This window comes from Cryobacterium frigoriphilum (assembly GCF_004403305.1).
GTDB lineage: Bacteria > Actinomycetota > Actinomycetes > Actinomycetales > Microbacteriaceae > Cryobacterium > Cryobacterium frigoriphilum.
This window is the reverse complement of record NZ_SOHE01000091.1, coordinates 1-44,127: the sequence shown is the minus strand read 5'-3', so window position 1 is coordinate 44,127 and position 44,127 is coordinate 1. Positions and strand designations below refer to the sequence as shown.

Here is a 44,127-nt window from a genome sequence, read left to right as displayed (position 1 = left end):
CACGGCTTCGTCTTTGTACTCAGGAGTGAACTCCCGACGTGTGTTTCCCATGTGAACATTCTCTCTTGTGAGGTGTCCAGTCAACGGGGGCAGGGCCACGCCGACCATTGTGCTTGATCGGTGCGCCTCCATCTCGGATCCAACCTGATAACTGTTGCCCGCTGCCAGGTCGAACACACGCCCGTCATCGAGTTCGGTGCGCACTGATCCTTCGAGCACGAGCAGCAGGTGCCCGCGGGTGCACCAATGGTCGGCGACGTAACCGGGCGTGTACTCGACCATCCGCAGACGCGTGTCGCCGATCTGCACAGTGCGCCAGTGCGCTTCGCCGGTGAGGCCGCTGTGCACCGTGTGGTCGAGGGCGTTCCAGTTGAGTGTGGAGAAGGGGTGCTCGACGAATTCCATCACCGCAGCCTATAGCCGCGCTCATGACGCGACCGCCAGGTCTTCTCTCGCCAGGCCGACCAGCGGCAGACTCGCTTCGCTGACTGGCATCACGCCCGTGCCCTGGAGCTCGGCGATCGTTGCTGCGATCTCTGCATCCGGGTTCTGCGCGTCGAGCCGCCCCGCTCAGCATTCACACTTTTCTCGTCAGGTACAGTTCAAAGGGGGTAATCGGCGGCGCCAGAGGGACTGCTGCTCAACACGGAGATGACATGAGGCAGGACCGCACGGCACGCCGGATGGCGAGCCATTCCACCCCATCAGCCGTCCTAGCTTTTGTGGCCTTTGCCGTGCTGCTCGCGGGCGTGCTCACAATGCACTCGGAGGTGACCGCGCACGACGTGCAGGGGTCTCCAACGGCGTCGGCAACTATGTCACTCTCACTCGGTTCCGGCCACAGCGACGACGTCCTGGCAGCTACAGATATGGCGGTGCCCGTAGCCGCCGGTCTCACGACGGGCACGCACGACGACATTCTTGAACGAGTTTTGCTCGCCCTGGCCTCCGTTCTGATGCTCGCGCTCGTGGTCTCGGGGTTCCTCGCACGGCGCCCGGCCACACTTGGCTGGCTCCGCGATGCCGATGGCCATACACCGGATCTTGTGCGTGCTGCACCCCTGTCGATTCACTGCCCCAGCCTCACCCTGCTCTCGATCAGCCGCGTCTAATACCGCAGCGCTCTGGTGGCCCCACCGGGGTGCACGAGCGCAGTCGTGGGCCACAGCGTGAACCGCTCGCGACCGGAATCCCCCGCTGGCAGCTGCCCGCCAGCGGGAAACCAAAACTTTCTCTTCGAATCATGTACAAGGACGCCACCATTTACTTCGCTCACTTTGCTCGACTAGCCGCTCTCGAACAGGCACTCTTCCGTGGATAGCAGCGGACACGTGGCCACAGCACCCGTTGCCGCCACGGCGGTGCCTCTTCTCTCGCGGCGCGATGCGCGTGCGATGGAGAATCGCATCCGCTCGAGTGTGTCCGATCGGCCTCTGCTGCGTCGCGAAACCGTACCATCGAGGCCGGCCCCGCGATCACCCCGCAAACGCGCCACCGCCGGTGGGGCCATGGTCATGATCGCGCTCTTTACCGTCGGCGCTACCCTGCCCGCTCTCGCCACACCCTCGAATCTGGCGGCCACATCGAACGGGGCGACCGCATCCGTCAGTGGGTCGGTCACCAGCCAAACGTCGCAAACTCTCAGCGTGACCAACACAGCCGCGGTTCCGCTTGTGCGAGATGGATTCGCCGTCAGCGACATTCCCGTTCCGGCCTCGTACACGGAGATTGCCAGCAACGGATCGTGGGCCAGTCTGGACGCGAGCCAGCTCAGTAAAGAGGGCTGGGCGTTGCCCGTGCTCGGCAGAATTTCCAGCTCCTACGGCCCTCGCCCCGACCGTCCCGTTGACGGCGTCGGTGGTCACCATAACGGCACCGACATTGCCGCGTCGTGCGGGCAGCCGGTGTTCGCCGCTGCCGGGGGCATCATTGTGGATTCGGGCTATCAGGGCTCCTACGGCCAGTGGGTACTCATCGACCACGGCGATGGCGTTCAGACCGGGTACGCACACAACAGCAAACTGCTCGTCGATTCGGGGGAATCAGTCGCCGCTGGCGAAATTATCGCCCTCGTTGGTTCGACGGGACTGTCAACCGGTTGTCACGTTCATTTCGAAACCCGTGTCGACGGAAATCAGGTCGATGCCCAGCAGTTCATGCTGTCCAAAGGAATCTCTCTTGACGGAGCCGGGACTTCTGCCCACTGAGAAGAGTCGCTGAGAAGATTCACTGAGACGACACACGCAGCCCGCTCCGACCAGTCAGAGTGCCGCTGCAGCGACGACTTCGACCGTGAAACCTTCGTCGTTTTCGAAGTACGCGGCGTGGTGGTCGCGGCCTCCTGCGTAGGGGTACCGATCCGCGTACAACGCGCGCCATCCATGAGCGGATGCCTGACCAACGATGCGGTCAACGTCAGCCGCCGTTCCTCCGATGTGATGCACCCCAGTTGCCATGCCACCATCGTTTCATGAACGCCACGGATGCCCGCTCCCTGACTGGCCCTTGGGATCAATCGGCGGATGGCTGTTCCATCCGTTCCATGATTGCAGGCCCGGGATCGGTGGGCCCGCGGCCGAGTAAATCGCGGAGGTCGTGTGTCGTGCGGGAGAGAAACCCATGCGCCCCGCACGAGTAGATCGACAGGAGCATCGCCGGCTGAAAGGGCAGCAATCCACCCGCCTCCAAGGCGGCACGGCGACTACCCAGAGTGTCCGGGCGGTAGACCAGACCGGCGGCCTCGGCGATTTGGTCTACCGTGATGGCGCGCGCCCCGACCAGGTCGTAGACCCGATTAATGTGGCGATCAGGTTCCGAGGCCACGTTGGCGGCGGCCTCCGCCAAGTCAGCGCGTGTCACGACGGCCACGGCACCAGAGCCAAATGGCGCCGTGATGACACCCTCGCTCGGCGCGAGCAGGGATCCGAAGAGTTCGGCGTAGAGGCCGTTGCGCAGAATGGTCCAGCGCAGAGAGCTGCCTGCCAGCCGACGTTCAGTCCAGCGATGCGCGAGCGCAAAGCCCAGATGATCCCCGTCGGTGGCGACGCTGGTGTAAATCAGGTGCTGCACTCCGTCGCGTTCCGCGGCCGCCACGACGTTCTCATGCCGCGCAATCACCACGTCGTCCTCGCCATAACCAGCGGAGACCATCACGACCGTGGCGATGCCGGTGAAGTCCAGAGAGTCAGGTTGATCGAAGTCGACGCGCCGCTGTTCGCTGCCCGCAGCCGGTTGTCGCGTTGCCGCAATCACTGCCTGGCCGGCGCCAACCAACCGTTCCACGATGGCGCGGCCCAGCTCGCCGGATGCTCCGGTAACCAAAATCATCTGATTTGTCCCCTCGGTGGTTCTGAACAGTAACTAGACTCATCCTCGGTAACTCCCGCGCACTGTACAAGGAGGCACTTTCGTGTCAGACAGTCACATTCAGGTAACCGCCTCCCTCGATCCGTGTGGCCTGGACGAGCATCCGGACTGCGGAATCCGTGACGTCCTCACCCGAGTGGGCGACAAATGGTCGGTGCTCGTCATTGTTGAACTCGCCTCGGGCGTTCGCCGGTTCCGCGAACTACAACGCGGCATCGACGGAATATCCCAGCGGATGCTGACCCTCACGGTACGCAGACTGGAACGAGACGGCCTCGTCACCCGTACCGTATTTCCCACCGTCCCCGCGCAGGTCACATACGAGCTGACGGCGCTGGGCAACAGCCTGACGCACCTCGTCAAACAACTCGCCGACTGGTCACTCGACCATCGCGAAACCATTGCACGAGCCCGAGCCGATTACGACGCCCACCACCCCGACCACGAGATTCGCTGAAAACTGGCCGCCCGGGCGGTGTCCTCTACGGGGCACTCGTGGGAGTGGGCACGTCTGCGGGCTGATCGTCATCCCAGACCAGGATGTCGCCCGGCTGGCAGCGCAGAACGCGGCAGATTGCGTCGAGTGTTGTAAAGCGGATGGCGCGAGCGCGGCCGTTTTTGAGCACTGCGACGTTGGCCGGCGTGATTCCGACTGCCGCCGCAAAGTCCCCGACGGACAGGCCACGTTCGACCAGGAGGCGATCGATGAGAATCCGTACGGCCACAACTACACGACCTCGTCGAGTTCGACCCGCATGAGGACGGCCCGGCGCAACAGCGAACGAAGAACGCTCAGAACGAGAAAAAGTGTGATTCCTACCAGCACGCTGCCGAGAATGAGCAGGCCGAGTACCGGCGGGCCCGGAATGAAGGGCAGCAACGTCGCGGTGAGGACAGTTGCAACGATGACCGTATTGACGAGCAGGTCGACCATTCGTGCCGCGGCGCGATCGAAGATCTGGTCCAGACGGATATACCCGACCAACATGGCTGTCGCGGCGAGCACTGTTTCTGCACAGACGCAGATGGCGAAGGCCAGTACGAGGAGCGGTATCTGCAGATTGGCGAACTCAGGATTATCGCGAGCGAGGGAATCGGAAACGGGGTACAGCGCGATTCCGACGCCGAGGATGAGGGCGCCCAGAAGGCCGAGCCCTATCCACGTCACCACTGTCGCCATCAACGTGGGTCGAGGGTTGTAGGAGGAGATCATCTATCGATTATCAATAGCTTTCTATTGAATGTCAACAGATTAAGCGAACTCGCAAGGCGCCGGGAATCCGCTCTGCCAGGTGAAGCCCGCGCGCACGCGGTCGGGCGAGACCTCGTCGTAGATCATCCGGGGGAAACCGGGCGGCTTGGCTCGTATCGTGTATTTCTTATGAACAACCGCCGCCGAGCCTCGTGTCGATACGGCCAGAATGGCGGGATTCCACTCCGGCAGCCGCCGAATATCAGCGCCAAGCGTGCAATCGTCACTCGTGGTGCCGTGGTAATTCGACGACCGGAATTTCGCATGATTGCTCCATGTCCCTGGCTCAGGAAACTGCGTCGAGAACGGATGCGCTCCAGGCATCGGCGGTTACGTCGCGCGGATTCGTGACTGCGCGGTCCCATACCGCGCACGCCGTTTCAGTACCACGGCCATGTTCCTGACTCGTTCAGCATCCGTGGCAGTCATTTCGGCGACAAGCCCGAGGCAATGGGCGGTGTCGGCAGCACTGCAATGGGGATGGCGTTGTCGATGAGCACGACTGCGATAGCGGCGGCGACGGTGAAAGTGTCGGCGTTGAGGACTCGACTGCGGGCCGAGGCGCCGTCCAGGAGCAATGCCAGTTGCTCGCCAAGCCATTCAGGGTCGTTGGCGCCGGCCTCTCGGGCCGTTTCGGCAAGCCGAGTCGCGAATGCCTTCTTGTAGTCGCGGGCAAATATGCGTGCTGGATGGCCCGCGTCCTGAATTTCGACGGCTGCTCCGATGAATGGACACAGCGGAGAGTGAATGTCGAAGACGGCGAGGAGTCGCTCGCGGGGTGCAAGGTCGGTGCGGTCGAAGACCTCGGGCAGCACGTCGGGGTCGAATCGGCGCAGGTATTCGGCGACCAGCTCGTCTTTGCCGGCGAAGTGCTGGTAAAGCGTGCGCTTGGACACTCCGGCCACCGCGCAGAGCTGGTCTACGCCGGTGCAGTTGATGCCTTGATCGGGAAACAACTGCTGTGACGCGCCGAGGATGCGCTCCCGTGCGCCTCTGCCGCTGCGGAGGCCCAGCGGCCCCTTTTCCAACTCGGTCATGCACCCCAGCGTACTCCCGTTGGTACCGACCGGTGTGCTTAGCTTGACATCCCGCGCACGCACCGGTTACGTTAAGTACGCAGATCGGTGTACTTAACATCAACACCAGCCAACCGACACCTTTAATAGATCACAAGGGAACACACGTCATGACCACGATTACCATCATCGGCTCGGGCAATATGGCCACCGCCATCGGCACCCGCGCGGCGAAGCACGGCCACACCGTCGAACTCATGAGCCGCAACACCGAGAAGGCTCAGGCGCTCGCCGACCAGATCGGCAGCAGAGCCACCGTGGGAACGTTCGGTGCCAAGCCGGCCGGTGACATCGTCCTTCTGGCCGTGCTCTACGCTGGCGCGGTCGACGTTGTCGAGCACTACGGCGAGGCCCTCGCCGGCAAGATCCTCGTCGACATCACGAATCCGTTCAACGCCGACGCAAGTGGAGTCGTGACCACGCCGGGCAATTCGGTGGCCCAGCAGATTGCCGTCGCCGCCCCCGAGGGCGCACACGTCGTGAAGGCATTCAACACGATCTTTGGTGGCGTCATTGCTGAAGACAAGCCGGTGGATGTCTTCTTCGCCGGCGACAGCGCCGAGGCGAAGGCACGCGTCGCCGCGTTCCTGGAGAGCCTGGACATGCGGGCCCTCGACGCAGGAGCGCTCGAAATGGCCCACGCCCTTGAATGGGCCGGCATCCTTCTGGTGGGCCTGGCCAACAACGGCGCCGGCTTCGACATCGCCTTGGGCGCCGCGGTACTCTGACGCGTCTCCCTCACGAGAAGTTCAGCTCACTGTGGCGCTGAAGATGCAATCACTCCTGTGCGATGCGGCCCTTGCGAACGGTGCGAAGCACCAGAATCCACAGTACGGCGGAGAAGAGAAGCAGTATCGCGGCACCCTGCGGTTGGCCGGCCCAGAACCACGCAATGCCGTTGGCATCAAAAGTGAACATTGCAGCGATTGCCAGCGAGAGCACGGCTGGGCTGAACAACGGAGAGCGAAACCAAGTCATTGGATACTCCTTCTAGAGTGTGAACCCAGCGTAGTGGCCGCGGGTGGCACGATCTATGCGGAGGGGCATCGCGGAGGAAGCTGCAGGCGACGCATCCCCTCCAGCGCCGACCCCCCTGCTGTGCGGTGCGGGGTCTGTATCCATGGCCTTCGGAGCGTAGCGCAGCCTTGGGACCCACGCCTGCCCTCGAGCGAGGGGTTATCCAGGTGCAGGATTGACTCGGCGAGTCACAACATTCGCCGGCGGGACGCGTTCGACGGCGTCACGGTCGCCCTCTACGAATCAGTGGCACGCGGCGACCGGCTGCGGCCGTCAAGCGGATACGCCGGCAAGTCGACGCCTGCTCACCCAGTCAGAAACTCCTGTCACGAACCGCCCTCGCGCCGAAGCATTTTCTCGCGGATCCGGCACTGGCTGCGCGCCTGCTGGGACTCGACGAGGCCAAACTGATGTCAGCGAGTCCGCCCGGACCAACACTGGCGACCGGGCTCGCCTCGGCGATTTCTTTGAAGCACTCGTGGCTCTCAGCCTCCACATCTATGCGGCAGCGAACGACGCGAAGGTGTCACACTTCCGTGACCATGACGGACGGCACGAGATCGACTTCATCATCCACCGAGGAGACGAAGAAGCTATCGGCATTGAAGTCAAGCTCAAATCCGCAATCACCGACCACGACGTTCGGCATCTGCTCTGGCTGAAGAAGTCGCTCCCCAACCACATCGTCGACCTCGTCGTCATCAACACGGGCACCCACGCGTATCGTCGACAGGATGGCGTGGCGGTCATCCCGCTCGCCTTACTCACCGCCTGAAGGACGATGCGCGCCAGAACTACTGAAGCAGCTCACGGCACGCTACTCACACGAAGCGTCCATGGGGAACCCCAACCGAGACACGAGAATGCGCCGTAACGCTACTCACGCAGGCGGACTATCCAGCCGACGACCTTTCCGTGATGACCGCGCGACTGGCGAAAGCTCAGCACACTGTGCTGTGTGGCGCCCCCTGTTTCCGGCACCAGAACACCGCGTTCCTTTGGATCCTTCGACGGGTGATAGCGAACCGAGATCTGATCAATTCGGGCAACGCGACCGGACAGCTGCGTCCGATCCGATTGGCCGGAAGAGTCGCGGACGGCGTCGGCATAGGTGTCGAGCTGCAAGGGGATAGTGCGGCGGCCCGCGAACAGGCGGGATACCCAGTTCTGGTCCATGGGCACCAGCGACCAGTCGACGTGTTGGTCAAGTACAACGTCCAAACTGTCCTCGGCAACCTGCCATTCCGTGAACCACACGTCGGTTTCGCGGGGTTCCTGGCTCGGGACGATGTCCTCCGGCTCGGCCACCTCCACGTCGACCCGATCGATTGGCTCATAGGTGCCGATGTAGCGCACCCGAACACCGGTATCGCGCTTGCTCTCCTTATTCGAAACGGGCGTGAGCTGGCTTCCAAGATCCTTCATGGCACCAGACTAGGAACCCCCTTGCAACATTGCAATCTGCCGGGCCATCCCCTCACTGATCTCAGAACATGTCAGAAAATGGGCCCGCAAACGGATCCCTCCCTGTGCTGTAGTCCTGCCAGCACCTCAATGCCGTCAGGTCCGCTCGATCAAGTGGCGCTCGACGGGGAGCCACAGTTCGCAGGTGACCGTGCTGAAGTTGTCAGCGCGGTCTCGTACCGCGACGATGGATGGCCCGGGTCGGAGCCGATAGTCTCCCACTCAACGGCGCGCCCGAGTGTGGGGATGGCGTCGGCCCTCGTGACCTCGAAGTTCAGCCACTTCGCGTCCCACCCATGCTTGTAGGCGACCCGCTCGGCGGCGGCGGCGACGACGGACTCGTCCGAGCCGGAATCGATGTGCAGGACATCTAGGTACTCCGTCATCCCACGGTCGAAGTAGCGTAGAGCGAGCGCCGCACCGCCTACGAGCCGGATGCCCGCAACCTCGCCTACATCGCGAAGCTCGGCGACGCGATCACTCAGGCCGCTGATGATCGCGGCACGATCGAGCGCAGTGCCGGTCATCACACGCTCGCGAAGGTATCCGCCCAGGCGAGGACGCCACGTTCGGCGAACTCGTTCGGCACATCCTCACGCTCGGGCGCCGGGTCGGCCGGGTCCACCCGGAAAACGACCGGTTCGATCAGTGCGCGATCGAGGTTGTTGACCCAGCCAGGCAACGGAATGTTCTCCTGATTGAGTCTCCATGCCACCAGAGCCGCAATCGCCGCGTCCCACACGCGGTCCCCGGTGCGCTCCGGCTCTGCCAGCCCCAGGATTCCTCGGACAAGTCCGTGCTCGGCGGTGAGATTGTCATTCAGCTGGAGGAGCGCCCGGAGGGCTCGGTCCGGGTCATTAGCGCGAAGATGGTGGCGGATCGCCTCTGCCGAGCGTGCGCAATTCTCGGACGAGAATCTGCCCGCCGACCACCCGGGCACTCAAAATGGCCCTCGTCCTCACCGGCTACGACCAATCACACTCGGCTCCGTGGTCATCACCTGCTCCCGCACCCGTTGACTCTTTTGTGTCGACGCAGGTCAGTAGGGCGGCATCAGCTCAATGAGGCGATTGACCCGGTCCACGATGGCCCGTGCCGCCGGAATTGCCTGGTCGACGTCGTCGACGCTCGCCGAGGGTCGGTCAACATCCGGGTACTGAGTCTCGTTGCGGAGTCGCCGCATCCAATCGAATTCGCGTATTTCTCGCTGTCGCGGTGGTTCCAGCTGAGCGATTGCAACCTCGAGCAAAACAGCGTGTGCTCCTTCGCCGCGCGCTTTGAGCCCTTGATTGACCAAGAGCGCGGCGAGCGCGAGGCGAGCGGCATCGTAGGTGAGCGTGAACGCACCGGCCGGGTCGAGGTCGCGGAGCATCGCCGCGGCTCTGAGGTGCACGCCAGCCTGCGTCAGATGTCGCTCGGCCAGTTCACGATTGGCGGAGACGCGAGTGAGTCGCCCCTGCTTGAGGAGGTGGTCGATCTCGGCTCGGCCGCGGTCCCACTGGTTGATCACGGTCAATTCTCCTGCAGTTCGAGGCCCACGAGAGGACGTTCACGGAGGGTACGCAAGAACGGATCGGCGTCGGCGCTCTCCCAGGAGGCGGGACTGACGATGCGAGGGTTGACCTCCCGGCCCAGGACGGTGCCGGCAATGCGCGCGGCTTCGTAGACCTCGCTGCGGGAAGGATTACCGACGATCAACACGTCGAGGTCGCCTGGCGCATCGCCGGGCTCACCCTCACGGCGCGCAGCCCAGGAACCGTAGATGTAGGCCTTCTCGATCCCGGCGATCCCCGCGAGGTGCTGGGGAATGACCACGGCCGGACCGTAGGACAGGGTCAATAGCTCGGCCAGGGGTCGAAAGGTAGGGGTGTCGCGGCGAACCTGCACCTCGACAGCCTGACCGCGCTTCTCTGTGCTGGCCAGGCCCATCTGCACAATCCGGGCGACTTCACGGTGAGCGCTCGCATACGGTGTTCGTGCTGCCCGCGCCAATTCGGCGACCGTGAACGTCCGATCGGCGTTCAAAAATAACCGGGCGAGGATTTCGCCCTGAGCATCCGAACGGAAAAGTGGGGTCAGAGCCGGCGCCTTAATATTCACATACGCGATAATACTATCGTTTATATGGACAAACAAGCCCGAGGCGCCAGTGCGCCAGCTGCCGTCTTCACGCTGCCTAGATCATCCCAGCGAGGTCGTACGTCGCACCGTCCCGTATGTCGCACCGTCCCGTATGTCGCACCGCCCCGTATGGGGAACCCCTTGCGGCACGAAACAACTTCCGGTTCTCCTACCGTGGCGGTCCCACCAGCTTTATGCGCGACGCAAAACTCGTGATCGAGAAAATAGCGATCAAAGCGAAGAACGGCATACTGCGCGGAGTCTAATCCGCTGAATCAACTCAGACTGTCGAAGATCTCCCCGCCGCGCCGGCGTGGGTCGGCGCGCAGGGGAAACCTCTCTCCGACAGATCGTCATCGGGCTGACCTCCATCACTCGATAGGGTGCAGAGATGGTATTGCATCCGATCAGAACCGTCCCGCACGTCATCGCTGAGCTGCCATCTCGCCAAGGCGGATCGATGACCGTGGGTGACTACCTGCCTCGTGGGCACGTTTCCTATGCGCGTGTCATGAACCCCATGCGCGACGACAGCGGCCGACCCCGCGCCTGGCGGACCTTTGCTGCGGAGCAGTCTGACGTGGACGCAATGGCGAAGTGGGCCGACCTTCTCGCCGACGAGCCGGACGTAGATGTCAAAGTCGGGACCATCGAACCCGCCGTGGCAGCAACGCTCGCCCGCCTGCTCCGCGACCACACCGCCACACCCACCGAGTGTTTCTTCCTTGTCTGGGAAGGATACGCCGACATGCGCGCGGACCTGCGAATGGCAGCAAGCATCATTCTCATGCCCGAGCGTCGCATGCACGTTCTCGCCGGCGACCTCGCAGACGGCGCGGAACCCTTTGAGGGGGTGGCCGGCGGAAGAAGTGCCCAGTGGTGGATACCCGCGGATGGTGTCTGGGCCGTCGGGAACGACCTCTACGGAGCGAGCGTTTACGTCTCAGGAACCGAAGAGCTGATCAGCGCCATTCTCGCCGCCGACGACATCGAGGCATACCGTGCCTCGGCATCGATGCAGATCGTCGCCGAGGAGTGGGCCTCCTAGATCTCCTGCGATCCCCTCGCTCTAGGTAGGTTCCCGTCAGCCGAAGGCTTAGCGGGATTTACGCGATCGAAGAGCCACCCGAGCGACAGGCACGACGACCAAGCCTCCGGCGCAAAGAAGCACCAGCCAGCTGCCAGTTCCCAAACCCACCCATAGACCGACCCCGAGAATCACCACACTGTAAACGATCCCGAAAATCCATATCCTGCGCCACGATGAACTGACCTGAGTTGCTGACATGCCGTCAGGCTATCTAAACGAAAGCAACGAGCGAGCACCCGCAAGCCGAACCTTGAGCGCGACTATCTGTTGGAGCTTTTAGTGCGACACGCGTCGAAGAACGCTCTCCCGCAGCACGCCCAGATCAAACTTAAATGACAATTATGCTTGACATTAAATGTCAATGATCCTTAACATATGTGTATGTGTCCCCACAACTCCGCTTCCGCCACGGCGAACCCGGTGCGGGAGCGCCGCAAGGAGCGGCGGATCACCCAAGCCGAGCTCGCCGAGCAGGTGAACGTGAGCCGCCAGACCATCATCGCCGTTGAACAAGGCGACTATGCCCCATCTGTGTATCTCGCGTTGAGGATCGCCCGTGCCCTCGGTGGGACCGTCGAAGAACTTTTCACGAACGAGACAGGAGCTGACACATGACGCGCAGACGAAACCTACTGGACCGATGGACAGAGCGGGTCATGGACCTCGATAGCCCGGCCTATGGCGACGAACGCGAACGCGCCGTGTCGATGGAGTCGAGTGCCTTCGGACTGACGGCCGGGCTCTACGTCGGACTCTTGGCAGCCCTCGCCGCCTCACTTTTCGGGCTCATTCTCCTGCCGGTTGTCATGCTGGTCGTGACCGTCGTGCCGTTGGTCGCGGCCTTGTGGTACGCGAGTCGGCGGAATGTCAACCTCCAGAGGCTCGCCGAGAACGTCGGCGCCCGATCGACAGTGGTCGGCATCACGATCTACGGCGTCGCGATGGTGCTGATCTTCGCCGCGATGACCTACACGGTACTCACAGGGGAGCCAATGCGGCCCACGCCATCGCTTGAAGTGACCCCCGACGAGGGGTTCCTGGGCGGAATAGCCCAAGGCGCGGTCATAGGCGGAATGATCGGCGGGCTTGCCGCCATCGTCGGAGGAGTGCACTCCTTCCGGCGCGTGAGCCGCCGACGCGCGGGGCGCGACCGCTGAGCGCTGTCCCAGTGACGGTGTTCGTTGCGCTCGTTGGCACGAAACGGGCGAGCGGCGGCGGCGGGCGGGCGAGTTTCTCCAGTTTTTAAAGTGCAACTCCCCTACGGGACGACACTCTCGATTGGCGGGTGACTGGTGAGGCTCACGACAATGGCCCGTCCTGGTGCGCGAGTCCAGCGGGTTCTCGGTCTGCTGCTCATGATCGAACTGAAATCATGGTCAGCGCGGCTTGTGACTGTGAGCGTTTGTGGCGACGTCCTGTGATCGCTATGTGGCGCATCTACCCGGTGGCCCAGAGCGGGTAGTCACCGGCTTGTATCCCCGGGGATGCAAGACGGCGAGATCGATCATGACAATCGCAAAAGCTGCACGGATACGGCAGATCCAAAGCGCTACCTCGTGAGGCGTGGCCCGACGCCCAGTGTGCTGAGCCTCAGTCGAGAACGCGCCATTCGCGTGCGAACTCATCGACGGTCTTGGTTTCGAGGTCGCGGCGCACGGTGTCCAAGAGGACGTGGGCATCGCCGACGTCAGCGGCAGTGCGTAGAACCTCGGCCCCGCTCGCGCGCCGGCGGATGACGAGGTCGGCATCGACCTCGACGTCACCCCATGCTGCGCGAACCAGTGCCCACGCCCGACGAAGCAAAAGTCGAGTGCGCGTGCCCAATGGCTCCTCGAGCTCTGCGATGAGGTGGTTTGACGCGCGATCCATTCCTATATCTTGTCGCATAGCGAAGCGCCCCGGCCAGTCCGACGTGTCTCGTGCCCTCAGCGTGTCGAAACCTATGGGATACGCGACAGAGTCGCGTGGAATGTCTGTCGGCAGGTGTCCCGTGTCAGCGGCTTCTAGCCATCAGAGCGGGCCGCGCCCTATTGTTGGCGAGTGAGCAATGAATCGCGGGTCATCGATCCGGTTACGCAGGTTGAACTACCGGTGCCTGCCTACGGCACTCCGGAAAGAGCAATTCGCCGGGCCGCTCTAAAGAGAGACGGACTTCTGCGGGCGATTCGGTTCTATCCCGATTACACGCATCCATGGCCGTTATGGGACGAAAGCGGTGACGTTTCCGCGGAGGATCTCGGGCTAAGCGATGCACTTCGGCAAGACCTACTTTGCTGGGGCGACGAGTGGGATACGACGTACCGGAATGACACCGGCTGGCCGAGTCTCGCCGCGCGGGATGTGTGGATGAACGAAGGGGATGACCTTGCCGAACGTGTCCAGCGTGAGGTCTGGGACATCGCCGATGTGAGAACCGAACACCGGGGATTTCAGGAATTTCGACCTTGACGCGAAACCGGACCCCGGGGCAGACCGGTACAACCAGGCCAAGGCCGGGCCAGCCGGGGGCGGTTCCCGCGACATGCCGCAGGAACATCGATTGTGGCCACCAAAGTGGCCACTTCACTCAAATTAGCAGTCTCCGGAAACAAAAATACCCTCTGATTTCCGCGGAAACCTGAGGGATTACTGCTGGGGTACCTGGACTCGAACCAAGAACAACTGATAGTCGAGGAGGAGGTTCGGCACACCGTCAAATGAGGCAAAATTCCGCGGAATTCCGCGGATGTCATGCCCTCGAGTGTACGCGCCAGAACGGAAAGCTACGGCCTAATTCTGGTCAGTTTATGGGTTTCTGGTTAGTTTCTGGTCACGTCGAAGTCGAGAAATACGGCGCCCCACGACACCGGCGAGGCAGGCCGTTTAGGCGTCCGGCTAGTAGTGTATTCCTGATCGACCGACCCGCCAACGTCAGGAGCAGCCAGCCCGGCTCTTTGCTCATTCGGGGAAAGCGCGGAGGGCGGCCGTGAGCTGGTCCGCTGCCGGGAGCAGTGCCCGATCCTCGTTCGTGAGCTGGTCGTAGGTATAGGCAGCGACGGCCGTGGGCGAGGAGGAACGTCCGAGCGCGAAAGGAACGGTGTGATCGCTCTTGCTTCCGCAAACGAGGATGCTGATGGTCGAGGCTATCAGATGGTCGGTGTGTGGACCTGCCGCCGTAACTTGTCATCGACCAGGGCCACATAGAAGTTCAGCTCCCCCGCCAACTCCGCCTGCAGGGGTGTCGCGGCCTTGTCCAGAATGGTGCGGATGTGTCCCCACGGCAATTGCGCCACAAGCTGTGGCACATGTGAACCAGAGCCCCAGGCGCTGACCATCGTCCGCATATACTGCAGATTGCGCAGAGAAAACCCCGTCATCTGAGGAAACTCGGCACGCAGGTCGTCAGCCAACCGCCGAATGACACCGGTACCCCATCCTTGGCGTTCCTGATGTTCCAGTACCTGATGGCCGATACCCCAATACAGATCGATCAATTCCGTGTTGACCCTGCGCTGAGCAGTAATCCTCGCCTCACGCACCCGACCTTTCAGCGCGGACAGAACCTCGGCGTAGCCGTCGGGAAGGCCAAAAATATCAACAGAGGTCATCCACCAGGATTACCCAGACCAAAAAGGTGGTTTCCCCTCCGTTCCTTTACCGAGACACGACTAGCGCGCGCACAGGTGAACGATAAGTCCCCGACGGCCTCGAACGCCCGAAAATCAACGGGCGGGAATCAAAATGGTCAGATGGCCGGGACAAAGCTGCCAATCACCCCTTGCAGGTCGAGGAGCCAGACGCTCCAGATGCCGGTCACCATGAGCACTCCGATGACGATGAGCAGAACGCCGCCGAACAGGTTGATCGCCCGAATGTGGCGCTTGAGAAAACGTACGGTGCCGGTCGCCCAGTTGAAGCCGAGCGCGATGAGCAGAAAGGGGATGCCGAGACCGAGCGAGTAGAACAGGGCCAGCAGACCGCCCTGCCAGGGAGAACCACTACTGAGGCTGAGCGAGTTGATTGCGGTGAGCGTCGGCCCCGTACACGGCGTCCAGCCGACGGCGAAAACAGCGCCGAGCAGCGGCGCTCCGGCCAGGCCCATCTTCGGGCGCCACGACGTTTTGATGGTGCGCTGCATCGCCCCGAACTGGCCGACGAAGACGAGCCCGAGCAGAATCACGACGACCCCGGCAATGCGGGTGATCAGGTCACGGTACTGATTGAGCCAGAATCCGGCCGCGCCGAAGACGACCCCGGTGAGCACGAAGATCACGGTGAAGCCCAGAATGAACAGGCCGACCCCGGCGAGCAACCGGTTGCGGCCTCGGCGGTCCCGCTTCGAGTCGGCCGTGCTGCCATCGGTGAAGCCGCCAATGTAGGCGAGATACCCGGGCACGAGCGGCAGGATGCACGGCGAGGCGAACGACACCAACCCGGCGAGCACCGCGATCGGAATCGCGAAATAGAGCTCGCCACTGAAGACGATCTCGCCGAAGGGGTTGTCCACGCCTAGCTGTCCTCCACGGGCGAGCCCTCGGCGATCGTGTCGGTGATCAGCGTCTCCAGGATCGACGCCTCGGGGATCGCACCCAAAATCCGGGCGGCCACCCGGCCCTCGGTGTCGAGCACGAGCGTCGTCGGCACCGCGTTGGGCGGAATGCTGCCGCTGAAGGCGAGCTGCATCGCGCCGTCGTCGACGTCGAGCACCGAGGGATAGGTGATCGAGTACGTCTCGCTGAAGGCGAGAGCGTTCGGGGCCTGGTCGCGCACGTTCACGCCGAGAAAGCTCGCGCCGTTGCCGTCGAACTGGGCGTTCAGGCTCTGCAGGTCGTCGGCCTCGGCCCGGCAGGGTGCGCAGCTTGCGTACCAGAAGTTCACCACGGTGACCTCGCCGAGATAGTCAGCGGATGCGACGGGGTCGCCCGTCTCGGTCAGGCCCGCGAAGTCGACGGGGTCGCCGCGATCATCCACGGCGATCTCGGTGATGCTGCCGTCGCCGGCGATGTAGCCCTTGCTGTCCCCCGAGCGGTACTGCTCGGCGAGCGGGTCTGAGGTGCAGCCGGTCAGCAGCAGGGCGGCCGCCGTGAGCCCGAGGAGGCCTGTGGCTGCTCGACGACTGGACGTGGATTTCATCGGATTCCCTTGCGTGAGAAGTGGTATGAAAAAGAATTCTGGCGACGGCTCACCCTGCAGCCGGCAGACGGAGTCGCTTGAGTAGCAGTGCGTTGACTGCGACGATGACGCTGGAGCCAGACATGGAGATGGCCGCGATTTCCGGGCTGAGCATGAGTCCCAGACTGGGATAGAAAACTCCGGCCGCGATCGGAAGCGCTATGACGTTGTAGCCGATGGCCCACCCCAGATTCTGACGCATCTTGCGGACTGTTCCCTTGCCGATCCGGAGCGCGATCGCGACGTCCAGCGGGTCGGAACGCATCAGGACCACATCGGCTGTCTCAATGGCAACATCGGTGCCCGCGCCGATGGCGATGCCGAGGTCTGCCTGGGCGAGAGCCGGGGCGTCGTTGACACCGTCACCGACCATCGCCACCCGCTTGCCGGCGGCCTGTAATTCGGCTACCTTCGCGGATTTATCCTGCGGGAGCACGTCCGCGATGACCGTATCGATTCCGAGTATCGCCGCGATTCTCTGCGCCGTCGCCTCGTTGTCCCCGGTCAGCATCGCGACCTCGATCCCAGCCTCGTGCAGCGCTGCGACAGCCGCTGCGGCGGTCTCTCGCGGTGCGTCGGCCAGGGCGATAACACCAGCCGCTTTTCCATCCACAGCGACCAAGACCGCGGTGCGTCCCGTCGAGGCCAGATCGTTTCTCTGTGCCAGGATCGGACCTATATCCACATTTTCCGCAAGCATGAGCTTGCGGTTGCCGACCAGCACCCGGCGACCGGTGACGGTGGCACCAGCCCCGTGCCCGGGCACGTTCCTGAACTGTGAGGCGGAAAGTTTTTCTGCGCCGTTCTCGTCGGCATAGTTCACGACCGCGCCCGCCAGAGGATGTTCCGACTCGCGTTCAACCGCCGCCACCAGCGCGAGCAGCTCGGATCGTGAAATCCCTGCCGCGATGAAGTCGGTCACTTCGGGTTGCCCCTTGGTGAGAGTGCCGGTCTTGTCGAGGATTACCGTGTCGATATGCGCCGCGGTTTCCAGCGCTGTGGCGTTCTTGAAAAGCACCCCGCGTTTGGCGCCCAGCCCCGTACCAACCATGATCGCCGTCGGCGTGGCGAGTCCGAGAGCATCGGGGCAGGTGATGACCACCACAGTGATGGCGAAGAGCAGAGCTGCTTGCACGGTGGCACCAGCGAGCAGCCACGCCGCGAACGTGGTGCTGCCACCGATCAAAGCAACGAGAACGAGCCAAAACGCCGCCCTGTCCGCCAGCCGTTGGCCGGGCGCTTTGGAATTCTGAGCTTCCTGGACGAGGGCGACAATCTGAGCCAGAGCGGTTTCCGCCCCGACTTTCGTGGCCCGCACTCGCAGGGTCCCGGTGGTGTTGACGGTGGCGCCGACAACACCGGAACCGACGGTCTTGGTGACGGGCAGGCTTTCGCCCGTGACCATTGACTCGTCGATTTCTGATTCTCCCTCCTCCACTGTCCCGTCGGTGGGGACTTTGGCCCCGGGACGCACGAGCATGAGGTCCCCGCGCAGCACCTCGGCGGTCGACACTTCAACGGGTTCGCCATCGCGGATGATAACGGCCCGTGGAGGTGCCAATTCGAGAAGCGTTCGAATGGAATCATTCGCTCCTCCTCTGGCGCGCATTTCGACCCAGTGGCCCAGCAGCACGAAAGCCGTCAACACGGTGGCCGCCTCGTAAAAGACTTCACCGCCGCCCGTGAGCGTCACGAAAAGGCTGTAGAGCCATCCGGCACCAACTCCGACGGCGACGAGCACCATCATGTCGAGGGTGCGGGCTCGCAAGGCCCGGACGGCGCCGTCGAAGAAGATCCATGCCGAGTAGAAGATCACCGGTAGCGACAAGATCAGGGCGAAAATATCATCGCGCAAGCCAAACGGTGCCGGCACCGCGAACCCGAACACTTCCCGTCCGATCGGCGACCAGAACGTAATCGCCACCGACAGGAACGCCGCAACGATGAAGCGATCGCGCATATCTCTGACCATCGACGCCATCGACATGCCGGCGTGGCTGCCACCGTGCCCCATGGCATCCTGGCTGGTCCGGACAGACGTGGGATGCCCGGCGTGAGCCCCAGCCCCGTCAGAACGACCGGCTCCGTGGCCGACCTCCTCCGCCGAATGATCGTGTGCGCCCGGCGCGCCAAGTGACGTGGCCACCGCCGAGCGGCGGCCGACCGCAGACACCATTTCGTCAGCGGGATCACAAATATGGTTGGGAACGGACTGTCCAGCGCAGTGATATCCGCACTCAACGATCCACGTTCGGAGATCCGCTTGCGAGGTCACCTCCGGGTCATAGGAAACGTTCGCGGTCTGAGCGACTGGATTAGCCTCGACGCTCAGGACGCCCGGCTGACGGCGCAGGGTCGACTCGACAATGGCCTTCGACGAGGCCCAGTGGACACCGACGACTTCGAGCACGACGGTTCGGGTTTGCATGTGCTGCTTCTCTCTTGTTACGGGGGTTCAGGAGGCTGTGTACCCGAGGATGGTCATCATTCCGGCCTCGGCGTGGTAGATGTTGTGGCAGTGCGCCGCCCACAACCCCGGGTTGTCCGCGTCGAAAATAACGGACAGAGATTTGCCCGGCAGTACGATCGAGGTGTCCTTGCGGGGTCCCTCCCCGGAGTGCTGATAAGTGTGCCCGTGCAGGTGGAACGGATGCCACATCTGAGTTTCGTTTTTGATGTTCAGCCGCACGCGTTCGCCCTGGCTCACTCCGAGTGCACCGGCCATCGGGTTGGTGGGATCAAAACGACGTCCGTTGATGGCCCAGTCGTAGTCCATCATCGAACCGGACAGGGTGGCTGTCAGCTCACGGTCTACGTCGCGTGTGCCGAGTGCGACCTCCGACGAAGCCACCAGCGTCTCAGCGGTGAGTACCGAACGCGTCAGTTCGGGGACGGCCGTAGCCGTCGTCGGGGGCTCACCGGATCCGGTCCGAACAATCGCCAGCGCCTTGTCGTCCTTGCCCTCGGCCATCGCTACCAGGGGGAAGGCCCCGTCGCCCAAGGTTACGAGTACGTCGTAGCGCTCCCCCATGCCGATGAGAACCGCGTCAGTGTCGACCGGGTTGACGGGGAATCCGTCGCTGTGGGTGACGGTGAGTCGGTGCCCACCGAGCGCGACCCGAAACGCTGTGTCGCTGCCGGCGTTGATGAGCCTAATGCGCACGCGTCTGCCGGGTGCGCTGGTAAACGTTTCCGGGTCAGCGGGCGGGCGCCCATTGATGAGGAAATGCGGGTAACGGACATCACCGGCATCCCCACCGAGCAGATCTGAGCGTGCGCCCATCATCATGTTGCCGCCCATGCCGCCCCCGCTCATCATGCCGCCCATCCCACCGTTGAGTTCCTCCAAGACCTCGTCTGGTGTCGCGGTCACGCCATCGAGCCAGTCATCGAGGACGACGACCCATTCATCGTCATAGCTCAGTGGCTCGTTCGGATCCTCGATGATGAGGGCGCCGTAGAGGCCGCGATCGAGTTGTGGACCAACGTGCGGATGGAACCAGTAGGTTCCCGGTTGAGCGGTAACAAACTCATACGTGAACTTCTCACCGGCCCCGATCGGAGCCTGGGTCGCCCCGGGGACCCCGTCCATGTCGTTACGCAGGGCCAGGCCATGCCAGTGCACGGACGTGTCGGCAGGCAGATCATTGCTCACCGTTGCTCGCAGTGTGTCGCCGGCCGTTATCCGAATCGTGGAGGCCGGAACCGGACCGAAGCTCCACGTTTCTGCGGTGGTGCCAGCGAGGTCCAGTTGGGTCTCGGCGGCCCGGAGGGCGACGCTGGTCACCCGTCCCGTCCCGGCTCGGGCGAGCTCTGCTTCGCGTACCGGCGCACTGGTCGGCGTCACATAGCGCGGCGGTGTCGGCGAGCAGGAGGCCAAGGCGAGCGCCGCCAGACCACCCGTCCCGACAGCGATAAAGCCTCGCCTCGAAAGGGTGGTGCTGATAAGAGAGGATGTCATATCTAGTCCAATTCCGAATCGGCGTGGATCTCATGGGTGAGCCCACTTCACTCTTGCTGAAAGGCTGAACGTGGTGCCAGAGGCGGAGGTCCCCGAGCTATCTCCTTCTGCTTCCGGCGTGCGGGCGGGCGGATTGCGTCAGGTGCCCACTCCGACCAGCGTGGTCCAGGTCACCCCGAAGTCATCGCTGGCGCGGATGCCACGCGCATCCGCCACCAGGATCCATGGCGTCGCACCGTCAACGACGTTGAGGGCCTCGGGGATGCCATCGGTCGCCCCGGTCTGCACCCAGATTCCCGACTCCTGTCGCCAGATCGCCCCATCAGGATCGACGCCTACAAGGCCGCCGCCATCTTCCAAGCCAGCTGCATCGATCAGGATCAGAAGTGGCGCGCCATCCACGAGGGCGAACGTTCTTCCCGCGTCGTTGCTGACGGCCAGCCCCTCGGCCGTCGTGGCGAAAACGCGGTCGGGGTTTATGGGATCGGCGGCCAGATCGCGCAGAGGCAGAGCGGCGCCCGAGGACCAGGTCATCCCGGAGTCATCACTGATCGACACGGTACCCGCGCCGGAATCGTAACCGTACACACGAAAGGTCTCAGCGTCCTTGATGTCAGCGCTGAGGGGAACGGCATCCAAATCATGAAAGTCGGTCACACCACGCAGGGAAAGCGACGCCCAGGTTTCCGCACCGTCGATGCTGGATTCGAGCCCCAGATTCGGCACGGGCAGCTCGTTCTCTTCGTCCGGGTCAGGATGACCAGATGTCAGCAAAATCCCAGGAGCCGCCACAGTGAATCCCATCGCGTCCTGGGCCCGCCCCCCGATCTGCGCCGGGGCGTCCGTCGTGCCGCGCGGTGCTCCGGCGAGATAGCTCTCGGGGAGCATTCCGGTCGGAAGGAGCCACACCCCGTGGTGTGTGGCCGCATAGGTGTTGCCGGTGAGAGGATCTGCCCCGAGACCATGGATGTGCTCGAAAGCACTGCCGACCGATTGGATTTCTGTCGCCTTCTCCGCTGTGGTGCCAGTGGTACATCCGGTGAGAACGATCAGCACGACCAGTGGGCCGATGACAGCTCGCGCGGCAGCGCTCGGCAAGACCTGATCAGCCAAGGGTGACTCCCCGTGCGCTCATGAAGGATTGCGGATTCACACGGGCACCGTCAACGCGTGCTTCGAAGTGCACGTGGCAGCCCGTTGACGCGCCGGTCGTTCCGACGAGCGCGACGGTTGCTCCTGATGACACCTGCTGACCTCGGTCAACCAAGATCGTGCTGTTGTGGGCATAGCCGGTTTGAGTGCCGTCGCCATGGTCGATCAGGACCCAGTTGCCATAGGACCCAAGCCACCCGGCATAGACCACGGTTCCGCTGGAGGCAGCATAGACGCCCTGCCCACAGCCGGCGGCGATGTCGGTGCCGTAGTGGAAGGCGCCGACTCCCGCGACGGGTTTGTAGGGCCGCGGGCCATAAGCCGAGCTGATCCGGCCCGACACCGGTGACGACCAGCCCTGACCGCTGGGTCCGGGGGCAGGCGCAGCGGGCGCAGTCCCTGAATTTCCCGAAGCCGGGGCAGCGGCCGCTGCGGCTGCAGCTGCCGCCTGCGCAGCGGCTGCAGCTTGAGCCGCCCGGGCAGCGGCCGCCGCGGCCTCAGCAGCGATTCGAACCTCTTCGCCCTTGGCGTAGTCGGCCTCAGTTGCGGCGCGATCCTCGGTGAGTACCGCGAGCTGCGCTTGCAGCGTGCCTTCCGTGCGCTGCTGCTCAGCGAGTGCGGATTCCACTCGCTCGCTAGACGCGACCGCGTCCTCGAGCGCTGTCTCGGCGTCCTCCGCCAGAGCGCCAAGCGCTGCTTGCGCGACCTTCGCCTGGTCCGTCAACGATGTGGCGGCGTTGCTGTCGGCAGCCGCCGACTCGTACACCAGACTCGTTCGCTCGGTCAGTTTGCTCATCGAACCCAGCTGGTCCAGCAGGTCATCGGCGGCGTTCCCATCCAGGAACAGGGTCATCGCCAGATCACTGTTACCCGTGCGCGCGAGCATTGCGGCAAACCGGCCAGCGCGCTCGCTCGACACCGACGCCTCGGCGGTCGCCGCATCCGCTTGAGCTTGCAGGTCCATGGAACGCAGGGTGGCCACGTCAAAATCGCTCTGTGCGGCCTCATAATCGCCAGCGCGCTGCTCGGCCTCGGCCCGGGCCGCGTCGACTTCGAGAGTGAGGCCCGAGATTAGAGCCGTCAACTCAGCGATTTGCGCCTGTTTACCGGTCTCGGACGACCGCGCACTCTCGACCTCAGCCCAGGAGGGATACTCAGCCGCGGTCGCAGACCCGGCCACCCCTACCATCGCGAAAATAGCTACCATCGCCACCGCAGCGCGGGTGACGTAAGTGCTGCGTCGCTGAGTCAGTCGCCTAGTCAAGAGAGGCTCCTCTTTCGCTCATGAACGGTTCCGCATTAATGCGTTCTCCGTCGATCCGGGTCTCAAAGTGCACATGACATCCGCTTGAGGCGCCCGTCGATCCGACGAAGGCGATAACCTCACCGGCGACGACCTGCTGCCCAGGAACGACCAGAACCCTACTGTTGTGGGCGTAACCGGTTTCAATCCCCTCACCATGGTCGAGGAGGACCCAGTTGCCGTAGGAACCTTGCGCCCCGGCCTCGACCACGATTCCGGTGGTCGCGGCGAACACCGGTTGACCACATGACGCCGCGATATCGGTGCCGTTGTGATAGAGCCCGACACCGTCGACAGGCTTGTTCGGACGGGGACCAAAGGGGCTGGAGATTCTTCCCAGAACCGGTAGCGCCCACCCCACATCACTGAGCTGGCTCGCGGTGAGGCTGGCCCAGGATCCGTCGCTGGCCGTCTCGGTGTACGAGGCAGGTTCAGGGGGCACCGTGACCGTGAATCCATCACGCTCGAAGGCCACTACCGGCCCGGCCGCGACGTTCAGGCTCTGCGCGTCACCGTCAACGTCTGCTGCGCTGACGGACGCCTCCACCGCCGACGGATTAACGGCGATGGCCGGGAGGGACACGCTGATGGCGAAAAGCGCAATCAACGCCATGGCACATCCGCTGGCCAAACGTCGACGGAGCGGAACCGGCCTCGCGGCCGATCGATCGTTCACGGTGACGGAAGGCGCGGGTGGGGCGTCGCGCGCGACGTTTTCGCGTGCTCGAAGTTCGCGCCGCGTCAGAGCTGGCAGCGGCCCAGGAATTAGCTGTGCCGTTGCGCGCTGACCGGCGCTATCCACGGGAAACGACAAAACATAAATGGGGCCGTCGAGAAAGAAGGGGGGTGCGCATTTGTGTGAGTTCCTTGAAAGTAGTTCAGTTCACCGGTTCCGTGCACGAAGCCGCATCACCACCGGCTGAGAGCGGGTGGTTGCGTGCCTCGTCCGTAACCGTCTACAGAGTGGCGAGAAGGTCTGCCATAACGGCAATTTCCGCGGTTTGCGTCGCAACGATGGTGGCCGCCATCGCTTGCGCATCCGGATTCTGTCCGTCGTCTATCTCGCTCTGCGCCATGGCGACGGCACCCTCGTGATGAACGGTCATCTGCTCGAGGAAGAGCGTGCTCGCCTCGACTCCCGAGGCGTCCTGCATCATGGCCATGTCGTCACTCGACATCATGCCGTCCATGCCGTTCATACCGCCCATGTCTGACATGTTGTATTCCCCGGTGCCCCACTCGGACAACCAATCTCCCAGCTGGGCGATTTCCGGTTCCTGCGCCATTTTGATTTCCGTGGCGAGGTTTCGTACGTCCTCGTCGATGTCGTCCTTGGCAAGCAGTTCATCGCTCATCTCCACAGCCTGCTCATGGTGTGGGAGCATCGCCTGTGCGAACGTCACATCGGCATCGTTGAACACCGCAGCAGTTTCGCTCGCGGCGGGCGTCGACGGAGAAGCGGCCGGGCTACCACCGGCGCACGAGGTCAATGTGAGGGCTGCGGCCAGAGCGGCGGCGGAGAAAAAGGTACGTCGTTTAAGCATCGTTCATCCATTCATCGAAGTTTAAGAATCCGAGTCACCGGCCACAGGCACGGCAAAGCTCAGCGGCCAGGGAATGGCCGCCGAGCTACATCACGGTCTAAACGCGACTGATGGAAAGGAGAACGAGGCTGGGCCGGTGGACGCGCACAGCGATAAGGCGGATCACGCCGACGCCAGCGCCGCCAGCATCAAGCAGACGATGAAACACCGCCGGTCGCCGGCGAAGAACGACAACGGTCACCAAGACGAGCAGCAGGACACAGGCCATGGCCAGCAAAGCGCAATCCAATGCTCCGTCATGCGGAGTCGCGGCCATCACCGCGGAGTCGGGAGCCACGACAGCCGGTGCACCAGTCTCAGCAACAGCGCCAGTGGTAACCGACGACATGGATACCGGAGTGTGCATGTCGTGTCCGGTGACCTCGGAGTGGATTGCAAAGAATCCCAGCAGCGTCATCGCCAAAGCGAGGAGCGCAACGAACGGTGACATGGTGAACCGCCCGCCCGTGCGTTGTTCGGTGCGATACAGCGTCATGTCACCTCCGTTCAAACATTGGGCTAGTCGGTCCAGTTTCCGACAGCGCTCTCTGCAGGATAACTCACCGACCCTGTGGAACGGAAAACCGGTTGCGAACATTCACCGCACGAAAAGGTACCCCTAAGGGGTATAGTGGCCCTAGATACCCCTAGGGGGTACCTGGCATGGTCCGACGGACCAGGCGAAGCGAAAGGAAAACTTCTCATGTGCAACACAAATGCGAATGACCTCGGATTGACCGACGCGTCCTGCGCCTGTGGAACTCACTCTCACGCGCTGGCGAACCCCGTGGCTGCTGACGCAGCACAGGTGACGTCCACGTTTGAGGTGTCCGGAATGACGTGTGGGCATTGCGTGTCCAGCGTGACCGAAGAAGTCAGCCGCCTGGATGGCGTCAGCAACGTGAACGTTCAGCTCGTCGTCGGCGGAGACTCACGTGTGACCGTCTCCAGCACCGACTCACTCGATCGAGATGCGGTCGCGGCGGCAATCCACGAGTCAGGCTACGAGCTGGTGTCAACGTCCCGATGAGCGAGGCAGCGGTCGGGGCCGGGCAGCAAGTGGTGCTCGAGGTGGGGGGAATGACCTGCGCTTCGTGCGCGGCGCGGATTGAGAAGAAACTCAATCGGATGCCGGGCGTCGAGGCGACAGTGAACTACGCAACCGAGAAAGCCAGCGTCTTCGTTCCTGCGGGTAGCAGCGTGTCTGACGCGATCGCCACGATCGAGGCGACGGGGTACACCGCAGCCCTCCCCCGTCCGCTGGTCAGCGATGCTGACCTGTCCGGCGAGCCAACGGCGGCCGATCGGGAGGTTGCCAACCTGCGCAGCCGACTGTTCATTTCGGCATTGCTTGCGGTGCCGGTCGCAGCATTGTCCATGATCCCCCCGCTGCAGTTCACGAACTGGCAGTGGCTCGCTCTCACTCTTGCGGCGCCCGTGGCTATCTGGGGCGCCTGGCCATTTCACCGTGCGGCATGGATTAATCTCCGCCACGGCGCAGCGACGATGGACACCTTGATCAGCGTCGGCGTCCTGGCCGCCTTGGGCTGGTCCCTGTACGCGCTATTCTTCGGCACGGCCGGCATGGCCGGAATGACGATGTCATTCAACTTCGCCATCACTCCGGGCGGCGCGGCACATGAGATCTACCTGGAAGTCGCCTCCGCCGTCACGGTGTTCCTGCTCGCGGGCCGCTACTTCGAGGCGCGCGCGAAGAAACAGTCGGGCGCAGCGCTGAAGGCTCTGTTAGAGCTGGGGGCAAAAGAAACGACGCTACTTCGCGACGGGATCGAAGTTCTCATCCCGACAGAGACTCTCGTTGTCGGAGACATTTTCGTCGTGCGCCCCGGCGAGAAGATCGCGACCGACGGTGCGGTCATGGACGGCAACTCAGCCGTAGACGCGAGCATGCTCACCGGAGAAGCTGTCCCCGTCGAAGTCGGCCCCGGCGACACAGTCGTGGGTGCGACGCTGAACTCTGGCGGACGATTGCTGGTTCGCGCGACCCGGGTCGGCGCAGACACCGAACTGGCCCAGATGGGGAGACTCGTCGAGCAGGCACAAACCGGGAAAGCCGAAGTGCAGCGGCTGGCCGATCGTGTGTCAGCCGTCTTTGTTCCCATTGTGATCGGGTTGTCCCTCGCCACCCTCGCGGTGTGGCTCATCATCGGCGCCGGCCCGGAAATGGCGTTCACTGCCGCCGTCGCAACGCTCATCATCGCGTGCCCGTGTGCGCTCGGGCTGGCCACTCCGACCGCGCTGATGGTCGGAACCGGGCGCGGAGCCCAACTCGGAATCGTAATCAAAGGACCACAGATCCTCGAATCCACGCGCCGCGTCGACACGATCGTTCTCGACAAAACCGGAACCGTAACCACCGGGCGGATGACCCTGACCGTTGCCCAGCCCGTCAGCGGAGTCAGCGAAAAAGATCTCCTCCGACTGGCCGGAGCAGCAGAAAGCGGTTCGGAACACCCCATCGCCGCGGCAATCGTTGCCGGTGCGCGGTATCGTCTCGGATCCCTTCCCGCTCTGGAATCTTTCACCTCTGAGCAGGGACTTGGCGTGCAAGCCGTAGTTGAGGGTCAGCTCGTGCTGGTAGGACGTCCACGCTGGCTGGCCGAGAACTGGAGCATTGATCTCCCCGCCGAACTCACGACTGCACTCGTCGCCTTCGAGGAGCAGGGACAGACCGCGGTCGCGGTCGCCTGGGACGGGCAACCGCGTGGCGTATTGGCCGTGTCCGATGTGGTGAAGGCGACCAGTGCGGATGCGATCAAGCAGTTCCACAAGCTCGGCCTGCGACCAGTGCTCCTCACCGGAGACAACGCGCGCGTGGCACAGTCTGTTGCGGCGGAGATTGGCATTTCCGATGTGCGGGCCGAAGTGCTCCCCGCCGAAAAGGCCGAGATTATTCGCTCCCTGCAACGGGATGGCCAGGTCGTGGCGATGGTCGGTGATGGGGTGAATGATGCCGTGGCGCTGGCTACGGCCGATCTGGGCATTGCGATGGGCACCGGAACGGATGTCGCCATTGAGGCGAGCGATCTAACCCTGATCAGGAGCGACTTGCTGGCGGCAGCGGATGCGATCCGTCTGTCGCGACGTACGCTCGCCACAATCAAGGGCAACCTGTTCTGGGCGTTCGCCTACAACATTGCCGCGATCCCGCTCGCGATGCTCGGCTTGCTGAACCCCTTGATCGCTGGCGCCGCCATGGCCCTGTCCTCCGTATTCGTGGTCAGTAACAGCCTCCGACTACGTCGGTTCGCCCCCCTCAAAACAAGAAAAACTGTTCAAGGCGACGACTCCGGCCATCCTGTCCGCGATTTCGCATTGGTCTCTTGACGGGGATCGCGATCTGGATCAGGACGTGAGTGGGAGGGCGATAGTGAATGTCGCCCCCCGCCCCACTCCTGGGCTGTCCGCGCGAATGCTCCCGTGGTGGGCCTCGGTAATGGATTTTGCGATTGCCAGGCCTATTCCCGAGCCGCCGTGGGCCCGGTCACGGCTGGCGTCCACTCGGTAGAAGCGCTCAAAGACGTGGGAGACTTGGTCCGGTGGAATCCCGTCACCCCAGTCGCACACCGAAATAGTCACTGTGGTGGCGGCAGCCGCCGCGGAAAGTTCTACTTCGCCGCCGGGTAACGTGTGCCGGATCGCATTGTCCAGGAGATTTGTAAAGACCTGGCCAATCCGATCACGATCGCCCTGGACGAAGGCGTCATTTGCGGCGGCGGTCAAGGTCGCCGTCAACGTCACGGATCGACTCGTATATTGCGCTTGAGCTTGGGCCACAGCATCAGTAACGATCTCCGCAACAGAAAGTCGTTGCCAATGCATGGTGAGTCGGCCTTCCTCGGCGGTCGTCACGGTGGAAATGTCCTCGCTCAGCCTTGCGAGGCGGATGACCTGGTCGCCTAACATGGTCAGCGTTGCCGGATCGGCGTCCTGCACTCCGTCTGCGATGGCCTCAAGGTACGCACCGATTGTGGTGATGGGCGTCCGCATTTCGTGCGCCAAATCACCCAATATTCTCGTTCTCGTCGCCTCGATCCGGCCGAGGTCCGTGGCCATCGCATTGAACGCACGGCTGAGGTCGTTAAATTCCGTCCCCAAACTCACAGTGGGGATACGCGATCCATAGTCCCCGCCTGCGACCCGACCCGCGGCCGCAGTCACCGGCGCCAAAGACCGCTTGATCCGGCGCGAAAGAACCAGGCTGATTCCGACAGAGGCGACCAGAGCCGCGATGAGGGCCACGGCCAGCGACAGCATGGTTGCTGTTCGGAAAGCTTCTTCAGCATGCAGCGCCAGGTCGGCCTCAAAACCGCCCATACCCGTGATGTGAGAACGAAAAACGGCTGGCCCAATTCCGACGACGACCAACCAAGCAGTCACTCCCCCGACGAGAACCACGGCGAGCATTGCCAACAGTAAGCGCGCGCTGAGATCCCGAACACCGTGAATGAGCCCCAACCGACGCCTCACGCCCCCGCTCCCATCTGATAGCCGATCCCACGCACGGTCCGAATGAACGCCGACGCAGATGGGTCGTCACCGATCTTGCGACGGACGTGCCCGATGTGAACATCCACGAGGTGTGGATCACTCATCCAACCGCCGCCCCACACCGCCTCGATGAGTTGCTGCCTCGAGAAAACAAGACGAGGCTGACCAGCGAGCACAGCCAGCACATCAAACTCGGTGCGGGTGAGGTCCACGGGTTGACCATGTCGGTGAACTTCCCGGCCTGCGATATCAATCTGGAGGGATTTGAAGACAAGTGGCGGAGTGCTGAGATCCTCGGCCTGCTCGCTGGGACGGGGCCGCCGGAGCATCACTCGGACACGCGCGACGAGCTCACGTGGACTGAACGGTTTCGTCAGATAGTCATCCGCTCCCACAGAAAGTCCGACCAGCTTGTCGATCTCATCGACACGCGCCGTGAGCATGATGATGTAACTATCGCTGAAGGTGCGCACGGTCCGGCAGACCTCAGTGCCATCCATCACCGGAAGTCCCAGGTCCAGAACGATAATCGCCGGAGCCCAGTCTCGTGCCTTCGTCACAGCCGACCGCCCGTCTGCTGCAGTCTCAACGTCGAACCCATCTCGTTCCAAGTACCCCGCGACCAGCTTGAGCAGAGGCAACTCATCGTCAACCACCAGCACCCTGGGCCGCGGCTCCACACAAGCATGTGGGCTGATGGTTGATGACGTCATGATCTCATTCTCCCTCGCCAGCAGCAGGGCAGAGCACGAGCTTTCAACCCGGCGCCCGACCGTCGCCGAGACAACATGGAAACTTCACAATTCCTTTCGGAGTTCCATACGCGGGTTCGAAAGACTGTGCATATGAGCGCCACTGGCGCCAGACGAAAGGAAACACCATGATGGGAAATTACACAGGCACTATGGACGGCGCAGGTTGGGTCCTGATGATCCTGTTCTGGGTAACTCTCATCGTTGCCATTGCGTGGATGATCATGGGAATGGTCACGCAGTCCAGACGCCCAGACACGGCCGCGACAGCACGAATACTCGCATGCGATTCGCCGACGGGCATGTTGAAGGCGCGACTTGCCAGGGGTGAGATCGACATCGCCACGTACACGGAATTGAACACGACGATCAATACCGTGCGCTAAAGAACGCATCCCGCCGTCCTGGGCCCCAGCCCGAGAAACATATGACCGCTGTGACGTTCCGCTCTCCTTAGGCTTCCGGCATTCTCAGCGGGCGCAGAGTCTCACACGTAATCCCGGAAACCACGTAATACCAAACAGAAATCATCTATGAAGAAACGAACGCTCGCCATCACTACCATCTTGGTCGTCGCGACCGCCGTTATTGCCACGACGGCGATCGTGGCATTATACACCGGATCCTCTGTCGCGCAGGCGTCGCCACACGACGACATGGTCGAGGGCACGATCTGGGTCGGGAACGAAGACGGCGCCAGCCTCACCGCAATAGACGCGGCAACAAATAAGGTGGCGACGACCCTGACAGGCATCGAGAGCCCGCACAACGTGCAATCCTCGCCCGACGGTCGCTCCATTTGGGCAGTGAGCGGCACGACATCAATGGCCGTAGAAATCGATTCCAAAAACAACGACGTGCGCGGAACGGTCCCTACAGGCACCATGCCGGCCCACGTTATCGTGACACCCGATGGCACACGCACCTATACAACCAACAACGCCGACGACACCGTTTCAGCCGTTGACATTGCCACGATGACGACCATCGCCACTATCCCCGTCGGGGCCGGACCACACGGACTGCGACCAAGCCCCGACGGCAGCACTGTTTACGTGGCCAACATTGCTGGGACAACGCTCAGCGTTATCGACACGGCCACCAACATCCAGGTCGATGAAATTGAAGTGGGCCAGTCACCAGCGCAGGTGGCGTTCTCCTCCGACGGAAAGTTCGTTTACACCTCGCTGAACGGTGACAATGCCGTGGCTAAAGTTGACACAAGCACCCGCCAACTCGTCGCCACGACTCCGACGGGAACGGGCCCCATACAGACCTTCGCAAGTCCCGATGGAAAGTACCTTCTCGTCGCCAACCAAGGCACCGAAAAACAATCCAGCAACACGGTCTCGATCATCGACACTGCAACGTTTGATGTCGTTCAAACCGTCAAGACCGGTGCCGGCGCACACGGCGTCGTCATCGACCCAACGAGCCGCCACGCCTACATCACAAACATGTTCGACGACAGCGTCTCGGTGCTTGATCTGACCACGCTGTCTGTAGTGGCTACCATCCCCGTTGGGTCGAAGCCGAACGGAATCACCTTTACCAAGCAGACAATACAGACCAGTCCGTCTGTCGGCCTGATCATAGAGGGACAAGACCGCCCCGGAATGGCAGGCATGCACCACTAAAGCATCAGGGGAATCGTTACCGAAACCTGTGGCCGTCGGCGTCGCTAAGCCTAAGAACCGGTGTGTATGGCCTCGTGTTGATGCACAGCGCCAGGCTTCACCGAAATCTGACCGAACCCGCGAACACTTGTGCAATAATCTGCGTATGAATGCAGATAAGAAGATGTGCACACTCAATCCTGATGGGGAGTACGTCGAGCTGGCGGTCGAGGTCTTCGCAATGCTCGCCGATGCCACGCGAATTCGCATCATTCTGGCCCTGCGCGACACGGAGTTGTCGGTGAACCAGCTCGCCGAGACGGTCGAGAAGTCTCAAGCCGCCGTCTCCCAGCACCTCGCGAAGCTGCGCCTCGGGCGCATCGTGGCCACCCGCCGCGAGGGCACGCGAGTGTTCTATCGTCTGGCCAACGAGCACGCCCGCCAGCTCGTCGCGGATGCAATTTTCCAGGCTGAGCATGTCGTCGAGGGAACGCCCGCGCACCACCGGCATCCGCTCGAGCGGGCTGCCGACGCTCACACTGCGGGCACTCATGCTTGAGGTTCTACGCAACCGGACGTATCGCCGATTGTTCGGCGCACAGATCGTGGCACTGATCGGCACGGGGCTGCTTACCGTGGCGTTAGCCCTGCTCGCGTACGACCTGGCTGGCGGTGACGCCGGCATCGTACTCGGCATCGCACTGACCATTAAGATGCTCGCCTATGTCGGCGTTGCCCCCGTGGTCTCCGCACTCACGGCGCACGTGCCGCGCAAAACTCTATTGGTGTCAGCGGATGTGCTTCGCGCCATCGTCGCCCTCTCGCTGCCGTTCGTCACCGAGGCCTGGCAGATCTACGTGCTCATCTTCGTACTGCAGGCCGCCTCGGCCACGTTCACCCCGGCATTTCAGGCTCTCATCCCGGCCGTGCTGCCCAAGGAGAAGGACTACACCCGCGCACTTTCCCTGTCCCGTCTGGCCTACGATCTTGAATCGCTCCTGAGCCCGATTCTCGCCGCCGCCCTGTTGACCGTAATCAGCTATCACTCGCTATTCATCGGAACTGTGATCGGCTTCGCGGGCTCCGCCCTGCTCGTGCTCACAGCGACCCTGCCGGCACACAATTTTTCCGCTTCGACACCGTTCTGGGAGCGCCTCACCCGTGGTGGACGCGTCTTCTGGCGCACCCCGGAATTGCGCGCCCTGCTGGCCATGAACATGGTCGTCGCCACCTCGACCGGCATGGTCATCGTCAACACCGTCGTACTCGTGCAAAACCATTTCGGCCGCGCTCAGTCCGACTTCGCTCTCGCCCTGGCCTGCTACGGATTCGGATCCATGCTCGTCGCACTCGCGCTGCCGCGGGTGCTCGAGCGCTATGCCGACCGAAGCGTCATGCTGCTCGGCTGTGCGACGTTGCCCGTGGGGCTTCTGGCCCTCGCCGGTGTGACTATCGCGCCTGCGACAACCCAGACGTGGTTTGGTCTCCTCGTTATCTGGTTCGTGCTCGGCGCCGCGACCGCACTCATTCTGACGCCGTCGGCACGACTATTGCGCCGCTCGTCCGAGGAGACGAATCGGCCAGCCGTCTTTGCCGCACAGTTCTCGCTCTCTCACGCCTGCTTCATCGCGACCTACCCTCTGGCCGGGATACTCGGCGCCGTACTCGGGTTGGCCCCTACTGCTGCCGTGCTCGCCGGCATTGCAATACTCGCGGGCGTCATTGCGCATCGGGCGTGGACGACACAGCCAACATCTTCGCCACCCGTCGATCTACCAATCGCGGCCTGAGAGAAAAGAGGCTGCCTGCGGATCACTGGGTGAAATAGATTGTCACGATCCGCCGGTTTGCGCCCTCATGCAGGCCAGTCAGGAACCACCGCGGGCATCGAGGACCCCGTGAGCGGTCTACGGAACGTGGACTCGAACAAAGAACAATGCGTTCTTTAGTCATCGGCAAACGGAGATGAGGGAATTTGCCGCTAAGCACGGCTGACGAGCCTGGCTCGCTAGCGGAAATCGGACACTAGGCGGTGCGTGATCGTTAACGCGAAAACCCCCGCGTGAACGGGGATTCTACTTCAAGCTGGGGTACCTGGACTCGAACCAAGAACAACTGAAAGCCTCCGGGGTGGTTCGGCACACCTGCAAATGAGGCAGAATTCCGCGGGATTCCGCGGATGTCATGGCATTGAGGGTACGCGCCGGAACGGAGACCTACGGTGATTCTGGTCAATTTATGGGTTTCTGGTTAGTTTCTGGTCACGTTGAAATCGCCCGGTACGGCGCGCCACGACACCGGCAAGGCTCCGTGAAGGAAGGTGGAAATGCGGCTTGCGCTCACATTTCGCCCCGGAGAGTTCGGGTTCGAAGTTGATCCCCGCGTCTTAGAGTCTTCGCCAGCCGTTCAGAGAATCGTAATGTCCGTGAATTCACGCATGGGGTCGAACCACGACCGGTCGTCACGGACGTGTTCCTGCCGATACGACCATGCCAATACGTCCGGCAACCCCAAGAGCAACTCCGAAGAAGGACGACAATGGTGCGCGACCGTGTCGCGGTGCAATCCGTTGACGGTCTTCCGCCGCAAGTCGCTGAAAGTTCTCTGATCTAGTTTGTTTTCGGTTGGCGTGCTGAGCGAGTCTAGAACGAAGAGCTGAGTGCCGAAGTCTTTATGGACCTTCGCGGCGGCAACGCCGAGGCACCTGGCGCGTGCAACGTCACGACTGTCACCGTCAGCAATCGGCGCACAGACAACGATGTCGAGTCCATCACTCTGGCTCGCCACCAACGTTGTGGCTTGGCGGAGAGTTGCTACTTCCCTGCGGGCAAACATCGGAGCAGCGTGCAGCGCGTCACCCCCGTAGAATTCGCGCAGTGCTTCGCGTGATTCCGTCAGGTCGTCGACATTTACAACAGCAACAGCGACTACGTAGAAGGTGTCGAAAGCCCCGGTCTCAAAACTCTCGTCGAGAAACGCTACGGGCCTACTGTTGGCCTTGTAGTGCTGCGCGAGAATATCTCGGATGACTTCCCCAATTGGTGACTTAAAGTAAGCAGCCCCAGGCAGTCCATAGACATCTGGGGCATAACGCCTCACTGGCAAGAATAATCTCTTATTCGAGCGAGTTACCCGCGTTGCTTGCGTCCACTCTACCATCAAGTTACCGGAATATCCCGCACGAGCCAGGGTTGAGCCGGTAGAAAGATTCGAACACTCGCGGGGCTTAGGTGCAAAAATGCCGTCTGATCAGGCATTCTACCTCCCGGGTACTAGACAGCGACCGCCTGGCGGCCTCGGAGAGGTACTCGCAGTCTAGTACCCGGCCGAAATCTTCAACTCCCTCAGACGCGGTGGCAGGGCAGGGACCAACGTCATCCAAATGTGGCTATATGACGGCGACGGAGACCGGATGCGACTCAGTAGCCTCAGGCATCGATGAGGCGGGTCCCGAGCATATGGAGGGGGCGGGTAAACGACGCGCACCTTATGGGCGAGCTCATTCGTCGAGGAGGACTCATGCCTACATTCCAAGATCTTATATCCGCCGGTGACGCCGTCAGCGAGTCGATGCGCACTTTGGCACACGCCACCCGCGTCTTTGATGCTCCAGCGCAGACCTACGATGTGCTCGGCAACCTGATCGCGGCTGCTCATTCACTGGGCCAGGTGCTCGATCAGATCGCATCCGCTCATCTCGACCATCGCGACCGGGCATACACGGACGCGGGCGACAGCGTGGCCGGCGCTGCACATGCGGACCGTGCCGCCGAGGCATTGCGCGAGGCGGCCCGGCACCTGCGTTCAATCGAGGATGATCTGGATGTCGCTTCCCGGCATTCGGGGCAAATCGCTTGGCACCCCGCGGTCGCGCCGAAGAAGCCTCTGGCGGCCAGGAGTGACTCTGACCGTCGATTCGATGGCCTCCCCCATGAGACGCCACGACGAGGAATCTCACTCTGATCGTGACAGTTGGTTAGCCCGACTCGACTCCCCCAGCCCACCTGTCACTGATCGACGGCACCTACCCGAGCGATCGCCCTTGAGCTGGCGACCCCACCGAGGCTCGGCGTGTGTCAGGTGTTGCCGAAACGTGGCGCCCGATGATGCGGGCGGCCTCGCGTGCGTCGTCCGCGGTCAGTCGGTTCGTGGGCACGCGCTCGCTGACTTGTTTCATCGCGATCTGCACGACCAAGACCTCAGCCGGTACCTGCGGCTTCCCGCGGTGAGCTCGCGCCTTGTTCTCCATCTCGGCGTCGGCGCGCAGACGCACACTGTTGCGGTGCATGTGCGCCACAATGCCCTTCACAAGACCATCGAACTGCCGTTGCCGCTCAATACGTGGGGCCTCCGCCTGGGTGCTCCTGACCGCGGCGGCGACGTCGCGACCGGTCAGGAGGTCGACCCGGCGCATCCGCTGCATGACGAGCTCGACGGCGCGGCCATAAGCGACACTCTCGACCGCAACCGGCGGCAGGCCCATCCGCGCGCGGTTGGCCACGTAAGCGTTGCCGATTTCGCGAAGATGGTCGCCGTTCTTGAGCATCAGCTCCGTCAGCGACTCCGCGAACACGGTGAACTGGCGCACATGCTCGGGCTGCGCGGGGTCGGCGAAGTAGGCATCCGCCTCGCGATCATTCAACCGTCGCTCGGCAGCGGTGGACGGGTGCAGCTGCTTCGGCGGCAGGCCCAGACCGCTGAGCTGGCGCTTGAGGCGCCGCGCGGCGGCGTTCGCTGCGAGTTCCGCCTGGTAGATGTCGGGGTCGCTGCGTCGGGTGCGCTGCCATGCGGCTCGGCGCTCCTTGTTGCGTTCGGCCCATGCCTTCGTGATCTGCCTCGTGCGTTCGGGGTCGGCATCGCGGCGGGCGATGGCGCGGGCGTTGACCTCGTCGCGGTGGTGCTCGTAGTACCGCTGGTAATACTCGCGGATCTTGTCGCGATTCTGTTCGACCCACCGCTGCTGATACTCGCGCCTGCGCTCGGGATGCTCCTCGCGCCAGAGCTTCGCGCGCTCCCTCCCCCGGGCCCGCACCTCCTCCTGACGCCGTCGGCGCGCCGCGGCTCGACGCATTGACTCTCGGTTCTGCTGCCGGGCGTGCTCGAGGTGTTCCACCCGCCAGAGCCGATTCAACTCGCGCACTCGATCGGGGTTTTCGGCCGCCCATTTGCGCCGGTTTTCGGCCTGACGTTGGCGGCGGATGTCCCGGCGCCCGTCATCGTCGACGTGACGGTGGTCAGGCGGTTCCTTTTGCTGGGGTGGAGTGTTCTCGTCGGTGGGGCCGTTCATCGTCGCGTTACTCCGCCGGCGGGGCCAACTCGATGGCCAGGGCGAGAAGTTTCGCGCGGTGCGCGGTCGGGTTCGTGATCACATGGCCGACAGCAACGCGGAGCCGTTCGGCGTCCTCGGCCGCGATCGGGGTGACGGGTTCCAGGCAGTAGGTGATGTCGTTCTGGAGGTTGTAGTCGTCATCGTCGACGGTGATCTCCGGATAGTAGAAGAGCGCCGCGAGCGCGGTACGACTGAGTAGGTCGTCGAGTTGGTCTTGCGGGATTGTCATGGTTAGGCCTCCTGCGGGCAGATTTGGGTGTGACGACATCCTGTCGTGAATAGCAGGTGCGCAGGCGGTGACTGCCGCGCGAATGGTGCAGCCGATCCGTGATTGAACATCAAACCTCAGCGGGACGACCGCGCAGAGCAGAACCGCGCGGTCAGCGACGCATCGGCAAAACCGCCCTCTGTTCATCTTCCGCGGCGAAGGGGCTCATGAGTTGACGTTCCGGCACCACGAGTATCGCCTGGCGCCTCATGCGGGCTTCGCGCCAGCGCGCAACGAGCAGCCGGATCAGCGAGACGGGACCGTTGACGGCGAACTTCATCGCGTTCCAGAGAAACAGCAGCACGAGCAGGTGCAGCCAGCCCGGACCATCCGCTTGGACCTGCACGGAGCAATAAAACGCCGCAAACAGGTACGGGACCGCGAGCAGCATGGCCGGCACACCCCACTTGAGTCCGCGCCGAGTGCGCATCGCGTCCACCAGCCTGGTGGTGGGCATGAGCCCGCGCAGAAAGTAGTAGCTGCGGGCGGTGAAACCCAGAATCAATCCGAACATGACGCAACCCTTCAGTCCGGCAACAAGGAGCTTGAAAGGACTGCCCATGAGGGAGTCATGTCATCGCAAGGAACGATGGCGCGTACAGAAATTGCCAGCCTTACGAAAATTCTAGAAGCGGATGCGCGCAAGCGGAAGTCCTTGCCGCCTAAAGGCACCTGAGCGCGAATCCCCAGCGGGCGGGTCTTACGGCCACCTCCCGCTCAAGCGCGATGCGGAGCCCCGTTGTCGCGAGGGAGGGTCCGCAAGGGGTCTGGCTAGCGGGCACTCGGGCAAGCGACCGGTTTGGCATGTTCGGTAGATCGGTTATGGAGGTGCCGATAACCGCTCCGCACTGCGCTCCTGTCGAATCGACTGCTCTTTGATCAGTCGCGTTCAAAAGGGTGGGCGGCCACGGCGTCGTGTGGGGGTGCCCCTATGTGTTCTCCTTCCGGAGCGATCCGAGCTAATCTGATGCCCTCACAGCCTTAGGCTCGCATAATGGAGCAGTTATGGGGAATAGGATCGGCAACTTCGCATAGCGGTATTGCCGATCATTTGAGGTACGTATCAGTTGAGTCCGCGCGGTCTGTCTTGGAGAAACGCGGCGCGACTGCAGAGATCGACATACTTTGGTCGGCCATCGCGTGTGGGATGGCTCTTGAGACGTACCTGAAGTGGGTGCTTGCGAAGCTTTCTCCGAACCTCGTCGCATCGCTGAGAGAAGACGGCGCGGCCACAATGATCTACCTGTCCGGCCATAGGGGCCTCGACGGGATGTCTCCAACCGGCATACGAACCATCACCGCAGCAAACGCCTTGACCCAGGTGATTCGAATCCATCCCGAACTCAAGACGTTGACCAAGCACTGCGACGACGTATTCAGCACAAGGAATGCGGCCGCACATATGGGATTGGTTTCAACGATTGAGCTCGCAACGGCCATTGAGAAGCTAGTTCGAATCATCAATTGCCTGGAGATCCTTCAGGGCAAAATGCCGAAAGACTTCTGGGGTCTGCAGGCGGCTGCCGCGACCGCGATCGTTGATGAGGCGGCTTCTGAGGCGCAGCGGAGCCTTGAGACGAAGCTCTCAGGTGCCCGCAAACGCTTCGCGGAGCTGAACGAGAACTACGATCAGGAACGTTTAGAGCGGGTTTTGAGCGAAATGGAACGGCAGACGCCCCGATATCTGGACCTCCCTCTTACCGAATCCGCTTGGTGTCCGGCATGCGGAAGGGAGGCCCGGGTTGGACTCACCGCTGTCCCTGCTGAATACGGGAGAGACGAAGATGGAAACCCTTCTTCGAATTGGGAGATGTGTCCCGACTCTTTGGAGTGTACGGTCTGTTCCTTGAACCTGAGCGAAGCAGAATATGACGAATTCACAAAGAAGTACACGTTCTAGTTTGACCACTTGGCTCCACACAGTGTCATTCTGAACAGGACCCCACCTATTCGGTGCCATGCAGCGAGATCACTGTGCACGCACGATTTGCGTGGCTCATCAGCTCACATGCATGAATAGGGTGCACCCCAATTTCTCGTCCAACCAGATCATTTGGGGCGCCAATACAGGGTCGAATTCAACATTGGTAGACAGCCTGTCCCGCTAACTCTTGGAGTTCAAGCTGACGGGACGCAGAGCAGGATTGTCAAGGGCCATGAAGAACTGCCCACTGGCGGCCACGAAGAATGCCCGCTGGTGGCCATGAAAACTGCCCACTCCTGGCCAACAGATCTGCCCACCAAGAGTTCGGCGGCGTTGGCCATGCGCGAGCGCGACGTTAGCTCATCGGCGTCACGCCCTTCCCGGCGAGGGCCTGCGTGAGACGGATCGATTCGCCCGACGTCTGACAGACGTGAGCGTGGTGCAACAGCCGGTCGACGGTCGCTGTGGCGAGGGTTTTGGGCATGAGCTCGTCGAATCCGGCGGGGTGCAAATTCGAGCTGACGGCGATGGACCGTTTTTCATAGGCCGCGTCGACGAGGCGATAGAGCCCTTCGGCCGCGTCCGTCCCGACCGGCAAGAGCCCGATATCGTCGATGACGATCAGGTCGGCGCGGAGGATCCGGGAGACGACTCGGGTAACGCTGTCATCGGAGCGGTGGGCGCGCATCAATGCGCCGAGGTCCTCGAGGCGGAACCATGCCACGCGCATGCCGGCCTCGACGACTTGCTGGCCGAGGGCTTCGAGGAAGAACGTTTTCCCGGTGCCGGAGGGCCCGCAAACGACAACGTTCTCTTTCCGACTTATCCATTCCAGAGTGCGCAGCGCCTGCTGGGTGGGCAGCGGAATCGACGACGCGCCCGGGTCCCAGGTATCGAAGGTCTTCCCGGTCGGGAACCCGGCGGCCTTCCGTCGGGTGGCGAGCATCGACCGGGACCGTCCGGTGACTTCCTCGACGAGGAGCGCTTTGACCACTTCGGAGGGTTCCCATCGTTGCGTGCGTGCAGTGATCAGCAGCTCTGGAGCTAACGCCCTGGCGTAGGGCATCTTCAGCTGACGCATCAACGCCTCGAGGTCCGCGGGCAGCGCGGGCGCAGCGGTCGGCACCGGGCTCATGCGCTCTCCTCCTGCAGGTCGTCGACGGTGCTGGCCGGCAGTTGCCCGATCGCGGCCCAGCCGCGGGTCCCTTGTGTGAGGGACTGCGTTTCGCTGGCCGTGTGGCTGCTCGAGCGCAGGCCGGCGGCGTTGAGGATGGAGGCGAGGTCCTTGTGGGCGAAGCGACCGTGGATGGCCGCGGTGCCGAGGGCTTGGTCGACGTCGGCCTGCCCGGCGATCTTCGCCAGCGCGACGGCCTCGGCCATCTTGTGCGTGATTCGCAGCGTGCCGACCGCGGCCGCTTCGAGCAGCCAGGTCCGGGCGCCAGGACCGATCGCGAGGAACTCCAACTCGGCCGCGCTGCGTGCTTTCACCACGTAATCGCCAGGGATCTTCGGGGCGTGGTCGGGGAAGTGAGCGTCATTGATGGCGGGGCTGCCGGGCCGGGCGCGGTGGTGCCGGGCGACTTCGACAGGGCCGTCACGGCCCTCATGGACGACGATGACCTGCTCGTCCAGGCCGAGGCCATGGCTGCGCGCGAACACTTTCGCGCCGAGGAGGTAGGACGGCACCGAGTACTGGGCGTTCTCGAACGTGACCATCGGCGTGTTCACCGGGACGCGGCGGGACATACCGAAGGAGATCGTGTGCGCGGCGTCCGGAACCCGGTGCAACCGGGGGGTTTCCTCCACAAGCATCGCTGCCGGCTTGCGGCGGGTGGCGCGGTGCTCCCGATTGTTGACCAGGTCCATGAACTCCTGGCAGGCCGTTTCGATGTCGACGAAGGAGTCGTATTCGGGCCGGAGGTTGGTGTCTTTGGGCACGATGTCGGCCTTGGCCAGCTTCACGGAGGACTCGACACCGCCCTTGGTTGCGGGGTCCGCCGGCTGGCAGGTCAGGACCGTGACGCCGTAATGGCGTGCGAAGTCCACGGTCGCGACATTGCGGACCGGGACACCGGCGATGTGGGACATGGTGACGGTTTTCTCGTTGTCGGTCAGGACATAGGTCGGCGCCCCGCCAAGCATGCGGAACGTGCGATCCAATGCCGCGTACACGCTCGGCGCCGTCCGGTCACGCATCACAATGACGACCCGGAACCTCGACCACGCCAGCCACGCAATATAGAGGACAGTCTTCTTGCCGTCCATCATCGGTCCGTCGCCGAAATCGTATTGAATCCACATCCCCGGCTCCGAGATCCACGGGCGGTGCACGCGGGTGTTGCCGAGGCGGTAGGCGGCACGCACCTGCGCGAAAGCGCGCCGCGTCGAGCGGTCAGAGCCCGTGTAGCCGAGGCCGAGGAGTTTGGTGTGGGCGACGTCGGCGCGGAGCTTGCCTTTGGAGCTCTCCATCCATTCCTCGAGCTTGGGCATGAACGGGTCGGTGACCCGGCCGCGGTTGACGGGATTGGCGATGGGCTGGCCGGCGTCGCGGGCAGCGACATGGCGAGCGACGGTGTGGTGAGAACAGCCTGTGAGCTCGGCGGCACCCCGCAAAGATTTGGTCAGATCGTACGCAGCGAGTATTTCCATGATTTCTACGTCTACCTTCATAAGTGGGCCTCTTCCTGAGCTGTTCAATTGCGTCTTAGACACCGCAATCAAACCCCAGGAAGAGGTTCCGCCGTTTATCACGGTCGGGTTTAGAAAAGGAAGTGGGCAGATCTCATGGCCACCAACGGGCAGTTTTCCTGGCCGTCAGTGGGCAGTTCCGTGGCCGCCTATTACGAAAATTAACTCCGAACCATAATCGCCCCCGACCGCTCGACGACGGTGACGTCATAGCCGAGCTGCTGCAACTGCTGCATGGCCCGGGCCTTGACTCGTTCTGGGCTGAGGCGTGTGAAATAGTCCGCGCCGAGGTCCTCGAAGACCTCTCCCGTGGTCAACATCTTCCAGACAGAGTTCAAGATCGTGTGCTCCAAAGCGACAATCGCTTTGGCTGGACCACGGCGCGATGAGATTCGCCGGTATCTCACCGCTAGATAGCTGGTCTTGCTATGCGACGCCGCAAGCGCGGCTATGCCAAGAGCAGCCTTCAGATACTTGTTCCCGGCCATGGTCTTGGATGACTTCACTCGGCCGGCCGACTCATTGGATCCAGGGCAGACGCCGGCCCATGAAGCCAGATGTCCGGCGTCCGGAAAGACAGCCATGTCAGCTCCGGTCTCAGCAATAAGAACGTCAGCAACCAGAGTGGAGACCCCTGGAACGGTGACGAGTGCATCACGCACCGACTCATACGGTTTCATGGCGAGATCGATTCGGGCCGTCAGCGACTCGATCGCCAGAGTCCGCGCATCAATCTGATCCAAGTGCAGTTGGGCGAGATACGCATGGTGTTCAGTGAAGCGCCCAGTAAGGGCCTCGACCAACTCCGGGATCTTGGATCGCATCCGCCGCTGGGCGAACTCAGCAAGAACCGCTGGGTCCCGCACTCCCTGAATGAGCGCAGTCAGCATCAGCCTTGACGAGACCCCTGTGATGTTGGCGACAACGCTGGACAGTTTGATGCCCGAGCTCTCCAGCATTTTTTCGAGTCGTTGAACATCTCGTGTCCGATCGCCGACCAACGTCACGCGAGCTCGGGTGAGGTCGCGAAGCTCACGAATGGGTTTCGGCGGCACGAAAGACGCGCGAAGAAGGCCATGGGCTACCAACTGTGCCAGCCAAGTGGCATCTGAGACGTCAGTCTTCCTGCCCGGCATGTTCTTGGCGTGCTTGGCATTGACCAGCATCACCGGGAGTGACTCCTCCATGAGGAAGTAGAAGGGTTTCCAATAGTCGCTCGTCGCCTCCATGACGACGACGGTGACATGTGCCTTGACGAGGAACTCGACCAGACCGAGAATCTCGTTTGTTGTCGATCCCCATGTCGTGACCGTGGAGGTGAACTGACCTCTACGTTTGCCGGGGATCCGGACGCAGACTTTCGCGTCGCGTTTCGAAATATCAATACCCGCGGCGCGAGCATGCACCACATCCATTGCAGTCTCCTGTCAGCTCGAGTTGAAAGCCGGTCAGGGGAAGGACAAGGATAAATCAAGAATCTATTACTCGTGCTCGAGGCAACAATCCACGGTTCCCGTGGCGGTCCTTCTCACCATGCTATGGGTCGGGCTTTCAGCACCAAGGCGGAATCGGCGTTCTCCCTGACAGACGCTTCCATCATCAACCCGCCTCGCTGAACACGCCATGGCACCAAGGTGACGGGCGCGATATTTTCGACAGGCACGGCGCGGCGAAGCCGCTCAACAGCTATGGGCAGCTTGTCATGGCCGCCGACACAGGATCTTCAACGACTTCACCTCAATAAGTAAAATCGATGTCGAAATTATTCAGACGTTCATAAGAACGCCCAGGACCACGAAAACGACGAGGCCGGTCATGGCAAACCACATCGAACGCTGGACCTTGATGTGTTTGTCCCATGCAATGCGACCCATGATGCCAATCTGAAGACTCACTTGCTTGAGTAGGTCATCGCTCTTGAGCCGTTCCGCCAACTCGTCAGCTCTTCCCTCCCAGAAGCGCGTGTGACCGAAGAAAATGTAGTTGTCTTTAGAGGCCTTCTCCAAGCCGCGGATGTTGAGCTGCGGTACCACAACCGACCCGGCGAAGTAGATCGAAATGAAGATCAGGAATACGCCTAGCACGTAGAGAGCAGTACTCCACCACGAATCAAAACCGTCGTAGACCTTGTCCGTGGTGGTCAGCGCGACCACCACGCCTAGAACCGCGGACTCAACGGTGAATGCGAAGGCCGCCTTAGCATCGACGCGAGCAGTCCACTCTCCGGTCGCGTCGTGAATTTTCCAGGCGTTATCGAGAGCATCCTTCTTCATTAGACGGACCAGTGGTAATTGGAGGTGTAGTAGCTGTAGGACGCGCCGCCCATGTCGATCCCCTCCGTGTCAGGGTTGGGTGAGGCCAGTAGCTAACAGCAAGTCCGCCGTGTGACGTAGGGCGAGAATCTGGCCCTGCCCCCGTTGACTGGACACCTCACAAGAGAGAATGTTCACATGGGAAACACACGTCGGGAGTTCACTCCTGAGTACAAAGACGAAGCCGTGA

At 62.4% G+C, this 44,127-nt stretch carries 50 protein-coding genes; 17 read left to right on the top strand and 33 right to left on the bottom strand.

Translation table 11 applies throughout. The features are described from left to right. The coding region (locus E3T55_RS20005) for a DHCW motif cupin fold protein (RefSeq protein ID WP_174775498.1) at positions 1-405 on the bottom strand (405 nt) is incomplete at its 3' end. 410 nt (positions 406-815) lie between these two features. On the opposite strand from E3T55_RS20005, the gene E3T55_RS20000 reads away from it, so the two are divergent. Both E3T55_RS20000 and E3T55_RS20420 read left to right on the top strand, forming a co-directional pair. Then, positions 816-1,112, top strand: a complete 297-nt coding sequence (locus E3T55_RS20000) for a hypothetical protein (protein ID WP_134521382.1) — start codon at positions 816-818, stop codon at positions 1,110-1,112. A 534-nt stretch (positions 1,113-1,646) separates the two neighbouring features. Then, entirely contained in the window at positions 1,647-2,207 is a 561-nt protein-coding gene (locus tag E3T55_RS20420; RefSeq protein WP_166791861.1) for a M23 family metallopeptidase, read from the top strand. Positions 2,208-2,261: 54 nt separating this feature from the next. On the opposite strand, the gene E3T55_RS19990 is transcribed toward E3T55_RS20420, so the two are convergent. Together E3T55_RS19990 and E3T55_RS19985 are read right to left on the bottom strand one after the other, a co-directional pair. Beyond that, a complete protein-coding gene (locus E3T55_RS19990; protein ID WP_134521378.1) occupies positions 2,262-2,456 on the bottom strand; it encodes a VOC family protein in 195 nt (64 codons plus the stop codon). A 55-nt stretch (positions 2,457-2,511) separates the two neighbouring features. After that, entirely contained in the window at positions 2,512-3,327 is an 816-nt protein-coding gene (locus E3T55_RS19985) for an NAD(P)H-binding protein (RefSeq protein ID WP_134521376.1), read from the bottom strand. A gap of 82 nt (positions 3,328-3,409) precedes the next feature. On the opposite strand from E3T55_RS19985, the gene E3T55_RS19980 reads away from it, so the two are divergent. Next, positions 3,410-3,823: a winged helix-turn-helix transcriptional regulator gene (locus E3T55_RS19980; RefSeq protein ID WP_134521374.1), complete on the top strand. Its 414-nt coding sequence runs from the start codon at positions 3,410-3,412 to the stop codon at positions 3,821-3,823. Between the two features lie 25 nt (positions 3,824-3,848). Here E3T55_RS19980 and E3T55_RS19975 read toward each other — a convergent pair whose 3' ends face one another. The 3 genes from E3T55_RS19975 to E3T55_RS19965 form a co-directional block, all read right to left on the bottom strand. Beyond that, positions 3,849-4,091, bottom strand: coding sequence for a helix-turn-helix domain-containing protein (locus E3T55_RS19975; RefSeq protein ID WP_134521372.1), 243 nt, complete (start codon positions 4,089-4,091; stop codon positions 3,849-3,851). A gap of 2 nt (positions 4,092-4,093) precedes the next feature. After that, positions 4,094-4,579 carry a DUF2975 domain-containing protein gene (locus tag E3T55_RS19970; RefSeq protein ID WP_134521370.1) on the bottom strand — a complete coding sequence of 162 codons (486 nt, stop codon included), beginning with the start codon at positions 4,577-4,579 and terminating at the stop codon, positions 4,094-4,096. Between the two features lie 464 nt (positions 4,580-5,043). Then, positions 5,044-5,655 carry a TetR/AcrR family transcriptional regulator gene (locus E3T55_RS19965; protein ID WP_134521368.1) on the bottom strand — a complete coding sequence of 204 codons (612 nt, stop codon included), beginning with the start codon at positions 5,653-5,655 and terminating at the stop codon, positions 5,044-5,046. A 149-nt stretch (positions 5,656-5,804) separates the two neighbouring features. Between E3T55_RS19965 and E3T55_RS19960 the strand changes: the two genes are divergently transcribed. Beyond that, positions 5,805-6,422 (top strand): NADPH-dependent F420 reductase, encoded by a 618-nt coding sequence (locus E3T55_RS19960; RefSeq protein WP_134521366.1) that lies wholly within the window; start codon positions 5,805-5,807, stop codon positions 6,420-6,422. 49 nt (positions 6,423-6,471) lie between these two features. Here the strand turns inward: E3T55_RS19960 and E3T55_RS19955 are convergent, their stop codons facing one another. Beyond that, positions 6,472-6,672, bottom strand: a complete 201-nt coding sequence (locus E3T55_RS19955; protein ID WP_134521364.1) for a hypothetical protein — start codon at positions 6,670-6,672, stop codon at positions 6,472-6,474. A 214-nt stretch (positions 6,673-6,886) separates the two neighbouring features. On the opposite strand from E3T55_RS19955, the gene E3T55_RS20990 reads away from it, so the two are divergent. Further along, positions 6,887-7,486: a DUF4143 domain-containing protein gene (locus E3T55_RS20990; protein ID WP_134521362.1), complete on the top strand. Its 600-nt coding sequence runs from the start codon at positions 6,887-6,889 to the stop codon at positions 7,484-7,486. 101 nt (positions 7,487-7,587) lie between these two features. Here E3T55_RS20990 and E3T55_RS19945 read toward each other — a convergent pair whose 3' ends face one another. The 5 genes from E3T55_RS19945 to E3T55_RS19930 all read right to left on the bottom strand — a co-directional run bounded on the left by E3T55_RS19945 (position 7,588) and on the right by E3T55_RS19930 (position 10,275). Then, positions 7,588-8,136, bottom strand: a complete 549-nt coding sequence (locus E3T55_RS19945) for a DUF6578 domain-containing protein (RefSeq protein ID WP_134521361.1) — start codon at positions 8,134-8,136, stop codon at positions 7,588-7,590. Between the two features lie 149 nt (positions 8,137-8,285). Continuing rightward, on the bottom strand, positions 8,286-8,702 hold the full coding sequence (locus tag E3T55_RS20415; RefSeq protein ID WP_166791858.1) for a hypothetical protein: 417 nt from the start codon (positions 8,700-8,702) through the stop codon (positions 8,286-8,288). Beyond that, entirely contained in the window at positions 8,702-9,115 is a 414-nt protein-coding gene (locus tag E3T55_RS19940) for a hypothetical protein (RefSeq protein WP_134521359.1), read from the bottom strand. Before E3T55_RS19940 ends, E3T55_RS20415 begins: the two co-directional genes overlap by 1 nt. Positions 9,116-9,214: 99 nt before the next feature. Continuing rightward, on the bottom strand, positions 9,215-9,685 hold the full coding sequence (locus E3T55_RS19935; protein WP_134521357.1) for a HEPN domain-containing protein: 471 nt from the start codon (positions 9,683-9,685) through the stop codon (positions 9,215-9,217). Positions 9,686-9,687: 2 nt separating this feature from the next. Further along, on the bottom strand, positions 9,688-10,275 hold the full coding sequence (locus E3T55_RS19930; protein ID WP_134521356.1) for a nucleotidyltransferase family protein: 588 nt from the start codon (positions 10,273-10,275) through the stop codon (positions 9,688-9,690). Positions 10,276-10,807: 532 nt separating this feature from the next. Between E3T55_RS19930 and E3T55_RS19925 the strand changes: the two genes are divergently transcribed. The 3 genes from E3T55_RS19925 to E3T55_RS19915 all read left to right on the top strand — a co-directional run bounded on the left by E3T55_RS19925 (position 10,808) and on the right by E3T55_RS19915 (position 12,543). Further along, on the top strand, positions 10,808-11,344 hold the full coding sequence (locus tag E3T55_RS19925) for a hypothetical protein (RefSeq protein WP_134521354.1): 537 nt from the start codon (positions 10,808-10,810) through the stop codon (positions 11,342-11,344). A 423-nt stretch (positions 11,345-11,767) separates the two neighbouring features. Then, positions 11,768-12,001, top strand: a complete 234-nt coding sequence (locus tag E3T55_RS19920; protein WP_134521353.1) for a helix-turn-helix transcriptional regulator — start codon at positions 11,768-11,770, stop codon at positions 11,999-12,001. Positions 12,002-12,042: 41 nt separating this feature from the next. Continuing rightward, entirely contained in the window at positions 12,043-12,543 is a 501-nt protein-coding gene (locus E3T55_RS19915) for a hypothetical protein (RefSeq protein ID WP_241993173.1), read from the top strand. 433 nt (positions 12,544-12,976) lie between these two features. On the opposite strand, the gene E3T55_RS19910 is transcribed toward E3T55_RS19915, so the two are convergent. Continuing rightward, positions 12,977-13,255 (bottom strand): hypothetical protein, encoded by a 279-nt coding sequence (locus E3T55_RS19910; protein ID WP_134521349.1) that lies wholly within the window; start codon positions 13,253-13,255, stop codon positions 12,977-12,979. Positions 13,256-13,426: 171 nt separating this feature from the next. On the opposite strand from E3T55_RS19910, the gene E3T55_RS19905 reads away from it, so the two are divergent. Next, positions 13,427-13,834 carry a hypothetical protein gene (locus tag E3T55_RS19905; protein ID WP_134521347.1) on the top strand — a complete coding sequence of 136 codons (408 nt, stop codon included), beginning with the start codon at positions 13,427-13,429 and terminating at the stop codon, positions 13,832-13,834. Between the two features lie 677 nt (positions 13,835-14,511). Here the strand turns inward: E3T55_RS19905 and E3T55_RS19900 are convergent. The 10 genes from E3T55_RS19900 to E3T55_RS19855 form a co-directional block, all read right to left on the bottom strand. Further along, positions 14,512-14,973: a DUF1016 N-terminal domain-containing protein gene (locus E3T55_RS19900; RefSeq protein ID WP_241993172.1), complete on the bottom strand. Its 462-nt coding sequence runs from the start codon at positions 14,971-14,973 to the stop codon at positions 14,512-14,514. Between the two features lie 137 nt (positions 14,974-15,110). After that, complete coding sequence (locus E3T55_RS19895) at positions 15,111-15,872, bottom strand: cytochrome c biogenesis CcdA family protein (RefSeq protein WP_134521345.1); 762 nt, start codon at positions 15,870-15,872, stop codon at positions 15,111-15,113. 2 nt (positions 15,873-15,874) lie between these two features. Next, entirely contained in the window at positions 15,875-16,498 is a 624-nt protein-coding gene (locus tag E3T55_RS19890; protein ID WP_134521343.1) for a TlpA family protein disulfide reductase, read from the bottom strand. Positions 16,499-16,547: 49 nt separating this feature from the next. Continuing rightward, entirely contained in the window at positions 16,548-18,965 is a 2,418-nt protein-coding gene (locus E3T55_RS19885; protein WP_134521341.1) for a heavy metal translocating P-type ATPase, read from the bottom strand. 27 nt (positions 18,966-18,992) lie between these two features. Beyond that, positions 18,993-20,324 carry a multicopper oxidase family protein gene (locus tag E3T55_RS19880; RefSeq protein ID WP_478213442.1) on the bottom strand — a complete coding sequence of 444 codons (1,332 nt, stop codon included), beginning with the start codon at positions 20,322-20,324 and terminating at the stop codon, positions 18,993-18,995. 312 nt (positions 20,325-20,636) lie between these two features. Further along, positions 20,637-21,611 (bottom strand): beta propeller repeat protein, encoded by a 975-nt coding sequence (locus tag E3T55_RS19875; RefSeq protein ID WP_134521338.1) that lies wholly within the window; start codon positions 21,609-21,611, stop codon positions 20,637-20,639. Then, on the bottom strand, positions 21,604-22,734 hold the full coding sequence (locus E3T55_RS19870) for a M23 family metallopeptidase (RefSeq protein ID WP_166791860.1): 1,131 nt from the start codon (positions 22,732-22,734) through the stop codon (positions 21,604-21,606). Before E3T55_RS19870 ends, E3T55_RS19875 begins: the two co-directional genes overlap by 8 nt. A gap of 172 nt (positions 22,735-22,906) precedes the next feature. Then, positions 22,907-23,566 carry a M23 family metallopeptidase gene (locus E3T55_RS19865; protein WP_134521334.1) on the bottom strand — a complete coding sequence of 220 codons (660 nt, stop codon included), beginning with the start codon at positions 23,564-23,566 and terminating at the stop codon, positions 22,907-22,909. A 343-nt stretch (positions 23,567-23,909) separates the two neighbouring features. Beyond that, entirely contained in the window at positions 23,910-24,497 is a 588-nt protein-coding gene (locus E3T55_RS19860; protein WP_134521333.1) for a DUF305 domain-containing protein, read from the bottom strand. Between the two features lie 97 nt (positions 24,498-24,594). Then, a complete protein-coding gene (locus E3T55_RS19855) occupies positions 24,595-25,032 on the bottom strand; it encodes a hypothetical protein (RefSeq protein WP_134521331.1) in 438 nt (145 codons plus the stop codon). 207 nt (positions 25,033-25,239) lie between these two features. Here E3T55_RS19855 and E3T55_RS20985 point away from each other — a divergent pair, with 207 nt between their 5' ends. Both E3T55_RS20985 and E3T55_RS19845 read left to right on the top strand, forming a co-directional pair. Next, complete coding sequence (locus tag E3T55_RS20985) at positions 25,240-25,566, top strand: heavy-metal-associated domain-containing protein (RefSeq protein ID WP_134521387.1); 327 nt, start codon at positions 25,240-25,242, stop codon at positions 25,564-25,566. Then, entirely contained in the window at positions 25,563-27,884 is a 2,322-nt protein-coding gene (locus tag E3T55_RS19845; protein WP_134521330.1) for a heavy metal translocating P-type ATPase, read from the top strand. The genes E3T55_RS20985 and E3T55_RS19845 overlap by 4 nt, the downstream gene beginning before the upstream one ends. An 18-nt stretch (positions 27,885-27,902) precedes the next feature. Here E3T55_RS19845 and E3T55_RS19840 read toward each other — a convergent pair whose 3' ends face one another. Next, positions 27,903-29,015, bottom strand: coding sequence for a sensor histidine kinase (locus tag E3T55_RS19840; protein WP_241993170.1), 1,113 nt, complete (start codon positions 29,013-29,015; stop codon positions 27,903-27,905). 8 nt (positions 29,016-29,023) lie between these two features. Further along, positions 29,024-29,761, bottom strand: a complete 738-nt coding sequence (locus tag E3T55_RS19835) for a response regulator transcription factor (RefSeq protein WP_134521328.1) — start codon at positions 29,759-29,761, stop codon at positions 29,024-29,026. 167 nt (positions 29,762-29,928) lie between these two features. Here E3T55_RS19835 and E3T55_RS19830 point away from each other — a divergent pair, with 167 nt between their 5' ends. The 4 genes from E3T55_RS19830 to E3T55_RS19815 all read left to right on the top strand — a co-directional run bounded on the left by E3T55_RS19830 (position 29,929) and on the right by E3T55_RS19815 (position 33,206). Next, positions 29,929-30,186 (top strand): SHOCT domain-containing protein, encoded by a 258-nt coding sequence (locus E3T55_RS19830; protein ID WP_134521326.1) that lies wholly within the window; start codon positions 29,929-29,931, stop codon positions 30,184-30,186. Positions 30,187-30,333: 147 nt separating this feature from the next. Next, positions 30,334-31,437: a YVTN family beta-propeller repeat protein gene (locus E3T55_RS19825; protein WP_241993169.1), complete on the top strand. Its 1,104-nt coding sequence runs from the start codon at positions 30,334-30,336 to the stop codon at positions 31,435-31,437. A 145-nt stretch (positions 31,438-31,582) separates the two neighbouring features. Then, a complete protein-coding gene (locus E3T55_RS19820; RefSeq protein ID WP_166791859.1) occupies positions 31,583-31,975 on the top strand; it encodes an ArsR/SmtB family transcription factor in 393 nt (130 codons plus the stop codon). Next, positions 31,893-33,206, top strand: coding sequence for an MFS transporter (locus tag E3T55_RS19815; protein WP_420898022.1), 1,314 nt, complete (start codon positions 31,893-31,895; stop codon positions 33,204-33,206). Before E3T55_RS19820 ends, E3T55_RS19815 begins: the two co-directional genes overlap by 83 nt. A gap of 616 nt (positions 33,207-33,822) precedes the next feature. Here the strand turns inward: E3T55_RS19815 and E3T55_RS19810 are convergent. After that, positions 33,823-34,515, bottom strand: coding sequence for a hypothetical protein (locus E3T55_RS19810; protein WP_134521320.1), 693 nt, complete (start codon positions 34,513-34,515; stop codon positions 33,823-33,825). 420 nt (positions 34,516-34,935) lie between these two features. Between E3T55_RS19810 and E3T55_RS19805 the strand changes: the two genes are divergently transcribed. After that, entirely contained in the window at positions 34,936-35,379 is a 444-nt protein-coding gene (locus E3T55_RS19805) for a hypothetical protein (protein ID WP_134521318.1), read from the top strand. 61 nt (positions 35,380-35,440) lie between these two features. Here the strand turns inward: E3T55_RS19805 and E3T55_RS19800 are convergent, their stop codons facing one another. The 3 genes from E3T55_RS19800 to E3T55_RS19790 all read right to left on the bottom strand — a co-directional run bounded on the left by E3T55_RS19800 (position 35,441) and on the right by E3T55_RS19790 (position 37,527). After that, positions 35,441-36,703 (bottom strand): hypothetical protein, encoded by a 1,263-nt coding sequence (locus E3T55_RS19800; RefSeq protein WP_134521317.1) that lies wholly within the window; start codon positions 36,701-36,703, stop codon positions 35,441-35,443. 7 nt (positions 36,704-36,710) lie between these two features. Continuing rightward, complete coding sequence (locus tag E3T55_RS19795) at positions 36,711-36,974, bottom strand: hypothetical protein (RefSeq protein ID WP_134521315.1); 264 nt, start codon at positions 36,972-36,974, stop codon at positions 36,711-36,713. A gap of 151 nt (positions 36,975-37,125) precedes the next feature. Further along, the gene (locus tag E3T55_RS19790) at positions 37,126-37,527 is read right to left on the bottom strand and encodes a sulfate permease (RefSeq protein ID WP_174775497.1); all 402 of its coding nucleotides are present in this window, start codon (positions 37,525-37,527) and stop codon (positions 37,126-37,128) included. A gap of 480 nt (positions 37,528-38,007) precedes the next feature. Between E3T55_RS19790 and E3T55_RS19785 the strand changes: the two genes are divergently transcribed. Further along, positions 38,008-38,913 (top strand): hypothetical protein, encoded by a 906-nt coding sequence (locus E3T55_RS19785; protein WP_134521313.1) that lies wholly within the window; start codon positions 38,008-38,010, stop codon positions 38,911-38,913. Positions 38,914-39,292: 379 nt separating this feature from the next. On the opposite strand, the gene istB is transcribed toward E3T55_RS19785, so the two are convergent. The 4 genes from istB to E3T55_RS19765 all read right to left on the bottom strand — a co-directional run bounded on the left by istB (position 39,293) and on the right by E3T55_RS19765 (position 43,898). Continuing rightward, a complete protein-coding gene (gene istB / locus E3T55_RS19780) occupies positions 39,293-40,072 on the bottom strand; it encodes an IS21-like element helper ATPase IstB (RefSeq protein WP_134521312.1) in 780 nt (259 codons plus the stop codon). Next, positions 40,069-41,607 (bottom strand): IS21 family transposase, encoded by a 1,539-nt coding sequence (gene istA / locus E3T55_RS19775; RefSeq protein WP_134521310.1) that lies wholly within the window; start codon positions 41,605-41,607, stop codon positions 40,069-40,071. The genes istB and istA overlap by 4 nt, the downstream gene beginning before the upstream one ends. A 179-nt stretch (positions 41,608-41,786) precedes the next feature. After that, the gene (locus E3T55_RS19770) at positions 41,787-43,040 is read right to left on the bottom strand and encodes an IS110 family RNA-guided transposase (RefSeq protein ID WP_134521308.1); all 1,254 of its coding nucleotides are present in this window, start codon (positions 43,038-43,040) and stop codon (positions 41,787-41,789) included. A gap of 351 nt (positions 43,041-43,391) precedes the next feature. Next, positions 43,392-43,898, bottom strand: coding sequence for a Pycsar system effector family protein (locus E3T55_RS19765; protein WP_134521306.1), 507 nt, complete (start codon positions 43,896-43,898; stop codon positions 43,392-43,394). Between the last annotated feature and the right edge of the window lie 229 nt (positions 43,899-44,127).

Bases quoted from the DNA above. Each gene is read 5' to 3' on its own strand.
- E3T55_RS20000 (WP_134521382.1), top strand. From the start codon at position 816: ATGTCACTCTCACTCGGTTCCGGCCACAGCGACGACGTCCTGGCAGCT.
- E3T55_RS19990 (WP_134521378.1), bottom strand. From the start codon at position 2,456: ATGGCAACTGGGGTGCATCACATCGGAGGAACGGCGGCTGACGTTGAC.
- E3T55_RS19985 (WP_134521376.1), bottom strand. From the start codon at position 3,327: ATGATTTTGGTTACCGGAGCATCCGGCGAGCTGGGCCGCGCCATCGTG.
- E3T55_RS19970 (WP_134521370.1), bottom strand. From the start codon at position 4,579: ATGATCTCCTCCTACAACCCTCGACCCACGTTGATGGCGACAGTGGTG.
- E3T55_RS19965 (WP_134521368.1), bottom strand. From the start codon at position 5,655: ATGACCGAGTTGGAAAAGGGGCCGCTGGGCCTCCGCAGCGGCAGAGGC.
- E3T55_RS19960 (WP_134521366.1), top strand. From the start codon at position 5,805: ATGACCACGATTACCATCATCGGCTCGGGCAATATGGCCACCGCCATC.
- E3T55_RS19955 (WP_134521364.1), bottom strand. From the start codon at position 6,672: ATGACTTGGTTTCGCTCTCCGTTGTTCAGCCCAGCCGTGCTCTCGCTG.
- E3T55_RS19945 (WP_134521361.1), bottom strand. From the start codon at position 8,136: ATGAAGGATCTTGGAAGCCAGCTCACGCCCGTTTCGAATAAGGAGAGC.
- E3T55_RS20415 (WP_166791858.1), bottom strand. From the start codon at position 8,702: ATGACCGGCACTGCGCTCGATCGTGCCGCGATCATCAGCGGCCTGAGT.
- E3T55_RS19925 (WP_134521354.1), top strand. From the start codon at position 10,808: ATGAACCCCATGCGCGACGACAGCGGCCGACCCCGCGCCTGGCGGACC.
- E3T55_RS19920 (WP_134521353.1), top strand. From the start codon at position 11,768: ATGTGTCCCCACAACTCCGCTTCCGCCACGGCGAACCCGGTGCGGGAG.
- E3T55_RS19915 (WP_241993173.1), top strand. From the start codon at position 12,043: ATGGACCTCGATAGCCCGGCCTATGGCGACGAACGCGAACGCGCCGTG.
- E3T55_RS19910 (WP_134521349.1), bottom strand. From the start codon at position 13,255: ATGGATCGCGCGTCAAACCACCTCATCGCAGAGCTCGAGGAGCCATTG.
- E3T55_RS19900 (WP_241993172.1), bottom strand. From the start codon at position 14,973: ATGACCTCTGTTGATATTTTTGGCCTTCCCGACGGCTACGCCGAGGTT.
- E3T55_RS19890 (WP_134521343.1), bottom strand. From the start codon at position 16,498: ATGAAATCCACGTCCAGTCGTCGAGCAGCCACAGGCCTCCTCGGGCTC.
- E3T55_RS19885 (WP_134521341.1), bottom strand. From the start codon at position 18,965: ATGCAAACCCGAACCGTCGTGCTCGAAGTCGTCGGTGTCCACTGGGCC.
- E3T55_RS19865 (WP_134521334.1), bottom strand. From the start codon at position 23,566: ATGGCGTTGATTGCGCTTTTCGCCATCAGCGTGTCCCTCCCGGCCATC.
- E3T55_RS19860 (WP_134521333.1), bottom strand. From the start codon at position 24,497: ATGCTTAAACGACGTACCTTTTTCTCCGCCGCCGCTCTGGCCGCAGCC.
- E3T55_RS19855 (WP_134521331.1), bottom strand. From the start codon at position 25,032: ATGACGCTGTATCGCACCGAACAACGCACGGGCGGGCGGTTCACCATG.
- E3T55_RS20985 (WP_134521387.1), top strand. From the start codon at position 25,240: ATGTGCAACACAAATGCGAATGACCTCGGATTGACCGACGCGTCCTGC.
- E3T55_RS19845 (WP_134521330.1), top strand. From the start codon at position 25,563: ATGAGCGAGGCAGCGGTCGGGGCCGGGCAGCAAGTGGTGCTCGAGGTG.
- E3T55_RS19835 (WP_134521328.1), bottom strand. From the start codon at position 29,761: ATGACGTCATCAACCATCAGCCCACATGCTTGTGTGGAGCCGCGGCCC.
- E3T55_RS19830 (WP_134521326.1), top strand. From the start codon at position 29,929: ATGATGGGAAATTACACAGGCACTATGGACGGCGCAGGTTGGGTCCTG.
- E3T55_RS19825 (WP_241993169.1), top strand. From the start codon at position 30,334: ATGAAGAAACGAACGCTCGCCATCACTACCATCTTGGTCGTCGCGACC.
- E3T55_RS19820 (WP_166791859.1), top strand. From the start codon at position 31,583: ATGAATGCAGATAAGAAGATGTGCACACTCAATCCTGATGGGGAGTAC.
- E3T55_RS19815 (WP_420898022.1), top strand. From the start codon at position 31,893: ATGTCGTCGAGGGAACGCCCGCGCACCACCGGCATCCGCTCGAGCGGG.
- E3T55_RS19805 (WP_134521318.1), top strand. From the start codon at position 34,936: ATGCCTACATTCCAAGATCTTATATCCGCCGGTGACGCCGTCAGCGAG.
- E3T55_RS19800 (WP_134521317.1), bottom strand. From the start codon at position 36,703: ATGAACGGCCCCACCGACGAGAACACTCCACCCCAGCAAAAGGAACCG.
- E3T55_RS19795 (WP_134521315.1), bottom strand. From the start codon at position 36,974: ATGACAATCCCGCAAGACCAACTCGACGACCTACTCAGTCGTACCGCG.
- E3T55_RS19790 (WP_174775497.1), bottom strand. From the start codon at position 37,527: ATGTTCGGATTGATTCTGGGTTTCACCGCCCGCAGCTACTACTTTCTG.
- E3T55_RS19785 (WP_134521313.1), top strand. From the start codon at position 38,008: ATGGAGCAGTTATGGGGAATAGGATCGGCAACTTCGCATAGCGGTATT.
- istB (WP_134521312.1), bottom strand. From the start codon at position 40,072: ATGAGCCCGGTGCCGACCGCTGCGCCCGCGCTGCCCGCGGACCTCGAG.
- istA (WP_134521310.1), bottom strand. From the start codon at position 41,607: ATGAAGGTAGACGTAGAAATCATGGAAATACTCGCTGCGTACGATCTG.
- E3T55_RS19770 (WP_134521308.1), bottom strand. From the start codon at position 43,040: ATGGATGTGGTGCATGCTCGCGCCGCGGGTATTGATATTTCGAAACGC.
- E3T55_RS19765 (WP_134521306.1), bottom strand. From the start codon at position 43,898: ATGAAGAAGGATGCTCTCGATAACGCCTGGAAAATTCACGACGCGACC.